51 protein-coding genes and 2 riboswitches are annotated in these 57,671 nt (G+C 36.7%); of the genes, 32 read left to right on the forward strand and 19 right to left on the reverse strand.

Annotated features, from left to right (window positions below):
* Positions 1-143: 143 nt before the first annotated feature.
* On the forward strand, positions 144-1,415 hold the full coding sequence (purD, locus tag DN408_RS23775; protein WP_002124874.1) for a phosphoribosylamine--glycine ligase: 1,272 nt from the start codon (positions 144-146) through the stop codon (positions 1,413-1,415).
* Between the two features lie 35 nt (positions 1,416-1,450).
* Here purD and DN408_RS23780 read toward each other — a convergent pair whose 3' ends face one another.
* From DN408_RS23780 to DN408_RS23790, 3 genes are all read right to left on the reverse strand, one after another.
* Entirely contained in the window at positions 1,451-1,615 is a 165-nt protein-coding gene (locus DN408_RS23780; protein ID WP_002063556.1) for a type II toxin-antitoxin system antitoxin, read from the reverse strand.
* 15 nt (positions 1,616-1,630) lie between these two features.
* Positions 1,631-2,476, reverse strand: a complete 846-nt coding sequence (locus DN408_RS23785) for an SPFH domain-containing protein (RefSeq protein WP_002063557.1) — start codon at positions 2,474-2,476, stop codon at positions 1,631-1,633.
* 220 nt (positions 2,477-2,696) lie between these two features.
* Positions 2,697-3,080 carry a YgaP family membrane protein gene (locus DN408_RS23790; RefSeq protein WP_002124877.1) on the reverse strand — a complete coding sequence of 128 codons (384 nt, stop codon included), beginning with the start codon at positions 3,078-3,080 and terminating at the stop codon, positions 2,697-2,699.
* A gap of 439 nt (positions 3,081-3,519) precedes the next feature.
* On the opposite strand from DN408_RS23790, the gene pcrB reads away from it, so the two are divergent.
* From pcrB to pruA, 6 genes are all read left to right on the forward strand, one after another.
* Complete coding sequence (gene pcrB / locus DN408_RS23795; protein WP_002186803.1) at positions 3,520-4,209, forward strand: heptaprenylglyceryl phosphate synthase; 690 nt, start codon at positions 3,520-3,522, stop codon at positions 4,207-4,209.
* Positions 4,210-4,221: 12 nt separating this feature from the next.
* Positions 4,222-6,453, forward strand: coding sequence for a DNA helicase PcrA (gene pcrA / locus DN408_RS23800; protein WP_002169288.1), 2,232 nt, complete (start codon positions 4,222-4,224; stop codon positions 6,451-6,453).
* Between the two features lie 15 nt (positions 6,454-6,468).
* A complete protein-coding gene (gene ligA, locus DN408_RS23805) occupies positions 6,469-8,478 on the forward strand; it encodes an NAD-dependent DNA ligase LigA (RefSeq protein WP_002124882.1) in 2,010 nt (669 codons plus the stop codon).
* Positions 8,479-8,494: 16 nt separating this feature from the next.
* Positions 8,495-9,691 carry a CamS family sex pheromone protein gene (locus DN408_RS23810; RefSeq protein WP_002186806.1) on the forward strand — a complete coding sequence of 399 codons (1,197 nt, stop codon included), beginning with the start codon at positions 8,495-8,497 and terminating at the stop codon, positions 9,689-9,691.
* A gap of 94 nt (positions 9,692-9,785) precedes the next feature.
* On the forward strand, positions 9,786-10,556 hold the full coding sequence (locus tag DN408_RS23815) for a TSUP family transporter (protein WP_002029466.1): 771 nt from the start codon (positions 9,786-9,788) through the stop codon (positions 10,554-10,556).
* Positions 10,557-10,709: 153 nt separating this feature from the next.
* Positions 10,710-12,257: an L-glutamate gamma-semialdehyde dehydrogenase gene (gene pruA / locus DN408_RS23820; protein ID WP_002124887.1), complete on the forward strand. Its 1,548-nt coding sequence runs from the start codon at positions 10,710-10,712 to the stop codon at positions 12,255-12,257.
* A gap of 312 nt (positions 12,258-12,569) precedes the next feature.
* On the opposite strand, the gene DN408_RS23825 is transcribed toward pruA, so the two are convergent.
* Positions 12,570-13,115 (reverse strand): cysteine hydrolase family protein, encoded by a 546-nt coding sequence (locus DN408_RS23825; RefSeq protein ID WP_002091344.1) that lies wholly within the window; start codon positions 13,113-13,115, stop codon positions 12,570-12,572.
* 241 nt (positions 13,116-13,356) lie between these two features.
* A riboswitch (SAM riboswitch) is annotated at positions 13,357-13,461 on the forward strand.
* Between the two features lie 125 nt (positions 13,462-13,586).
* Here DN408_RS23825 and DN408_RS23830 point away from each other — a divergent pair.
* Genes DN408_RS23830 through DN408_RS23840 form a run of 3 tightly spaced genes read left to right on the forward strand, consistent with a single transcriptional unit; the run spans position 13,587 to position 16,137 of the window.
* A complete protein-coding gene (locus tag DN408_RS23830; RefSeq protein WP_002010037.1) occupies positions 13,587-14,606 on the forward strand; it encodes a methionine ABC transporter ATP-binding protein in 1,020 nt (339 codons plus the stop codon).
* Positions 14,596-15,261: a methionine ABC transporter permease gene (locus DN408_RS23835; protein ID WP_002091343.1), complete on the forward strand. Its 666-nt coding sequence runs from the start codon at positions 14,596-14,598 to the stop codon at positions 15,259-15,261. Before DN408_RS23830 ends, DN408_RS23835 begins: the two co-directional genes overlap by 11 nt.
* Before the next feature lie 21 nt (positions 15,262-15,282).
* Positions 15,283-16,137: a MetQ/NlpA family ABC transporter substrate-binding protein gene (locus DN408_RS23840; protein WP_002029488.1), complete on the forward strand. Its 855-nt coding sequence runs from the start codon at positions 15,283-15,285 to the stop codon at positions 16,135-16,137.
* Positions 16,138-16,304: 167 nt separating this feature from the next.
* On the opposite strand, the gene DN408_RS23845 is transcribed toward DN408_RS23840, so the two are convergent.
* The 4 genes from DN408_RS23845 to DN408_RS23860 form a co-directional block, all read right to left on the reverse strand.
* Positions 16,305-16,787 carry an HXXEE domain-containing protein gene (locus tag DN408_RS23845; protein ID WP_002091337.1) on the reverse strand — a complete coding sequence of 161 codons (483 nt, stop codon included), beginning with the start codon at positions 16,785-16,787 and terminating at the stop codon, positions 16,305-16,307.
* Between the two features lie 63 nt (positions 16,788-16,850).
* Positions 16,851-17,042 (reverse strand): DUF3926 domain-containing protein, encoded by a 192-nt coding sequence (locus tag DN408_RS23850; protein ID WP_002091335.1) that lies wholly within the window; start codon positions 17,040-17,042, stop codon positions 16,851-16,853.
* Positions 17,035-18,216: an ArsA family ATPase gene (locus DN408_RS23855; protein ID WP_002124897.1), complete on the reverse strand. Its 1,182-nt coding sequence runs from the start codon at positions 18,214-18,216 to the stop codon at positions 17,035-17,037. Before DN408_RS23855 ends, DN408_RS23850 begins: the two co-directional genes overlap by 8 nt.
* Before the next feature lie 76 nt (positions 18,217-18,292).
* Positions 18,293-18,775 (reverse strand): MarR family winged helix-turn-helix transcriptional regulator, encoded by a 483-nt coding sequence (locus tag DN408_RS23860; protein ID WP_000942491.1) that lies wholly within the window; start codon positions 18,773-18,775, stop codon positions 18,293-18,295.
* A 230-nt stretch (positions 18,776-19,005) separates the two neighbouring features.
* Between DN408_RS23860 and DN408_RS23865 the strand changes: the two genes are divergently transcribed.
* From DN408_RS23865 to DN408_RS23910, 10 genes are all read left to right on the forward strand, one after another.
* The gene (locus DN408_RS23865) at positions 19,006-19,242 is read left to right on the forward strand and encodes a YiaA/YiaB family inner membrane protein (protein WP_002029490.1); all 237 of its coding nucleotides are present in this window, start codon (positions 19,006-19,008) and stop codon (positions 19,240-19,242) included.
* 141 nt (positions 19,243-19,383) lie between these two features.
* Positions 19,384-19,674 (forward strand): Asp-tRNA(Asn)/Glu-tRNA(Gln) amidotransferase subunit GatC, encoded by a 291-nt coding sequence (gene gatC / locus DN408_RS23870; RefSeq protein ID WP_000086999.1) that lies wholly within the window; start codon positions 19,384-19,386, stop codon positions 19,672-19,674.
* A gap of 14 nt (positions 19,675-19,688) precedes the next feature.
* Complete coding sequence (gatA, locus tag DN408_RS23875; RefSeq protein ID WP_002010048.1) at positions 19,689-21,146, forward strand: Asp-tRNA(Asn)/Glu-tRNA(Gln) amidotransferase subunit GatA; 1,458 nt, start codon at positions 19,689-19,691, stop codon at positions 21,144-21,146.
* A gap of 14 nt (positions 21,147-21,160) precedes the next feature.
* The gene (gene gatB / locus DN408_RS23880; RefSeq protein ID WP_002010050.1) at positions 21,161-22,588 is read left to right on the forward strand and encodes an Asp-tRNA(Asn)/Glu-tRNA(Gln) amidotransferase subunit GatB; all 1,428 of its coding nucleotides are present in this window, start codon (positions 21,161-21,163) and stop codon (positions 22,586-22,588) included.
* 571 nt (positions 22,589-23,159) lie between these two features.
* Complete coding sequence (locus DN408_RS23885) at positions 23,160-24,065, forward strand: diacylglycerol kinase (protein WP_002010051.1); 906 nt, start codon at positions 23,160-23,162, stop codon at positions 24,063-24,065.
* A gap of 194 nt (positions 24,066-24,259) precedes the next feature.
* Entirely contained in the window at positions 24,260-25,006 is a 747-nt protein-coding gene (locus tag DN408_RS23890; RefSeq protein ID WP_002010052.1) for an HAD family hydrolase, read from the forward strand.
* Positions 25,007-25,161: 155 nt separating this feature from the next.
* On the forward strand, positions 25,162-26,526 hold the full coding sequence (gene gabT, locus DN408_RS23895) for a 4-aminobutyrate--2-oxoglutarate transaminase (RefSeq protein WP_002124901.1): 1,365 nt from the start codon (positions 25,162-25,164) through the stop codon (positions 26,524-26,526).
* Between the two features lie 306 nt (positions 26,527-26,832).
* Positions 26,833-28,200 carry a sigma-54 interaction domain-containing protein gene (locus tag DN408_RS23900; protein ID WP_002167042.1) on the forward strand — a complete coding sequence of 456 codons (1,368 nt, stop codon included), beginning with the start codon at positions 26,833-26,835 and terminating at the stop codon, positions 28,198-28,200.
* Positions 28,193-29,644 (forward strand): NADP-dependent succinate-semialdehyde dehydrogenase, encoded by a 1,452-nt coding sequence (gene gabD / locus DN408_RS23905; RefSeq protein ID WP_002191777.1) that lies wholly within the window; start codon positions 28,193-28,195, stop codon positions 29,642-29,644. Before DN408_RS23900 ends, gabD begins: the two co-directional genes overlap by 8 nt.
* Before the next feature lie 47 nt (positions 29,645-29,691).
* The gene (locus DN408_RS23910) at positions 29,692-30,015 is read left to right on the forward strand and encodes a DMT family transporter (RefSeq protein WP_002029495.1); all 324 of its coding nucleotides are present in this window, start codon (positions 29,692-29,694) and stop codon (positions 30,013-30,015) included.
* A 40-nt stretch (positions 30,016-30,055) separates the two neighbouring features.
* On the opposite strand, the gene DN408_RS23915 is transcribed toward DN408_RS23910, so the two are convergent.
* Both DN408_RS23915 and DN408_RS23920 read right to left on the reverse strand, forming a co-directional pair.
* Positions 30,056-31,285, reverse strand: a complete 1,230-nt coding sequence (locus DN408_RS23915) for an aminopeptidase (protein WP_002010058.1) — start codon at positions 31,283-31,285, stop codon at positions 30,056-30,058.
* 116 nt (positions 31,286-31,401) lie between these two features.
* Entirely contained in the window at positions 31,402-32,478 is a 1,077-nt protein-coding gene (locus tag DN408_RS23920; RefSeq protein ID WP_078178032.1) for a polysaccharide deacetylase family protein, read from the reverse strand.
* A 505-nt stretch (positions 32,479-32,983) separates the two neighbouring features.
* Between DN408_RS23920 and DN408_RS23925 the strand changes: the two genes are divergently transcribed.
* Entirely contained in the window at positions 32,984-33,691 is a 708-nt protein-coding gene (locus tag DN408_RS23925) for a hypothetical protein (protein ID WP_147740418.1), read from the forward strand.
* A gap of 45 nt (positions 33,692-33,736) precedes the next feature.
* Here DN408_RS23925 and DN408_RS23930 read toward each other — a convergent pair whose 3' ends face one another.
* Entirely contained in the window at positions 33,737-34,933 is a 1,197-nt protein-coding gene (locus tag DN408_RS23930) for a NupC/NupG family nucleoside CNT transporter (protein WP_002063580.1), read from the reverse strand.
* 202 nt (positions 34,934-35,135) lie between these two features.
* Positions 35,136-35,237, reverse strand: a riboswitch (purine riboswitch).
* 121 nt (positions 35,238-35,358) lie between these two features.
* Here DN408_RS23930 and rlmD point away from each other — a divergent pair.
* The 5 genes from rlmD to DN408_RS23955 all read left to right on the forward strand — a co-directional run bounded on the left by rlmD (position 35,359) and on the right by DN408_RS23955 (position 41,856).
* Positions 35,359-36,735, forward strand: a complete 1,377-nt coding sequence (gene rlmD, locus DN408_RS23935) for a 23S rRNA (uracil(1939)-C(5))-methyltransferase RlmD (protein ID WP_002124913.1) — start codon at positions 35,359-35,361, stop codon at positions 36,733-36,735.
* Positions 36,736-36,936: 201 nt separating this feature from the next.
* A complete protein-coding gene (locus DN408_RS23940; protein WP_016121383.1) occupies positions 36,937-37,926 on the forward strand; it encodes a tRNA dihydrouridine synthase in 990 nt (329 codons plus the stop codon).
* 214 nt (positions 37,927-38,140) lie between these two features.
* Positions 38,141-40,159 (forward strand): GAF domain-containing sensor histidine kinase, encoded by a 2,019-nt coding sequence (locus tag DN408_RS23945; RefSeq protein WP_002124915.1) that lies wholly within the window; start codon positions 38,141-38,143, stop codon positions 40,157-40,159.
* Positions 40,160-40,535: 376 nt separating this feature from the next.
* Positions 40,536-41,054: a YehS family protein gene (locus DN408_RS23950; RefSeq protein ID WP_003187106.1), complete on the forward strand. Its 519-nt coding sequence runs from the start codon at positions 40,536-40,538 to the stop codon at positions 41,052-41,054.
* 94 nt (positions 41,055-41,148) lie between these two features.
* Positions 41,149-41,856 carry a M48 family metallopeptidase gene (locus DN408_RS23955; RefSeq protein WP_078178034.1) on the forward strand — a complete coding sequence of 236 codons (708 nt, stop codon included), beginning with the start codon at positions 41,149-41,151 and terminating at the stop codon, positions 41,854-41,856.
* 69 nt (positions 41,857-41,925) lie between these two features.
* On the opposite strand, the gene DN408_RS23960 is transcribed toward DN408_RS23955, so the two are convergent.
* Positions 41,926-42,621, reverse strand: a complete 696-nt coding sequence (locus tag DN408_RS23960; protein ID WP_078178035.1) for an N-acetyltransferase — start codon at positions 42,619-42,621, stop codon at positions 41,926-41,928.
* A gap of 14 nt (positions 42,622-42,635) precedes the next feature.
* Positions 42,636-43,745: a mandelate racemase/muconate lactonizing enzyme family protein gene (locus DN408_RS23965; RefSeq protein WP_078178036.1), complete on the reverse strand. Its 1,110-nt coding sequence runs from the start codon at positions 43,743-43,745 to the stop codon at positions 42,636-42,638.
* Positions 43,746-43,838: 93 nt separating this feature from the next.
* Here DN408_RS23965 and DN408_RS23970 point away from each other — a divergent pair, with 93 nt between their 5' ends.
* Positions 43,839-45,116, forward strand: coding sequence for a transcriptional regulator (locus tag DN408_RS23970; RefSeq protein WP_078178037.1), 1,278 nt, complete (start codon positions 43,839-43,841; stop codon positions 45,114-45,116).
* Here DN408_RS23970 and nhaC read toward each other — a convergent pair.
* Positions 45,113-46,534, reverse strand: coding sequence for a Na+/H+ antiporter NhaC (gene nhaC, locus DN408_RS23975; protein ID WP_002151541.1), 1,422 nt, complete (start codon positions 46,532-46,534; stop codon positions 45,113-45,115). The two genes, DN408_RS23970 and nhaC, sit on opposite strands and share 4 nt — an antisense overlap.
* Before the next feature lie 289 nt (positions 46,535-46,823).
* On the opposite strand from nhaC, the gene DN408_RS23980 reads away from it, so the two are divergent.
* Complete coding sequence (locus tag DN408_RS23980) at positions 46,824-47,939, forward strand: M20 peptidase aminoacylase family protein (RefSeq protein ID WP_003187097.1); 1,116 nt, start codon at positions 46,824-46,826, stop codon at positions 47,937-47,939.
* Positions 47,940-48,090: 151 nt separating this feature from the next.
* A complete protein-coding gene (locus DN408_RS23985; RefSeq protein WP_002169275.1) occupies positions 48,091-48,699 on the forward strand; it encodes an SAM-dependent methyltransferase in 609 nt (202 codons plus the stop codon).
* A gap of 49 nt (positions 48,700-48,748) precedes the next feature.
* Here the strand turns inward: DN408_RS23985 and ahpF are convergent, their stop codons facing one another.
* Both ahpF and ahpC read right to left on the reverse strand, forming a co-directional pair.
* Entirely contained in the window at positions 48,749-50,275 is a 1,527-nt protein-coding gene (gene ahpF, locus DN408_RS23990) for an alkyl hydroperoxide reductase subunit F (RefSeq protein ID WP_078178038.1), read from the reverse strand.
* Between the two features lie 14 nt (positions 50,276-50,289).
* On the reverse strand, positions 50,290-50,853 hold the full coding sequence (gene ahpC / locus DN408_RS23995) for an alkyl hydroperoxide reductase subunit C (RefSeq protein WP_000924420.1): 564 nt from the start codon (positions 50,851-50,853) through the stop codon (positions 50,290-50,292).
* A 590-nt stretch (positions 50,854-51,443) separates the two neighbouring features.
* On the opposite strand from ahpC, the gene mtnK reads away from it, so the two are divergent.
* Genes mtnK through DN408_RS24010 form a run of 3 tightly spaced genes read left to right on the forward strand, consistent with a single transcriptional unit; the run spans position 51,444 to position 54,425 of the window.
* On the forward strand, positions 51,444-52,673 hold the full coding sequence (gene mtnK / locus DN408_RS24000; RefSeq protein ID WP_002124934.1) for an S-methyl-5-thioribose kinase: 1,230 nt from the start codon (positions 51,444-51,446) through the stop codon (positions 52,671-52,673).
* Positions 52,674-52,685: 12 nt separating this feature from the next.
* Positions 52,686-53,729, forward strand: coding sequence for an S-methyl-5-thioribose-1-phosphate isomerase (mtnA, locus tag DN408_RS24005; protein ID WP_002124936.1), 1,044 nt, complete (start codon positions 52,686-52,688; stop codon positions 53,727-53,729).
* 54 nt (positions 53,730-53,783) lie between these two features.
* The gene (locus tag DN408_RS24010; RefSeq protein ID WP_002010177.1) at positions 53,784-54,425 is read left to right on the forward strand and encodes an L-fuculose-phosphate aldolase; all 642 of its coding nucleotides are present in this window, start codon (positions 53,784-53,786) and stop codon (positions 54,423-54,425) included.
* A gap of 44 nt (positions 54,426-54,469) precedes the next feature.
* On the opposite strand, the gene DN408_RS24015 is transcribed toward DN408_RS24010, so the two are convergent.
* From DN408_RS24015 to DN408_RS24025, 3 genes are read right to left on the reverse strand one after another with little or no spacing between them, the layout of a single operon-like run.
* On the reverse strand, positions 54,470-55,477 hold the full coding sequence (locus DN408_RS24015; RefSeq protein WP_078178039.1) for a FecCD family ABC transporter permease: 1,008 nt from the start codon (positions 55,475-55,477) through the stop codon (positions 54,470-54,472).
* Entirely contained in the window at positions 55,474-56,514 is a 1,041-nt protein-coding gene (locus DN408_RS24020; RefSeq protein ID WP_002029518.1) for a FecCD family ABC transporter permease, read from the reverse strand. Before DN408_RS24020 ends, DN408_RS24015 begins: the two co-directional genes overlap by 4 nt.
* 48 nt (positions 56,515-56,562) lie before the next feature.
* Entirely contained in the window at positions 56,563-57,480 is a 918-nt protein-coding gene (locus tag DN408_RS24025) for an iron-hydroxamate ABC transporter substrate-binding protein (protein WP_000732562.1), read from the reverse strand.
* Positions 57,481-57,671: the final 191 nt, after the last annotated feature.

The raw sequence follows: 57,671 nt of genomic DNA on the forward strand, positions 1-57,671 counted from the left end.
AAGCTACACTCCGTGTCCTCTTGGCGAATGCGCCTCGACCTGCTCGGTTCTCTTGATCCTCCTTTTTAAACTTTTATTGATATGAAAACAAACTAGGAGCATAGCTTCTAGTTTGTACTTATTTAATTATTGGGGGATGAAATATGAATGTTTTAGTAATTGGCCGTGGTGGACGTGAGCATGCTTTAGCTTGGAAGTTTGCACAATCTGAAAAGGTAGAAAAAATATATGTAGCGCCAGGTAATGAAGGTATGCGAGACGTTGCAACACCAGTTGATATTGATGAGAATGATTTTGATGCATTAGTCTTATTCGCAAAAGAAAACAATGTAGGCTTAACTTTCGTTGGACCAGAAATTCCACTTATGAATGGAATCGTTGATCGCTTTAAGGAAGAGGGACTTCGTGTATTTGGACCTAATAAAGCGGCTGCTGTTATTGAAGGTAGTAAAGCTTTTACGAAAGAATTGATGAAAAAGTATGATATTCCAACTGCGGCATATGAAACTTTTACAGACTATGAAGAGGCAGTAAAGTACATTCAGAAAGTTGGTGCACCGATCGTAATTAAGGCAGATGGGTTAGCTGCTGGTAAAGGTGTAACGGTAGCAATGACGCTTGAAGAGGCATTACAAGCTGTGAAAGAAATGCTACAAGATGTGAAATTCGGCGCAGCAAGCAAGAAGGTCGTTATTGAAGAGTTTTTAGATGGACAAGAATTTTCATTAATGGCATTTGTAAATGGAACAACTGTGTATCCAATGGTAATTGCTCAAGATCATAAACGAGCTTTTGATGGTGATAAAGGTCCTAATACAGGCGGAATGGGTGCATATTCCCCAGTACCACAAATTCCGGAATCAGCGGTTCAAGAAGCGATTCAAACAGTATTACATCCAACTGCTAAAGCGATGATCCAAGAAAATCGTTCGTTTACAGGAATTTTATATGCGGGGCTTATTTTAACGAATGATGGTCCAAAGGTAATTGAGTTCAATGCACGCTTTGGCGATCCTGAAACGGAAGTTGTATTACCACGCTTAGAAAATGATTTAGTTGATGTATGTAACGCTGTATTAGATGAAAGTGAATTAACGTTACAATGGTCAAAGGAAGCAGTTATTGGTGTCGTACTTGCTTCGAAAGGATATCCAGAAGCATATAAAAAAGGTGAAATTATTAACGGATTAGATGCACTGCAAGATGTAATAGTTTTCCATGCGGGTACAGCGATGAAACATGGTGACTTTGTAACAAACGGTGGCCGTGTATTATTTGTTGCTTGTAAGGCGAATAGTTTACAAGAAGCGAAAGATAAGGTCTATAAAGAAATCGGTAAAATTGAGAGTGATGGTTTATTTTACCGAAGTGATATAGGATATCGTGCAATTGGGCATGAGATGACGAAAAGCTAATATATAAAAATCCCGCTGATTTCTCAGCGGGATTTTTATGCATCTTTATTTTTTTTTAATTTTCCTTTTTGCTTTGCCATTTCTCGAAGTAAATACTCGATGTGTGCATTGACGCTACGAAACTCATCATTCGCCCATTTTTCGATGACTGCGTGTAATTCAGGATCAATACGTAATGGAAAGCTTTTCTTTTTGGCCATAATCACTTACAACCTTTAGTATAGGCTTCCTGTATTAATAACTGGTTGCGCACCTTTATCTGAAACGATGGCAACTAATAAATTGTTCACCATATTTGCTTTACGCTCGTCATCGAGTTCCAGTACGCCTTCTTCATCTAACATATGGATTGAATCTTTCGCCATCTTCACAGCACCTTCAACAATCTCTTTTCTAGCAGCTAATACTGCTTTTGCTTGTTGACGTTGGAGCATTGCATGGGCAATTTCTGTTGCGTAAGCTAAATGCGTTAAACGAGTTTCTAATACTTCTACGCCAGCGATTTCAAGGCGTGCTTCTAACTCACGCTTTAATTCTTCAGAGATTTCTTCAGTATTTCCTCGTAACGTGATACAAGTTTCATCTTGGAAATTATCATAAGGATATTTTGTAGCAACGTGGCGGATTGCTGTTTCGCTTTGAATTTCTACGAATCGATCGTAATGCTCAACACCAAACATTGCTTTTGCGGAATCAACAACTTTATATACGATAACGGCTGCAATTTCAATTGGATTGCCCTCAACATCGTTTACTTTTAATTTCTTACTGTTAAAGTTTTCAACACGTAAAGATACAGTTTGACGAAACGCGAATGGAATTGTTAAAAATAAACCATTTTGACGAATTGTTCCTAAATAACTACCGAAGAACGTAATAACTTTCGCTTGATTCGGTTGAACGATACCGATACCTGTAGCTAAAACAGATGCTAATATGAGAGCTAAAATAGCTATTACAAACATTTCTTGTACAAGGCAAAATACACCGATAGCGGCTAAAACTAAAATTCCAATAACGCCGAGAAATCCATTAACATAAAATACTTGTTTTTCTTTCATATGATCGCCTCCTTGATATAAAAATGATATCACTTTTATATCATTACATGCAAGAGGGTTACACCTAATTTTCTGAATTTTATTGTTTGATATCTTTTATGTACGTTTTAAGGGGGAAAACAAGAATGTACGTTCTGTTTCGTGGTAAAATAAAGAAGACTTAGCTGCCCACTGCAGCAGCTAAGTCCCTTTGAGAGCATCTTGCATCGTGACAAATGATTCAAAGCGGTTTTGCCAGGATTAATTCTTCAATCGCTGACTCAATCTCTTTGTCAGAAGTGTCATAACTTCCATCTGACTTTGACTTTGGCTTGTCATGACTGGAAGCTGAATTAACTTCTTCTTTATTATGTCCTTTTTCAGTGAAATTCATGCTAGGCATTTTAAATGCGCTCATATTCATATATTTTCCAAACTTACAGGCTTCAACAATAGGGCAGAAACGAACGATTCCCTCCGCAATTTTCATGGCACCAATCCATAGCAAAACTTTAGACCAAGTGCACCAAGGTTTACGTACGAGTTTAGCTGTACTACAACCGAAGAGGATGAGTCCAAGTGTAATTCGAATTAGAGCACTAATTGTGCCGATGTTTTGCTTCATTAGAAAGACACTCCTTTTTAATTAACTTCGAAATAGAAAATACTATTTCATTTGTTAGTATTCCGTATAAGTTTTTTGATATGTAATCCAACATTTGACGTTGAAAAAGATGTTGGATTGGGCGTGTGTGTAGGTAGCTTTTTTTGTTATAATGAAAGAATGCGTAAAAGGAAGTTCAAAAAGTCCGGTAAAGATAGCTGTCGCATTTCATCGTTGCATACGCCAGTCCGGTACTCATGTAGGAAAAACTACATTCCGTTCCTCCTGGCGAATGCGCCTCGATCTGCTAGGCTCTCTATATCCTCCTTTTTGAACAAATATAGTAAGGAAGTTCAAAAAGTCTGGTAAAGATATAGCAAGGAATGTAAAAAATCTTGATAAAAATTAACTGTTATTTTGAACAGAAATTATATAACTAGAGAAAAGAAAGGGTGTTTTCATGTACGATATTTCCAAATGGAAACATGTATTTAAGCTTGATCCAAATAAGGAGTTAAGTGACGAACATTTAGAAATGATTTGTGAATCTGGAACGGATGCTGTTATTGTAGGCGGAAGTGATGGAGTGACAATTGATAACGTATTACACATGCTAGTTAGCATTCGTAGATATGCAGTGCCTTGTGTGTTAGAGGTTTCTGATGTGGAGGCAATTACACCAGGATTTGATTTTTATTACATCCCAAGTGTTTTAAATAGCCGAAAAGTAGAATGGGTAACAGGTGTTCATCATGAGGCATTGAAAGAATTTGGAGATATTATGGACTGGGACGAAATTTACATGGAAGGGTATTGTGTTTTAAACCCAGAAGCGAAAGTAGCCCAGCTTACAGATACAAAATGTGATTTAACAGAAGATGATGTTATTGCATATGCGCGTTTAGCAGACAAGCTATTACATTTACCGATATTCTATTTAGAATATAGCGGGACGTATGGAGACATTGAGCTTGTTAAAAATGTAAAAGCAGAATTGAAACAAGCTAAGCTATATTATGGCGGTGGTATTTCTAATGCAGAACAAGCGAAAGAAATGGCGCAGTATGCTGATACAGTAGTTGTTGGAAATATTATTTATGATGATATAAAATCGGCATTAAAAACAGTTAAAGCAGTAAAAGGAGAGTAGGTGCAGGCGCATATGAGTACGACAGATAAGTTATTAAATGGTTTAAATCCGCAGCAACAAAAAGCAGTACAAACAACAAATGGACCACTTCTATTAATGGCAGGCGCAGGTAGTGGGAAAACACGTGTGTTAACACACCGTATTGCATATTTACTTGGTGAAAAAGGTGTGGCGCCATGGAATGTACTAGCAATTACCTTTACAAATAAAGCTGCTCGTGAAATGCGTGAGCGTATTGATAAACTTGTTGGACCAGAAGCAGAAGATATTTGGATTTCTACGTTCCACTCTATGTGTGTACGTATTTTACGACGTGATATCGATCGTATTGGTATTAATCGTAACTTTACAATCTTAGATTCAGGCGATCAGTTAACTGTAGTCAAAAAAATTATGAAAGAGCGCAATATTGATCCGAAGAAATTTGAGCCGCGCTCTATTTTAGCCGGTATTAGTAATGCGAAAAATGAACTGTTATCTGCAGATAAATATGCAAAAAAAATTACAATCGCTGACCCATATGAAAAATTAACGAGCGATGTATATACAGAATATCAAAAACGTCTTTTGAAAAATAACTCATTAGACTTTGATGATTTAATTATGACAACGATTCAGCTATTTGAACGTGTTCCAGAAGTACTAGAGTTTTATCAGCGTAAGTTCCAATATATTCACGTTGATGAGTATCAAGATACGAACAAAGCTCAGTACCTTCTTGTTAAACATTTAGCAGCACGTTTTAAAAATCTTTGCGTTGTAGGTGATTCTGATCAGTCTATTTACCGCTGGCGCGGGGCTGACATTTCTAACATTTTGTCATTCGAAAAAGACTATGAGAATGCGCAAGTTATCTTGTTAGAACAAAATTATCGTTCGTCACAAAATATTTTAAATGCAGCGAATGCTGTAATTGAAAAAAATTCAAACCGTAAACCGAAGAAATTATGGACAGACAATCAAATTGGAAGCAAAATCTCGTATTATCGTGCTGCAACTGAAAAGGACGAAGCGTATTTTGTTGCGAAAAAAATTCGTGATGATATTCAAATGGGGAAACGAAAATATACTGATTTTGCAGTGTTATATCGTACAAATGCCCAGTCTCGTATGGTCGAGGAGATTTTCCTGAAATCTAATATCCCTTACAAAATCGTCGGAGGTACTAAGTTCTACGACCGTAAAGAGATTAAAGACATTTTGGCGTACTTACGTTTAATTGGGAATCCAGATGATGAGATTAGTTTTGCACGTATTATAAACATGCCAAAGCGCGGGATTGGTGCGACTTCTATAGATAAAATTATTAATTATGGTGTGCAAAACGGAATCTCATTAACTGCTGTATTTGATGAGATTGAGCATGTTGGTGTAAGTGCAAAAATAACAAAAGCAGTAAAAGAATTCGCAAGTTTATTACACAACTGGGTAAATATGCAAGAGTATTTATCTGTTACAGAATTAGTAGAAGAAGTTATTGAGAAGACAGGCTATCGCGATATGTTGAAAAATGAGCGTTCTTTAGAAGCAGAAGGTCGTTTAGAAAACTTAGACGAGTTTTTATCTGTTACACAAACATTTGAATCCCAAAGCGAAGATAAGAGCCTTGTTGCATTCTTAACAGACTTAGCTCTTGTTGCGGATATTGATCGTGTAGATGAAGATCCAACTGCTGGTGAAGAAGTTATTTTAATGACGATGCACTCAGCAAAAGGATTAGAGTTCCCAGTTGTCTTTATTGTTGGCTTAGAGGAAGGGATATTCCCGCATACTCGTTCTCTTATGGAAGAGGATGAAATGCAAGAAGAGCGTCGTCTTGCCTATGTAGGTATTACTCGTGCAGAAGAAGAGCTATACTTATCTAATGCTCAAATGCGTACTTTATTTGGTAGAACAAGTATGAATGCAGCATCTCGATTTATTACAGAAATTCCGGCAGAATTAGTAGAACCATTAAACGAAACAGCACCGAAGCGTGAAACTTCGTTTGGTGCAAAAGGAAGAACGACAAGCGCAACTACAACACGCTCTCGTTCAGCTTTCGCGCGTCCGGCTGTTAAGACGACAGGTGGCGAGCAAATTGGCTGGGGAATAGGCGATAAAGCTGCTCACCAGAAGTGGGGAGTCGGTACAGTTGTAAGTGTAAAGGGTGAAGGAGATTCAAAAGAATTAGATATTGCGTTCCCAAGCCCAATTGGTATTAAACGTTTATTAGCAAAATTTGCACCTGTGACGAAACAATAGGAAAGGACTGAGGATATGTCAAAAGAGATAGCCAAAAAACGTATAGAAGAACTGCGTGATTTGTTAAATACATTTAACTATCAATATCACGTATTAGACAATCCTTCTGTTTCTGATGCGGAATATGACCGTGATATGCAGGAGCTTATAAAATTAGAAGCAGAGAACCCAGAGTTTATGAGTGAAGACTCTCCCTCCATTCGCGTTGGGGGGACTGTTCTTGATATATTTGAAAAGGTAACGCATAAATCACCAATGTTAAGTTTAGGAAACGCGTTTAATGAAGGAGATTTGCGTGATTTTGATCGAAGAGTACATCAGGGAATTGATGATGCGAATGTAAGATATATATGCGAATTAAAAATTGACGGACTTGCTGTTTCACTTCATTATGAAAAAGGACGCTTCATTCAAGGAGCAACACGTGGTGATGGTATAACGGGTGAAGATATTACCCAAAACTTAAAAACGATTAAAGCTATCCCGCTGCGTTTAAATGAAGAAGTAACGTTAGAAGCACGAGGCGAGGCTTATATGCCGAAGCGTTCATTCGTTAAATTAAATGAAGAAAAAGAGCAAAATGGTGAAGATGTATTTGCGAATCCACGTAATGCGGCAGCAGGATCGATACGCCAACTTGATCCGAAAATTGCAGCGAAGCGTAACTTATCTATGTTTGTGTATGGTCTTGCTAATGTAGAAGAAAAAACAATTCCATCCCACAGTGAATCACTGGATTTCTTAGGTGAGCTTGGATTTAAGACGAATCCAAATCGTCGTACATGTGAAACAATTGAAGACGTAATAGCCTATGTAGAAGAGTGGCAAGAAAAACGCCCGCATCTTGATTATGAGATTGACGGAATCGTTATAAAAGTAGACGATGTTGCTATTCAAGAAAGCTTAGGAACTACAGCAAAGAGTCCAAGATGGGCAATAGCTTATAAATTCCCAGCTGAAGAAGTTGTGACGAGATTAACAGGGATTGAATTAAGTGTCGGCCGCACAGGAGTTGTAACACCAACTGCAGAGCTGGAGCCAGTGCGAGTAGCCGGAACTATTGTCCGTCGTGCTTCTTTACATAACGAAGATTTAATTCGTGAAAAGGATATTCGAATTGGTGACTACGTTGTTGTGAAAAAGGCTGGAGATATTATTCCTGAAGTTGTGAACGTTATTTTTGATAAGCGTACTGGTGAGGAAGAAGAATATCATATGCCAACGCATTGTCCAGCATGTGAGAGTGAACTTGTTCGTTTAGAAGAAGAAGTAGCACTTCGATGTATAAATCCGACTTGCCCAGCTCAAATTCGTGAAGGATTAATCCATTTCGTTTCAAGAAATGCAATGAATATTGATGGACTTGGAGAACGTGTAATTACACAACTCTTTGATGCGGATTATATTCGTACGTTTGCTGATTTATATTCATTGACGAAAGAGCAATTATTAGAACTAGAACGTTTCGGTGAAAAATCAGCAACAAATTTAGTCCAAGCAATTGAGAATTCTAAGGAAAACTCATTAGAGCGATTATTATTCGGTCTTGGTATTCGTCATGTCGGTGCGAAAGCGGCACGTACATTTGCTGAGCATTTCGAAACGATGGATGAGCTTGTGAAAGCGACGGAAGAAGAATTAAAAACAATTAATGAGATTGGTGAAAAAATGGCTCAATCCGTTGTAACGTATTTCGATAATGAAGACGTATTAGAGCTATTACAACAATTTAAAGAGTATGGCGTGAACATGGCATACAAAGGTATGAAAATTGCTGATTTACAAAATGTTGAATCGTACTTTGCAGGAAAAACTGTCGTCTTAACAGGGAAATTAGAAGTTATGGGACGCAGTGAAGCGAAGAAGAATATTGAGGCATTAGGTGGAAAAGTAACAGGAAGTGTTAGTAAAAGTACGGATTTAGTTGTTGCTGGTGAAGCTGCTGGTTCGAAATTAGCGCAAGCAGAGAAGCACAATGTTGAAGTTTGGAATGAAGAGAGGTTCTTACAAGAGCTGAATAAGTAAGAGGTGCAAACTTACGATGAAAAAAATAGCGTTAGCGGTATTAAGTCTTAGCCTACTTGTAAGTGGGTGTAGTATGGGTTCCAATAAAGATGAAAAAGCAGTTGAGAAATCGGGGAAAGCGAAAGAACAAGCAGTTATCCCGAAATACTCGATTTCGGATGAATATTATAAGACAACGGTTAAATTTGATCCAGGTGAGGCACGTGGTTTAGTTGTACAAGGTTTAAATAGTCGTCTAGATGTAGATGAATTTGAAACAGGATTAATGCGCATTGCCAAAGAATCATTTAGTACGAAAGATTATTTCTTTAAAGGCGGAAAGGTTCTAGAGGCTCAAAATATACAAATGCTTGTAAAAAGGAAGCGTACAGATGCTGAACAAAAAGAGCTAGAGGATAAGTTGAAAAAAGATGCAGTTAAATTTCCGAATATCGGACTGAATCCAGCCTTAAGTGAAGGTTCGGAGTCACTAGAAGTGAAAAATAAAAAACATCCAATGTATATCTCAAATATTTTAGAGCATGATTACTACGTGCAAAAAGGTGGGAACGATAATGAACCTGGTGGCATTGTAGTTGGATTAGCGATGAATTCTGTTCAATATTATGAGGAAGAGCATGGTTATCCGCGTGAGGCTGCAATCCCAGATGAAAAAATGTTAGCTGAAGGGAAAAGAATGGCCCAAGAAATCTTGAAATTCATGCATCAAAAAGACGCTGCGACAAAAAATGTTCCGATAACATTTGCAATTTATCGTCAAAGTCCAAAGTCTTCGCTTGTACCAGGGAATTTTGTTTCTTATGCTAAGGTAGAAAAAGGCAGTGAAACGGTTGAGGATTGGAAGCCGATCAATGAGAAATACTATTTATTCCCGTCTGAACAAGCGAAATCGGATAATAAACGTGAAGATCTTGCGAGGGTGTCAAACTTTAAAGCAAAATTAAGTGAGTATTTCCAAGGAGATTATACAGCTGTTATCGGTACTGGAATGTATAGAGATGATGAATTAAGAGAAATGAAGCTCGATATTCCTGTCCAATTCAATGGGAAAGCTGAAGTGATTGGTTTTACACAATATGTAGCTGGACTTGTTATGGAATACTTCCCGAATTATATGAAAGTACAAGTAACAATTAAATCTGTAGAACGCCCAGAAGCAATTATTATACGTGAAGCGAAGCAAGATGAACCGTTTGTGAAAATTTTAGATTAAAGATGAGAGCTGTTCCATAAAGGAACAGCTTTTTTTCTTGAAAAATTTTGTTATAATTTTAAATGTTACAAATAAAGGGGTAAGGGGCAAAATCATGGAAGAACTAAGCTTTCAAGTCATTATTTTATTAATTGCATTCGGGTTTTTAGCAGCTTTTATTGATTCGGTTGTTGGAGGGGGAGGATTAATTTCGCTTCCTGCACTTATGTTTGTTGGTTTATCACCAGCTTCGGCAATCGCAACGAATAAATTAGCTGCAACGATGGGGACGCTTACGAGCACAATTTATTTTATTCGATCAGGTAAGGTGAATTTTCGGATTGTAGGAAAGTTAATCCCGTTAACTATTATTGGAGCAGTCGCAGGGGCTTTAGTAGTAAAGTTTATTCCGCCTGATATTTTGCGTCCACTAGTACTCGTAATGTTGGTTTTTATTGCCATTTATATTATTGCGAAAAAAGATTGGGGAAGTGCATCTACCTATAAAAAGATGACAAAAGGAAAAACATTAATGTTTTTCTTTGTTATTTTAATGATAGGATTTTATGATGGATTTTTTGGACCAGGGACAGGATCCTTTTTAATTTTTGCATTTTTATTAATTGGTTTGGATTTTATTCAAGCGGCAGCATCTGGAAAACTTTTGAACTTCGTTAGTAATATCGTATCTTTAATTACTTTTTTATTTTTAGATGTGATTCATTTTGAATACGGTATAATTATGGGCTTATCAATGATTTTAGGTGCTTATTTTGGATCGAAGTTTGCGGTTCAAAAAGGTGTTGGATATGTAAGGACTTTATTTTTATTAGTTACTATTTTATTAATCGGGAAAAATGTTTTGGAATATACTCATATTTTGTAGATTCATACGTATGTATGAATCTCTTTTTTTTATTATATTTTAAAAATTTATTAATTTTTAAAATATAAGTCTAGGAATATTTGAATAAATCTAAATTATCGTGTAGAATAATGTTGTAAAATGTAAACGTTTTTCTAAGGGGAGGCTAAAAAGATGGTAGTAGCATACAAACATGAGCCATTTACAGATTTTTCAGTAGAGGCTAACAAATTAGCGTTTGAAGAGGGTTTAAAGAAAGTAGAATCTTATCTTGGACAAGACTATCCATTAATTATCGGGGGAGAAAAAATCACTACAGAAGACAAAATTGTTTCTGTAAACCCTGCAAATAAAGAGGAACTTGTTGGTCGTGTTTCAAAAGCAAGCCGTGAATTAGCTGAAAAAGCAATGCAAGTAGCGGATGCAACATTCCAAACTTGGAGAAAGTCAAAACCAGAAATGCGTGCAGATATTTTATTCCGTGCTGCAGCAATCGTTCGTCGTAGAAAACATGAGTTCTCTGCTATTCTTGTAAAAGAAGCAGGTAAACCATGGAATGAGGCAGATGCTGATACAGCAGAAGCAATCGATTTTATGGAATATTATGCTCGTCAAATGTTGAAATTAAAAGACGGTATTCCAGTAGAAAGCCGTCCAATTGAATATAATCGTTTCTCTTACATTCCATTAGGAGTAGGTGTTATCATTTCTCCTTGGAATTTCCCATTCGCAATTATGGCAGGTATGACAACAGCTGCCGTAGTTTCTGGTAACACAGTATTACTAAAACCAGCTAGTACAACTCCTGTAGTAGCAGCGAAATTTATGGAAGTATTAGAAGAAGCTGGTTTACCAGCTGGCGTAGTAAACTTCGTTCCAGGTAATGGTTCTGAAGTTGGTGACTATTTAGTAGATCACCCTCGTACACGTTTCGTTAGCTTCACTGGATCTCGCGATGTAGGTATTCGTATTTACGAACGTGCAGCAAAAGTAAACCCAGGACAAATTTGGTTAAAACGTGTTATCGCTGAAATGGGCGGTAAAGATACAATCGTTGTTGATAAAGAGGCAGATCTTGAATTAGCAGCTAAATCTATCGTTGCATCAGCATTCGGATTCTCAGGACAAAAATGTTCTGCATGTTCTCGTGCAGTAATCCATGAAGATGTATACGATCATGTATTAAATCGTGCTGTTGAATTAACAAAAGAATTAACAGTAGGTAACCCAGATGCAAAAGATATTAACATGGGACCTGTTAATGACCAAGCTGCATTCGATAAAGTAATGAGCTATGTTGCAATTGGTAAAGAAGAAGGTAAAATCGTATCAGGTGGCGAAGGAGACGATTCTAAAGGCTGGTTCATCCAACCAACAATCGTTGCTGATGTTGCAGAAGATGCTCGCTTAATGAAAGAAGAAATCTTCGGACCAGTAGTAGCATTCTGTAAAGCAAAAGACTTTGATCATGCACTTGCAATTGCAAACAATACAGAATACGGTTTAACAGGAGCAGTTGTTACTAACAACCGTGACCATATTGAAAAAGCACGTGAAGACTTCCACGTTGGTAACTTATACTTCAACCGTGGATGTACTGGTGCAATCGTAGGTTACCAACCATTCGGTGGCTTTAACATGTCTGGTACAGACTCTAAAGCTGGTGGCCCTGATTACTTAGCGCTTCACATGCAAGCAAAAACTACTTCTGAAACTTTATAAGAAATAGTAGAAAAGATCTTCACAGACTGTGAAGATCTTTTCTTTTTGAGAAACTCTCTATAATAGAAGCTAGTTAATTTCAATCAAGAAAGGTTTCCAAATATTACTATTTTTTCTTTTGGATTAGTTAAACCTTGTTAATATCGGGATAAACATGAAAATAGAAACAAAACAGCGAGAAAAATTGACTTATTAGTCATATTTTTTAGTATTCATTTTGAGGATTTCCTGTATAATACAATTTGAAAGAAAATCTATGGTTAGACAAGAGAACACTCCTTTCGGCTTTGCTAACTGAAAGGAGTGTTTTTTTTAGGTCGCTAAAAACTCTTCTGTACTCATTATATTTGCGTATACTCCATTTAAACTCGCCAAAATTGTATTATGAATATAAACAGCTGGTATAGTAGCATTCTTAAATGAAAGATCTTTTGTAGCACAAGCATCGTGTATTACGGTACAGTGAAGACCAAAATCAAAAGCAGCTCTTACTGTAGCATCAATACACATATGGGTCATCATCCCGCATATTACGACGTGCTCAATTCCTGAACGTTGTAATTGTTCTAGAAGATCAGTTTCTCGGAAGCTATTTGGATAATGTTTAAGGATAACGGTTTCCTCTCTAAGTGGACGGACATTTTCGTGAATATGGACACCTTCTGTATTGGGTAGGAAAAAAGTAGCGCTATCTTTTATAGCTACATGTTGGATATGAAAAATAGGTTCGTTTCTTATTCTAAAATGTTGTAGTAGCTGACTAGCATATTCACTTGCTTCTACTGGATTACGTAATTCCATCATTCCGCTTGGAAAATAATCATTTTGAATGTCGACGAGCAAAAGAGCTGTTTTCATATATCTATCTTCCTCCGATTTCATATTCAAATAATGTTATTCAATGAATAGAGAAGATTCTCCTTTTTAAAAGTATGAGTGAGAAGGCTTTTACATAACTTTAAAAATCACTATTGTATTGTTACTTCTTATTTGAAAATTTAAATAGAGAAATAATTAATATTTTTCCGAAAAATGTATTGACTCTCATTATTCTGAGTTCTATAATAAGACTTAATTAAACGACAATTAAATCGATACACTCTTATCCAGAGAGGTGGAGGGACTGGCCCTACGATACCTCAGCAACGGGTTTTTTAATACCGTGCTAACTCCAGCAAGCCTATAAAGGCTTGGAAGATGAGAAGATGTGAATGAGTACATATAAAAGTGCTCTCCTTCTTATCTTTTATTACTGATAAGGAGGAGAGCACTTTTTATTTTACCTCGAAAGCTCTACTTCAAGTTTTACAGCATATAGGAGGGAAGAAAATGATTTCTTTTAACAATGTAAGTAAAGTATATGAATCAGGTGGGCAATCTGTTCATGCGGTTGAGGATGTAACGCTGTCAGTTGAAAAGGGCGAAATTTTTGGCATTATCGGATTTAGTGGTGCTGGAAAGAGTACGCTATTACGTTTAGTAAATATGTTAGAAAGACCAACTGCAGGAACAATTTCAATAGATGATAAAGATATTACATCATTATCGGCGAAAGAATTACGGACACTAAGACAAAGAATTGGTATGATTTTCCAAAGTTTCAATCTATTTAATTCAAGAACGGTGTTTGGGAACATTGCTTATCCATTAAGGTTAGCGAAATTGCCGAAGAATGAGATAAAAGAAAGAGTGAATGAACTACTAAAATTTGTTGGTTTAGAAGATAAAGCGAACTATTATCCAGAACAGTTATCAGGTGGGCAAAAGCAGCGTGTTGGGATTGCAAGAGCACTTGCGACATCACCCGATATTCTCATATGTGATGAGGCAACATCAGCTTTAGATCCGGAAACAACAACAGAAATCTTAAATTTATTAAAGAAAGTAAATAGAGAGTACAATTTAACGATTCTACTTATTACACATGAAATGCACGTTGTGAAAGAAATTTGTCACCGTGTAGCCGTTATGGAAAAAGGAAAAGTAATTGAAGAAGGAAAACTGTTTGACGTTTTCACACAACCAAAAACAAAGACAACTCAAAATTTTGTACGCTCTGTTATTAATGATCACTTACCAGAAAGTGTTCTAGCGAAAATTCAAAACGGAGGTCAGATTTATCGCCTGACTTTTACTGGGGAAGAGACAGGGCAGCCTGTACTATCATATATTGCGAAAAACTATAACGTCGATGTAAATGTTCTTTATGGAAATATTATTGAACTCCAAAATGTGCTATTTGGAAATCTTCTTGTAGAACTACAAGGTGAACAGAAAGAAATTCAAAAAGCATTACAACATCTAAGACTGCAAGTGCAGCTGAAGGAGGTAGAAGCTCATGCGAGTTGATTGGAGTATATTTTGGCCTCGCATATTAGATGCGACGGGGGATACCCTCTTAATGGTAATTGTAACCCTTATATTCGCTACAATTCTTGGTATACCTCTAGGTTTACTGTTGTATGTAACGAGAAAAGGAAATTTTTTAGAAAATAAATGGGTCTTTTCTATTCTTAATATCATAATTAATACAATTCGTCCGGTTCCATTCATTATCTTTTTAGTAGCTTTAAGCCCACTAACAAGAAGTGTTATTGGAACGACGATTGGAACGGCTGCAGCAATCTTCCCAATGACGTTAGTTGCATCAATTGGTATTGCTAGAATGGTTGAAACCAATCTTGTTTCTGTTCCGAAAGGAGTAATTGAAGCAGCACAAGCAATGGGCGCTTCACCACTTAGAATTGTTTTTGAAATCCTCGTACCAGAAGCTTTAGCACCATTGATCCTAGGTGTCACGTTTATGACGGTCGGTTTAATTGAATTTTCTGCAGTCGCAGGACTTGTCGGTGGTGGCGGTCTTGGTGACTTAGCAATGACATATGGTTATCAACGCTTCGATACGTCAGTTATGTTTGTAACGGTCGTTTTACTTATTATTCTTGTACAGGTGGCTCAAAATTTAGGGAACTACTTTGCGAAAGTCTTTTTACGCAGATCATAAAAAGGAAGAGGGGAAAAGAAAATGAAGAAAATTTTAGCATTTGCATTATCAGCGATCGTAGGAATTACAGCATTAAGCGGCTGCTCAGGTGGAGACACAGGTGCAGGAGCGAAAGAGAAAGTAGTTCGCGTCGGTGTAACTGGAACAGATGGAGACGTTTGGGAAATTTTAAAGAAAAAAGCTGAAAAAGAAGGGATTAAAATTAAACTGGTTGAGTTCTCTGATTACACAACACCCAACAAAGCGTTAGCTGATGGAGATATTGAACTAAACTCATTCCAGCACATTGCTTTCTTAGAGCAATTTAAAAAGGAGCATAAGTTAGATATTACAGCTGTTGGTACAACGCAAATTGCACCGATGGGCTTATACTCTGAAAAATATAAGAAAGCAAATGAAATCCCAGATGGTTCGGAAATTGCTATTCCGAATGATCCAACGAACCAAGCACGTGCATTAAAACTTCTTGATGCAGCTGGATTATTAAAGCTTAAGAAAGATTTTGGTCTATTTGGGGATCCAAGTGGTATCGCTGAAAATCCAAAGAAGCTAAAAGTTACACCGGTTATCGCACAGCAAACACCTCGTGTGTTAAAAGATGTAGCGGCTTCAGTTATTAATAACGGTGTTGCTGGTCAAGCTGGATTAGACCCAGCGAAGGATCCAATTTTCTTAGAAGATCCAAATAATGAAAATGCAAAGGCCTATATTAATATTTTCGCAGCTCGTACGAAAGATAAAAATGATCCAACACTGAAAAAAGTAATTGAGTTATACCATTCAAAAGAAGTAACAGATGCAATTAAGAAAGAAACAAATGATGGTTCAATTTCAGTAGATCTTTCACTTGATGAGCTTGAAAAAATCGTAAAATAATTATTGAGTTTAACGACTAACAGTAGGAACCCCTCCGCTGTTAGCTCGTTCAACATATAATCTACTTAACAAACAAAACCCTAATTCTATACCTTCTAATTTTGTATAACATAGAATCCAATGTTTGTTAAGTAGAGTGATGGACCAGGAGTTTTCCTGGTCTTTTTTTAATTAAAGCAGCTGGCTAATAATAAGGAAATCCAAATTATGATTGGGTAAGAGATTAAACTAAAAATGAGTGTACTTGCTAATTTCTTTTTAGGGATTAATAGTTTCTTTGATGAAAATAAGAAAAGAGAAAATAGGATAATGATAGATGCTGAGATTACTCCTGGATTATAAGAACGATAAATGAAATACAAGATAATATGCTGAACGGCGTTAAAGAAGATACAGCCCTGTATAAAAATGATCAAATAAATAGAAGATATGATGCTTAATTGATATAGAATGACTATGAGTAAGACGAAGGTTGTTAATATGGAAATTGCAATGAAAAATTGTTTGTTAGTTATAAAATGGATCGAAAATCGATTAGCGATATATTGTGGCATTTGGAAAGCTTCTTCAAGGTTATGAAAAAAGAATAGAAGGGGGATTAGCCAGATTGTATTAGTGGTGAAATGTCTTGTTGAAGATGTTTTTATCAACTTATATCAGCTCCAATAAAGGGATAGAAAGCCTATAAGAAAAGGCTTTCTACAAGGGTATAGTTATTCAATTATGATGCTTTTTAAATTACTCTCAGGTTGCGGTTGTTCTTCAGCATAAGAGGAGAGCTCCTCTTGCAAAATATTTAGTGCGTGCTTAGCTGATTGCTGAATCGGATTCGGTAGCTCTTCTAATATACGCATACCGATTTTTATTTTTGTACGAATTACCTTTCTTAGTAATTCATCATGCATGTACTACACCTCCAAACCGAATGTTTAGTACATCATCTTCAAACTTAGCTCCTTGAATAGAAAGGTGTGTTAATGTTTTTGGTAAGGTGATATTTCGCTTCATAGAGCCGGCTCGAATAATAAGTTCATCACCTTTTTGATTTAATGAAAGTTCACTTTTGTTTGAGAAGGGAATGGACAGAACGAAAATATACTCATCGCCATCTTTTTTTACATATTGTGTGCGGCCATTAAATTTCACTTCAGTAGGAGAGGGGTCTGATTTAAATAAAGCATTTCCTACACGCTCTAACATAGGTAAACCAACAACTTCTTGTTCAAACATGGGAGCTTCGTAAATAGGAAGTGGCTGAAAACTATCTTTAATTAACGCCTTATATTTCTTTTGTGTATCTTTCCATGCCTGAAAGTAAGGGTCGGTAACAGTGTTAGGGATGACGCGGTTAATCATAATGGCATCTACGTTATAATCGTATAAGTTTAAATAAGTAAAACTACGCTGAGCTTCTTTAATGACCATTTTTTCAGGATTTACAACAACGCGAATACTCGTTACTTCTCGGTTTGATAAAATATCTCTCATTTCTCCAAGTTGTTCAAGCGTATTCGTTAATTCGTCCATAATATCATCAGTTGGAAGGGGGACACCAAGAAGTGGTTGAGCTACAGGACGAACAACTTTTAAAATCTTCCTTTTAATAGGAAAGAGTTTTTCCATCCACCAGCCGAGCATGTCTGGAAAGCTAAGCATTGCTAAAGTTTCTCCAGTCGGTGCGCAATCAATAATGATGACGTCGTAAGTGTTGTGTTTATAGTAATCGAGTACTCGAAGTAAGCTAATTAAATCTTCCATACCAGGGAACATCGTTAATTCTTCTGTTGTAATATCATCAGCTGCTTTGGAAGTGAAGAGTAGTGTAATATATTTCTGCAATTTCCCCCAGCCTTTTTCCATTTCATAAATAGTGTTAATTTCTTGTGCCCACAAGTTTTCGCGAATTTCTAGTGGCTCAGAAGATAGTTTTATGCCAAATGAATCCCCTAAACTATGAGCAGGATCTGTACTCATTACTAATGTTTTTAATCCTTGTTTTGCACTTTGGATTGCTGTTGCTGCTGAAATGCTAGTTTTTCCAACGCCGCCTTTACCTGTATACAGAATAATTCTCATCATTAATATCCCCTTTGTTTCGAATGTCGAATATTACGATTGTCGAAATATTTAATTGAATAAAAACCCAACTAGGGTCTTATTCAATCGGAATGTTTTTCATTTTAGGTGTAGAAACCTTTTCTTCTGTTTTTTGCTGTGACGTAGCAATGTGATTCATGATCTTTTGGAATATTTGTAGTAAGAATGCTTTTTCTTCTTCTGACAATGCATCTGTCACTAGGCTAAAGTAATGGGCCGCATTTTGTTTTACTTCTTGAACGAGCATTACGCCGTTTTCTGTTAAACGAATTAATACAATGCGTCGATCGCTTTCATTCCGGTAGCGTTCAATATATCCCTTTTTTACAAGGCGATTTACAACGCCCGTTGTTGTACTCATCGGTATATCAAGAAGATCAGCAATTTTTGTCATTGTAATATCCGTATTTCGCTCCATCCAAAGTAAACAAAATACTTCTGTCTTGGAAAGTGTTAAATCAAGACTTACCCATTCTTCAGGATAGAAAAGTTTCTTGGCGTTATCTAACAGTAAGTCTAAAAAATGTTCATATTGTAACAATTATTTCCACTCCCGTATATTTCGAGGTTCGTAATATTTGTTTTTATTTTATGTGGAGTTGAAATAAATGTCAATGTTTTTAACTGTTTTTTCGGATTAGAAAGAAAATTATCTTCAAAATAGAAATTTTTTGTGATAGATTAATAAATAGAAAAATGATTTTACATAAAAAACCATTGTGATAAATATATTTATCTATAATAGGTGTACAGCTAACGAGGGGGAGAACGATGAGAAGACGAAATACGCAAGCGTTCACGTTTTTAGCATGGACTTCATTTGTTTGTGCGCTTTCAGGAATGCTAATTGGGATTTACACGTTAGATGAAACGCTTAGTGTAAAAGGGTACTATTTAATCGGAACATTATTTTTAACGATGTCTTGTTTTGTATTACAAAAAACAATTCGTGATAATGAGGAAGATAATGAAAGATTTCCGAAAAATAAATCGTTAGATAAAGAGTAAATTGTAAAGAAAGGCACTTGCCTTTCTTTTTTTATGTAAAAATGCCGTAAGTGCCGTGTGTTGACTTGCTTGAAGTACTGAAAATTTGGTATCATCAATAGTATTGTAGATTGAACGATATATTATGGAGGTGGCCTAGCCGTGTCAAGAATTTCCGTTGAGAATGTAAAGCACGTAGCACATTTAGCACGTCTTGCAATTACTGATCAAGAAGCAGAAAAATTTCAAAAACAACTAGATGCAATTGTTACATTTGCAGAACAGTTAAATGAATTAGATACAACTGATGTAAAACCAACAACTCATGTATTAACTATGAAAAATGTTATGCGTGAAGATGTGCCAGAAAAAGGTTTACCAGTAGAAGAAGTATTAAAAAATGCACCGGATCACAAAGATAATCAAATCCGTGTTCCAGCAGTATTAGAATAGAGGAGGGAATTTCGATGTCATTATTTGATCATTCTGTATCAGAGTTACATAAGAAGTTAAACAACAAAGAAATTTCCGTTACGGATTTAGTAGAAGAATCTTACAAACGTATTTCGGATGTTGAAGATAACGTAAAAGCTTTTCTTACATTAGATGAAGAAAATGCACGCGCGAAAGCGAAAGAATTAGATGCAAAGATTGGTGCTGAGGATAATGGTTTATTATTCGGTATGCCAATTGGTGTAAAAGATAACATTGTAACTAACGGTCTTCGTACAACTTGTGCGAGCAAAATATTAGCAAACTTCGATCCAATTTACGATGCGACAGTTGTACAAAAGCTAAAAGCTGCTGACACAGTTACAATCGGTAAATTAAATATGGACGAGTTCGCAATGGGTTCTTCAAATGAAAACTCAGGCTTCTACGCTACAAAAAATCCATGGAACTTAGATTACGTTCCAGGCGGATCTAGTGGTGGTTCTGCAGCAGCAGTAGCAGCAGGAGAAGTATTATTCTCTCTAGGTTCTGATACGGGTGGTTCTATCCGTCAGCCAGCTGCATATTGTGGCGTTGTAGGTTTAAAACCAACTTACGGACGCGTATCTCGTTACGGATTAGTAGCATTCGCATCTTCACTTGACCAAATCGGACCGATTACACGTACAGTAGAAGACAATGCATACTTATTACAAGCTATTTCAGGTATTGACCGTATGGATGCAACTTCTGCAAACGTTGAAGTAGGAAACTACTTAGCTGGTTTAACAGGTGATGTTAAAGGTTTACGTATTGCTGTACCGAAAGAATACTTAGGCGAAGGTGTTGGCGAAGAAGCTCGTGAGTCAGTACTAGCTGCTTTAAAAGTATTAGAAGGTATGGGCGCAACTTGGGAGGAAGTATCTCTTCCGCACTCTAAATACGCTCTAGCAACGTATTACTTATTATCTTCTTCTGAAGCATCTGCGAACCTTTCACGCTTTGATGGCGTACGTTACGGTGTTCGTTCTGATAATGTAAATAACTTATTAGATCTTTACAAAAACACACGTAGCGAAGGTTTCGGTGATGAAGTAAAACGTCGTATTATGCTTGGTACATTTGCTCTTAGCTCTGGTTACTATGATGCATATTACAAAAAAGCACAACAAGTACGTACATTAATTAAAAATGACTTTGAAAATGTATTTGCTAACTACGATGTTATTATTGGACCAACAACGCCAACTCCAGCATTTAAAGTGGGCGAAAAAGTGGACGATCCAATGACAATGTATGCAAATGACATTTTAACAATTCCAGTAAACTTAGCGGGTGTTCCAGCGATTTCTGTTCCATGTGGATTCGGTGCTAACAACATGCCACTTGGTCTACAAATCATTGGTAAACACTTCGATGAAACGACGATTTACCGCGTTGCACATGCGTTTGAGCAAGCAACAGACTATCATACAAAAAAAGCAAGTCTGTAAGGAGGCGAGCATAGATGAATTTAGAAACAATTATTGGTTTAGAGGTTCACGTTGAGTTAAAAACAAATTCGAAAATTTTCTCTGCGAGTCCAACAGAATTCGGAGCGGAGCCAAATACACAAACAAGTGTAATTGACTTAGGATACCCAGGGGTACTTCCTACTTTAAATAAGGAAGCAGTTAACTTTGCAATGAAAGCCGCAATGGCATTAAACTGTGAAATCGCAACGGAAACGAAGTTCGACCGTAAAAACTATTTCTACCCAGATAATCCGAAAGCTTACCAAATCTCTCAATTTGATAAGCCAATTGGTGAAAATGGTTGGATTGAAATCGAAGTAGACGGTAAAAAGAAACGTATCGGTATTACACGTCTTCATTTAGAAGAAGATGCTGGTAAATCAACGCATGCAGCTGACGGTTCATTAGTAGACTACAACCGTCAAGGGATGCCTTTAATCGAGATCGTATCTGAGCCAGATATGCGTACTCCAGAAGAAGCATATGCGTACTTAGAGAAGTTAAAATCAATCATTCAATATACAGGTGTATCTGATTGTAAGATGGAAGAAGGTTCTCTTCGTTGTGATGCGAATATTTCACTTCGTCCAGTTGGACAAGAGAAGTTCGGTACAAAAGCAGAACTGAAAAACTTAAACTCTTTCACTTACGTGCAAAAAGGTCTTGAGCATGAGCAAGTGCGCCAAGAAAAAGAATTATTATCTGGTGGTATCATCCAACAAGAAACACGTCGTTATGACGAAGCAACGAAGAAAACAATCTTAATGCGTATAAAAGAAGGATCTGACGATTACCGTTACTTCCCAGAGCCAGACTTAGTTGAACTTTACATCGACGATGAGTGGAAAGAAGAAATTCGTGCTTCTATTCCAGAACTTCCAGATGCACGTAAAGCTCGCTATGTTGAAGAAGTTGGCTTACCAGCTTATGATGCGCATGTATTGACATTAACGAAAGAGATGTCTGATTTCTTTGAAGCAACAGTTGCAGACGGTGCTGATGCGAAATTAACATCAAACTGGTTAATGGGTGAAGTACTTGCATACTTAAACAAACAACAAAAAGAATTAAAAGACGTTGCATTAACGCCAGCTGGCTTAGCTAAAATGGTTCAATTAATTGAAAAAGGTACAATTTCTTCTAAAATCGCGAAGAAAGTATTTAATGAATTAATTGAAAAAGGTGGAGACCCAGAAGAAATCGTTAAAGCGAAAGGTCTGGTTCAAATTTCTGACGAAGGAACACTTCGTAAGGTTGTAACAGAAATTCTTGATAATAATGAGCAATCTATTGAAGACTTTAAAAACGGTAAAGACCGTGCAATTGGCTTCTTAGTTGGTCAAATTATGAAAGCTACAAAAGGACAAGCAAATCCACCGCTTGTTAATAAAATCTTACTTGAAGAGATTAATAAGCGCTAAAAAAAGAGAAGAATTCTTATTTTTGAACGCTAAAATAGTATAGATTCTTAAAGATTAAACAGAAAAAACACCCGTATTTGGGTGTTTTTTCTGAGTTAATCAAACGTTTGTTTCAAAAGTGTGTTAAAAAAGTGAAAAATAATTTAAACAAACGTTTGATTAACTGTCAAAAGTGAAAAAATGTTTGTATAGCAACTATGGTATGATAGTTGCAAAAAGGTGGGAATAATGATAAATCTAGACATAGAGAGTTTTTCATCTCATGAAATAATAGATAATTATTATTCATTATATGTAAATTGATGTGAGAGAATGGATAGACATAAAGTGAAACTTTAATCAGTGGGAGTTTTACTGCCTGCAAATAGCGGGATAAATTTCTTGGTTAAATAAAGCAAAACTATCAGGAGTGAATAGTTACTTTTGATGAGCTACACGAATCGGGTTCTTACTGCCTGTTTGAGCGGAATTAAAGAAGGATAGGAAGATGAGAGGAGGTAAGCATAGGGATACTGAATAAGGGTTCGGTGTATTCGTTTTTCAATGAATAAGGAATTTCCTGTGCTAATAAATGATGAAGCGAGCAAGAATTATTTATAATCCTACTTCTGGGCGCGAGCTATTTAAGAAGAGCTTACCAGAAGTATTACAAAAATTAGAACAAGCTGGATATGAAGCGTCTTGTCATGCGACAACTGGTCCTGGAGATGCGACTGTGGCAGCGAGGCAAGCTGCGGATCGTAAGTTTGATGTTGTTATCGCAGCTGGTGGTGATGGTACGTTAAATGAAGTAGTGAACGGTTTAGTAGGACATGAGCATCGTCCAAAGTTTGGAATTATTCCAGTTGGAACGACAAATGATTTTGCGCGTGCGATCGGTGTACCTCGTGTTATTGAAGAGGCTGCGGATATTATTTGTGAAGGAACAACGGTACCGTTAGATCTTGGTAGAGCAAATGATACATATTTCATTAATATCGCTGGTGGCGGCCGTATTACAGAATTAACATATGAAGTACCAAGCAAGCTAAAAACGGTATTAGGCCAACTTGCTTACTATTTAAAAGGAATCGAAATGTTACCATCATTACATCCAACATATGTTGAAATTGAGTATGATGGGAAGTTGCTACAAGAAGAAATTACGATGTTTTTAATTACGAATACTCGTTCAGTTGGTGGATTCGAAAAAGTAGCACCATATGCATCTATTAACGATGGATTATTTGATTTATTAGTACTGAAAAAAGGTTCTATCGCTGATTTAATTAAAGCAGCAACACAAGCACAGCGTGGGGAACATATTAACAATCCGAAAGTGCTATATACACAAGCGAATCGTATTAAAGTGCATTCACCTGATAAATTAATGATCAACTTAGATGGTGAATATGGCGGAGATGCACCAATGGAATTTGAAAATATATATCATTGTCTGGAACTATTTGTTCCTGAACATCAAGAGGATGCCCTGTAAAGGCATCTTTTTTTTGCTTTCACCTCACTATTTGCGAGCAATAAGATTCCCCCACTGATTAAAGTTTCTCTATGTGCAGATGAATTGTAAATTGTAAGTTAGTTTGATTTTTATGGTATTTTTACAATCCGTTTATTTTATATCCATATTTTATTGATACACTGGAAGAGATAAGAAATGAGAGGTAGGGTGCTATGGAGAAGGTAAAAGCAATATTATTTGATAAAGATGGGACATTAATGGATTTTCATTCAATTTGGATAAAAGTAGCTGAAGAGCTTGTTGCTGAATGTATAAAATTATATCAACTCCCACAGTCAATGCAGCAGGCTTTATTAAAAGAGATTGGCGTAGATGGAGCATTTGTTCACCCGCGTAGTGCGCTCGCTGCTGGAACGAGTCTTGATGTGGCCAAGGGGCTTTGTAAGTATATTGCATCATCTAGAGAAGAAGAGATGCATCAATGGGTGAGTGAAAAGTTGTTTGCTCTTATGTACGAGCATCGTTCACATATGAGAATGACGGCAGATTTACCGAAAGTTTTACAAGCGTTAAAGGATAGAGGGTTTATTCTAGGTGTCGTTACAGCTGATGATTTCGCGCCGACAGAATTATTTTTAAAGCAATATCAATTGGAAGCTTTTTTTGATTGTGTTATAGCTTCAGATACATTTCCAGCACAGAAGCCAGATAAAAAAATTGTAGAATCGTTTTGTGAGAGATTTAATTTAGAGACATGTGAAGTAGCAGTCATCGGGGATACACCGACGGATTTACATTTAGCGAAAAATGGTGGCGACTGTTATGCGATTGGCGTACTATCTGGTACGGGTGATCGTCAAACGTTAGAACCACTTGCAGATTTAGTATTACAATCTGTTGAAGATTTAATTTCTCATTCAGGTGAGTTTATTTGGGAACAAGGAAAGTCTAATGTATAAATGAATAAGTCTATAAAGACTCTATATGAGTCTTTATAGACTTATTTTTTTATGCCGAGATAGTAAGAGAATGGGATGAATACTAGAAAGAGGAAGTTGGCATGCATCTTGCAATATAAAGAGAAAACATTGTATAGAAAAGGATGGGGTACACAGTGAACACAAAAAAATTTGCTAAAGTAAATGAACAAATTCCAGGACCGAAAGCAGCGTCTTTATTAGAACGCCGCCAAAATATAGTACCAAAAGGAGTAAGTAATGGTATTCCAACATTTGTACAGTCTGCAAATGGTGCACTCGTAACAGATGTGGATGGAAATCAGTACATTGATTTCGCAGGAGCAATTGGGACAATTAATGTAGGACACTGTCATCCAGCTGTTAAAGAAGCGCTTCATAAACAAGTAGATCAATATATTCATACTGGATTTAATGTGATGATGTATGAGCCGTATATTGAATTGGCAGAAAAGCTGGCCGCATTAGCGCCAGGTAATTTCGATAAACAAGTGCTGTTTTTAAATAGTGGGGCAGAAGCGGTTGAAAATGCAGTGAAGATTGCTCGTAAATATACGAAGAGACCTGGAATTATCGCATTTTCTAAAGGATTTCATGGGCGTACATTAATGACAATGACGATGACAAGTAAAGTAAAACCATATAAATTTGGATTTGGCCCATTTGCTCCAGAAGTATATAAAGCACCATTCCCATATGAATACCGTCGCCCAGAAGGTTTAACAGAAGAGCAGTATGATGACTTTATCATTGAAGAGTTCAAGAACTTCTTCATATCAGAAGTAGCACCAGAAACAATTGCAGCAGTTGTAATGGAACCTGTTCAAGGGGAAGGCGGATTTATCGTTCCAAGTAAGAAATTCGTTCAAGAAGTACGCAGCATTTGTTCAGAGCACGGTATTTTATTTGTAGCTGATGAAATTCAAACAGGCTTTAGTCGTACCGGAAAATACTTTGCAATTGATCATTATGATGTCGTTCCAGACTTAATTACGGTATCTAAATCATTAGGTGCTGGTGTACCGATAAGTGGTGTCATTGGGCGTAAAGAAATTATGAATGAGTCTGCACCGGGAGAACTGGGCGGAACATATGCAGGAAGCCCACTAGGATGTGCGGCTGCATTAGCTGTGCTTGATGTAATAGAAAAAGAGAAATTAAATGATAGAGCGATAGAAGTAGGGAAAGTCGTAATGAACCGATTCCAAGAGATGAAAAACAAATATAATTGCATCGGTGATGTGCGCGGCTTAGGGGCAATGTGTGCATTCGAGCTCGTTCAAGATCGCAAGACGAAAGCGCCTGATAAAACACTAGCGTCTAATTTATGTGCAGAAGCAAATAAGCATGGATTACTTCTACTATCAGCAGGAACATATGGAAATGTTATTCGTGTTTTAATGCCATTAGTGATTACAGATGAGCAACTTGAGGAAGGTTTAACAATAATTGAAGAATCATTGCAAGCTTGTTATGAGCAAGCAAATATCGCTCGTGTTTAAAGAATTGGAATAACTTAAAAAAGGGCATAAAGCTTTTCTTTTTAGGCGGAAGAGAGCATCTGGTCATATATAGAATCGATCAGCCCCTTTTCCTGCCCCATGCCAAGCTAAAACAAAGTGAGGGTGTGGTTGCGATAGCATTCTGTATTTTTCAAGGCAGCGAATTATGTGTTGAAAAATATAAATAGATTTGTATAAATAACAAATTGAAAACATTCTAGCTTACTCTATATAAAATGCAGAAAATTCACTTTATAATAAAGGTAGTGAAGTGAATCGATGGATTTAAAGTAAGGGGTGGCTAGGATGGTTGCAGAAAAGGAACGAGTGTTGATGGATTTACAAGATGTATTTGAATATGCATTTGACGAAATTTTTGTTACGGATGATAAAGGAATCGTTGTACGTGTAAATAGCATGTGTGAAAGACATTACCAGCTCTCTGCTAAGGAATTAGTAGGAAAGCATGTAAAAGAACTACAAAAAGAAGGGATTTTTTATCCGTCTGCAACGTTAGAAGTAATTGAAAAGAAAAGGCCAGTTGAACTTGTTCAAACAACGAAATCAGGAGAGTATTTGCATGTTCGTACAAGGCCTGTTTTTGATGATGAGGGAAATTTAAGAAGAGTGATTAGTTATTCTCGTGATCTTACAGAACTCTATCAATTACGTCAAAAGGTAGAGGAAATGGATAATCAGTTAAAAACATATAAAAAAGAATTAAGAGAAACATATGAACACGAAGGACTTATTTTTAAAAGTATCGCTATGCAAAAAATAATCGAAACAATAAAAAAAGTATCAGTAGTAGATAGTACTGTTCTCGTATTAGGTGAGACTGGAGTGGGGAAAAGCCGATTAGTACGCCATTTGCATGAAGTGAGTCACCGGAAGAATGAAAGTTTCTATGAAATTAATTGTGCGGCATTGCCGACGAATTTAATCGAATCTGAGCTTTTTGGATATTCAGGTGGGTCTTTTACAGGTGCAAATCGTGAAGGGAAAAAGGGGCTATTAGAATCAGCGCATAAAGGAACCCTCTTCTTAGATGAAATTGGTGAAATGCCGCTTGAAATTCAAGCGAAGCTTTTGCAAGTATTGCAAGAAAAAACGTTTCGTCCTATAGGCGGAAGAGAATTAAAAAAGGTGGACGTTAGAATTGTAGCGGCAACAAATAGAGATTTAAGTACGATGGTGAAACAAGGAACATTCCGGAAAGATTTATACTATCGTCTGAATGTCATTCCAATTTCAATTCCACCACTTCGGGAGAGAACAGAAGACATTTTGCCGCTCATCTATCATTATTTACAGCATTTTAATAAAAAGTACGGACGGGATGTAAAGTTAGCTCCTAGTACGTTACAAATGTTTGTAGGGTACCCTTGGGAAGGAAATAATAGAGAGATTGAAAATGTAATTGAACGAATTGTTATCACTGCAGATGATTTTGTAATGGTAGAAGATTTGCCACTATCTATGCAAGAGGCCACAGTTGAACAATCCGGACAAAGTCTTTATAGAATGCTGGAAGAGGTAGAGCGAAATATTATTCTTAAAGCGTATAAAACGTATGGATCAAGTTATAAAGTGGCTGAGTTTTTACAAATAAGTCAATCTGCTGCTACTAGGAAGATTAAGAAGTTCATAGAGGAGGAAGAAAACATTGGATAAAAAAGCGACGTTCGTAAACTTAGAGAAAAAAGCGATGTATATAAATGGTGAGTGGATTACACTGCAAGAACAAATCGAAGTGAATAATCCAGCGACAAAGGAAGTATTTGCAACTGTACCAAAGGGCGGGATTACAGAGGCAAAGCAAGCAGTTGATGCTGCACATGAGGCTTTTAAATTATGGTCAAAATTAACGGCAGCGGATCGCGCAGTAAAGTTAAAAAAATGGTTCACGCTCATTGATGAAAATAAAGAAGAAATTGCAGCAATCATGACGAGAGAGCAAGGGAAGCCGTTTGCAGAAGCACTTGGTGAAGTGAATTATGCAAATAGTTTTGTTGAATGGTACGCAGAAGAAGGAAAGCGAATATACGGTGAAATGATTCCTGCTTCTCATCCGAATAAGCGTATTTTAGTTATGAAGCAACCAGTTGGGGTTATGGCAGCTATTACGCCTTGGAATTTCCCGGCTGCTATGATTACGAGAAAGGTAGCTCCAGCACTTGCAGCAGGCTGTACGGCAGTTGTGAAACCAGCGAGTCAAACGCCATTAACTGCATTGAAGTTAGTTGAATTAGCACATGAAGCAGATATTCCAAAAGGTGTAATAAATATTGTAACAGGTAGTGCAAAAGCAATTGCTGATACGTGGATGGAAGATGAGCGCGTTCGAAAAGTTTCCTTTACAGGATCAACTGAAATTGGAAAAGAATTAATGGCTAGCGCTGCGCAAACGATGAAAAAGGTTTCGCTTGAATTAGGTGGTCACGCTCCATTTATTGTTATGAATGATGCTGATTTAGATAAGGCGGTAGAAGCGGTAATTGGTTCGAAATTCCGTAACGCAGGACAAACGTGTATATGTACAAACCGCATCTTTGTTCAAGAAGAAGTGTATGAAGAATTTGCAGGGAAGTTCACAACAGCTGTAGAGCAGCTTAAAGTCGGAGATGGATTCGGCGAAGGAACAACTGTAGGTCCACTTATTGATGCGAATGCAGTTTCGAAAGTACAAGAACATATTGAAGATGCAATTCAAAAGGGCGGAGAAGTTTTATACGGTGGCCATAAATTTGCAGAGTTAGATGGTTATTTCATTCAGCCAACAGTAATTGGATTGGCAAATGACAAGATGCTTTGTATGAATGAAGAAACATTTGGACCGGTTGCACCAGTTGCGAAATTTAAAACAGTTGAAGAAGTAATCGAACGAGCAAATAATACACCATATGGCTTGGCTGCTTATATTTTCACAAAAGATATTAGCCAAGCATTCCAAATTAGTGAAGCGTTAGAGTACGGAATTATCGGCTTAAACGATGGCCTTCCATCAGTTGCACAAGCACCATTTGGAGGCTTTAAAGAAAGTGGTATCGGCCGTGAAGGAGGCCATTTCGGTATCGAGGAATATTTAGAAATTAAATATATTTCGTTAGGACTATAAGTAGTATACTAGAATCTCTATAAGGTAACAGAGAAGGAGATTCTAGTATGGTATATTGGCTATTATTACTCGTAACAATTATTTTTGAAGTAGCTGGAACGATTGCGATGAAGTTATCGAACGGTTTAACAAAGCTTGTTCCAAGTGTACTTATTTTCGTATTCTATGGAATTTGTTTCAGCGTGTTTGCTATCGTTGTTAAAAAGATTAATTTAAGCATTGCTTATGCAATTTGGTCTGGTGTGGGAACGCTACTTATTACAATCATTAGTGTGTACTTTTTTAAAGAGCATATTAATTTATTCCAAGCATTTTGTATTCTCTTTATTGTTTTAGGAGTAATTGGACTGAAAGTGTCATCAGCATCATAAAAGGCTATCTTCCAGCGTGGAAGATAGCCTTTTATTTTTATTAAAACGCCCAGTTACCTTTACGGAAGATCGGCTCATGTCTTCCATCAGCTGTAATGCCGTCGATATCAAGCTCAGCTGATCCAATCATGAAGTCTTCGTGTGTAATACTAGCGTTTGCGCCATTTTCAGCAAGTTCTTCTTTAGACATTGTTTTTCCGCCAACTAAGTTAAATGCATAAGCATTTCCGATTGCAAGGTGGCAAGATGCATTTTCATCAAATAGCGTATTGTAGAATAAAATATTTGTGTTTGAAATTGGTGAATCATGAGGTACTAAAGCTACTTCGCCTAAGAAGTGAGAACCTTCATCTGTTTCTACTAAATGTTTTAAAGCCTCTTCACCAGATTCAGCTTTATAGTCTACGATACGTCCGTTTTCAAATGTTAACGTGAAGTTATCAATAATGTTACCTGCAAATGCTAACGGTTTTGTGCTAGATACTTGGCCGTTCACACCTGTTTTAAGAGGCATTGTAAATACTTCTTCAGTTGGAATGTTAGCCATAAATGCTACGTTCTTTTCATTTAAGCTACCAGCACCAGCCCATACATGCTTCTCTGGAAGTTCGATTGTTAAGTCTGTTCCAGGGCCTGTATAGTGAAGAGCTTTATAATGTTTTTCGTTTAAGTAATCTACTTTTGTATGTAGTGTTTCATCATGTTCTTTCCATGCTTCCACAGGATTTTCTAAATCAGCACGAGTAGCTTTGAAGATAGCATCCCATAGCTTTGTTTCTTGTTCTTCTGGCGCTACGTCAGGGAATACTTTTGCAGCCCATTCTTTCGTAGGAACAGAAATTACGCACCAGCTTACTTTATCTGCTTGTACATAATCACGGTATACTTTCATCGCTTCTCCAGCTACTTTATGAGCTGTTGCAATTTTCTTTGGTTCTACACCTTTTAATAAATCAGGATTCTCTGCATAGATGGACATAAATGCAGCGCCTTCTTTTGCTAATTCTTCACGAGCATGTGCTTTCCAAGAAGGGAATTCAGAGAAAGCTTCTTCAGGAGCTAGATCGAACTTTAAGCGTGTTAACGTCTCATCATTCCAATCAACATATACGTGTTTTGCACCAGATTTATATGCTTTTTCTGTAACGAGGCGTACAAACTGTACAGCCTCAAGAGGTGCACTGATTGATAAAGTTTGTCCGGGTTGAATATTAACACCAACATTGACTGCAAGGGCAGCATATTTCTCTAACGTTTGTTCAAATGACATATGTATAATCTCCTTTAATTTGAAAGATTTCTTACTATATATAATACAAGAAAATTCTAAAAATATATATAAATATAACGTAAAAAGAGAGCTCAAAATGTATTGAGCTCTAATAGTTATTTAATCGAAGAAGCAAATTGTTCTACAGTCGTTGTATGGTGTATGCGAACACGCTTCATTTTTAACAACTCATCAGGTTCACCCTTCGTAATGAATTGTCCAGGCTTCGTTGTTGTTGCAAACTGATAGTGTTTCTTTGTTTCTGCGACAACTTTATCATCTACATGACCGAATGGATAAGCAATTGCGATAACAGGCTTACCTGTTATTTTCTCTAGCTTTTCTTTTGATCCTTTTAACTCTTCATCATAGTTTGTAATTTTCGGCAAGTCTGCGTGTGTTGCTGTGTGAGATTGTACAGAAAAAATACCTGAATCAACCATTTCTTTTATTTCAGATGTAGAAAGGGCGCCTTCTACATCAACGTTATCAACAATCATATATTCCGTTGCTGCTGGTTTAAAAGTATCATCTTTTAGCTTTTGTAAAATGCGAAATGCATTCATATTATTTTTCATACCGTCATCAAATGTAACGAAAATCGGCTTGTTTACTTTATTTATATCGCTCCAGCGTTCAAACGTTAAAAAAGTATAACCATTTTCTTTTAAATACTTCATTTGTGCTTCAAAGTTAGCAGGCGATACGAATAAATCTTTAATACCTTGTCCGTGATAATCATCAATTGCGTGGTACATAAGAACAGGAACTTTTTGCTCGAAAGTAATAGTAGATTTCGTAAGTGGAATAGTTTTTCCGCCCTCTGTTGTTCCTATAGCTTCAATTTGATATTCACCGCGTTTTCCTTCAAATTCTTTTATATCAAAGGGAAGTGTAAATGGTTGATCTTTCTCTTTAGAAGAAAAAGATTTAGCACTTTCCTTTCCATCAGCAGTACGCCAAATTTTATATTGTACTTCGGTTAAAGAATCTTTTATGTCTGTAATATGAATATTTGCGTTTGTAGATTCGTGCGTAATTGGATTATAAGAAATTTTACCTTGTTCCCGCACCGTCTCTTCTTGTTTCTTAACCTCTTGAACCTTTTTTTCTTTTTTAGGCTCTACATTGCTAGTATTACATCCTGCTAGAATGGCAGACGTACATAAAGCAATCGCTGCGTATTTTCTCATAAAATCACCTTCTATTGTGTATTATGTTGCATACTTACATTAAAATCCCCACCGCTATAAGAGAGGTGGGGATATACCCTTGTTCATCATATCATTTTTAGGTGAATGGTAGGTTAGTGACTTTGAATAGAGGTATTCTTGCGTTGCTTATTTGATTTGATAATGATATAACCTACTACAAAAATAAGAGGGATAATGAATACATAGATTGGCATTCCCCATACATAATAGCTTTTCATGCTTAAAACTAGTAAGTGTAAGAAGTCGAAAAGGGCGTGAGCTTTCATAATATCCTCCAATATATTTTTTGCAAATTATAACATTTTTAATTTGTAATTTGTATATTTTGGTAAATAATTTAAGTTAATTTTAAAGTAAGAGAAAGGTTTATTAATATGCAATTTTGCATATTTAGAGTAGTTTCTATTAAAGTATCAGGATCTTGGACTATAATAAGAACCGCTATAAATGTAAGTAAGAATGATGTACGGAGTGGAGAACAGAAATGAAATATAAAAAACTAGTATATATCCTTTTCATATCGCTATTCGTAGTCGGTTGTCAAAGTAAAGTGAGTAAAGCGAATAGTGTGGAGGAGTATATTCCACCGCATCTTATGAATGCGGAAGTGACGGCGGATATTATGACGATTGAGATGGATCGTGATACTCGTAAAAAAGTAGAGGCTATTACTAAAAAAATGAGTGATCATGTGAAAAATGATAAAGAGTGGTATGTAAACTACATATCGGGACATATAGATCAACAGGTGAAGTCATATCATCCTAATTTTGGTATTACAGAAGAAGAATATAACTTTTTTAGGAACGCCGTTGAGAATAGTAGTTTATCTAATACAAGTGATGGAAAACTGCAATTTAAACAAAAAAGTAACCATGAGATAGAAATTGTTTCAAGCAAAAACTTAGAGCTATTTCGAAATATAGTAATTGATACGGAGAAAAATATAGTAAAAACTTCGTTTGGAGAATGTCAGTATGTTGGAGAAGAAAAAACATCTTTGGAACAAAAGATAACGGGGCCTTGGCATGGCAAGCAATGGATACTAAAAGAACAAAATTTAATTTATATATTTTCTTTGGGTAAGCTTGAAGGGGAGGATAAATCCATTATTGATATTTCAGTAAAAGGTATACACGAAGGAAAACTTATTAGTAAAGAGGAAGTAATTGAATTCCGTTCTATTTCATAAAGAATCAAAAAATCACCTTACTTAAACAAGTAAGGTGATTTTTTATTAAATAAACAATCCAGCGATTGTTGCAGATAAAATAGAAGCAAGTGTCGATGCAAATAGCATTTTCCAACCGAATTTTGATACGATGCTTCCTTGCTTTTCAGAAAGGGCACGGATTGTACCAACGATTGCACCAATTTGGCTAATACTTGCAAAGCTAATTAAGAATACAGTAACGATTCCAACTGTACGTGGATCTAATGTTGCAGCAGCGCCTTTTAAATCAAGGATTGCTACAAACTCGTTTAATACAATCTTCGTACCCATAATACCACCAGCTGGGATAATATCATGAGTTGGGATACCCATTAAGAATGCGAATGGAGCAAGTATATAACCGAAGATTTGTTGTAAAGTAACAGCATATCCCATTGCACCTGAAGCAGCGCTAATTACGTAGTTTACAACTTCCATAACACCGATAAAGGCGATCATTAATGCGGCAACGATACCAGCTACTTTTAAACCATCAAGCGCACCGTTAATCATTGCGCCGATAAAGCTGTCTCCGAATAGAGTTCTATCAAATTTTTGAATCACTTCATCTTCCTTTTTCGTATCAACTGGTGTTAATAACGAACAAACGATTAAGCTTGAGAATAAGTTTAGTGGAAGAGCTGCTAGTACATATTTCGCATCTAACATCATTACGTATGATGCTGTAACAGAAGCAGAAACTGAGCTCATCGCAGAACAACAAATGATAAACATACGGTTTTTATTAAAATGCTGTAAATCGTTTTTAATAACGATTAACGCTTCACTTGAACCGAAGAATACAGAGTTTACTGCGTGGAATGATTCAACGCGTGGTAAACCAGTAATTTTTGAAATTGCACCGCCGACAACGCGAACGATGAATGGTAAAACACCTAAATAACTAAAGATAGAAAGTAGTGCTGAGAAAAATACGATAATTAATAATACATTTAAGAAAAAGACAAAATCTCTTTGAATTCCATTAAAGAGAAAATCGACACCTGTCGTACCAAGTTTAATTAGTTTGTTGAAAACTTTACTAATGAAGATGATAATTTGTTGACCAATTTTTGTGCCAAACATAAACCAACCGATTAAAATTTGGAAACCAATCATAATAGCAATTGCACGGAAGTTGATTTTACTTTTGTTGTTTGACAAAGCAAAGCATAAACCTAAAACGACAAGAATACCGATAATGCTCATTACATATTGCATGTAGTTGCCCCTTTCAGAAGTTCGTATAAAGTTTTTACATAAAACGCTCGTTATATTACTAAAAATAAAGTAATAGAGGTTTTATGTCATACGTAAGATGTCTGACCTTTTAGAAAAATAAAAATAAAAAAAGACTCCTATGGATTCACTTTCATCTATGAGAGAAAGCTAATCAATAGGAGTCTTTTTTATACATAGGCTAATATTCATTAGTTTTCCCCATAGTCCAGCAATTTAAGGTTGCCGGGTAGAAACTCTCGATCCATATTATCGACTATATATGAGGTAACATCGTCCGTATTAAATTAGTAGTAGCGTAACATTACTAGAGAACTATCGTCAATAGCTTTTTTTCTTCCAATAGAAATAGACCATATAAGTATGATAAAATGTAACGCAGTGTTATGAAAAAGAGAGGTCGGAAAATGAGTATAAAAATGACGCCACCAGTTGAAAAAAACGAGTTTATAGATGTAGTGTTTGAAGATTTAACACATGATGGTGCCGGTGTTGCGAAAGTGAAGGGATATCCTATTTTCGTAAAAAACGGATTACCAGGTGAGGAAGCGCAAATTAAAATTATTAAAGTGAAGAAAAATTTCGCGTTTGGTCGTTTAATGAAGCTTCATCAAGAAAGTCCATATCGTAAAGATGCAGAATGCCCCGTGTACAACGAGTGCGGAGGTTGTCAACTTCAGCACTTAACATATGAAGGACAATTAAAAGCGAAAGAAAAACAAGTACGTGACGTTATGCAGCGCATCGGTGGATTAAGTGATGTTCCTGTTCATCCTGTACTTGGAATGAAAAACCCGTGGGTATACCGCAATAAAGCACAAGTGCCAATTGGAGAACGTGAAGGTGGACTTGTAGCTGGTTTCTATCGTCAAGGAACGCATGACATCATTAATATGGAATCATGCTTAATTCAGGCGGAAGAAAACGATACATTAATTCAAGAAGTAAAACGTATTTGTGAAAAACACGGTATTTCGGCTTACAATGAAGAGCGTAACAAAGGAACACTTCGCCACGTAATGGCTCGCTACGGACAAGTAACAGGGGAAATTATGCTTGTCTTTATTACACGTACAGCTGAATTGCCAAATAAAGAAGCAATCATTGAAGAAATCGCAGCGAAATTCCCAGAAGTAAAATCAATCGTTCAAAACGTAAACACGAAACGTACAAACGTTATTTTCGGAGACAAAACGACAGTACTGTACGGATCAGAATATATTTATGACTTTATCGGTGACATTAAATTCGCGATTTCAGCACGTTCATTCTATCAAGTAAACCCAGAACAAACGAAAGTGCTATACGATAAAACGTTAGAATACGCAAAATTAAATGGTAACGAAACAGTAATTGATGCCTATTGCGGAATTGGATCAATCTCCTTATTCCTAGCACAAAAAGCGAAAAAAGTGTACGGCGTTGAAATCGTCCCAGAAGCAATCGAAGACGCAAACCGAAACGCAGCACTAAACAACATGACAAACGCTGAATTTGGCGTAGGAGAAGCAGAAGTAGTCATTCCAAAATGGTACAAAGAAGGCGTAATCGCCGACACAATGGTCGTAGACCCACCGCGTAAAGGTTGTGATGAAGCATTACTAAACACAATCATCGACATGAAGCCAAAGCGCGTCGTATATGTATCGTGTAACCCAGCAACATTAGCACGCGACTTAAAAGTGCTAGAAGAAGGCGGATATAAAACACAGGAAGTACAGCCTGTTGATATGTTCCCGCATACGACTCATGTAGAGTGTGTGACTTGGCTTAAGTTGGTATAATAAAAAAGCAGTTGATATAGAAAAATCTATACCATCTGCTTTTTGGTTTATAAAAATACCATTCAGCAACGATTTTAGTTAAAATGAATATTGCTGATTTTCACAAAATATAAATGTCCAAATGTACTTTTGCTATTTGGCTTTATATTTTTAAATTGAGAGTTTGAAATTGTATTCATATTGAGAGGATTTGAATTTGAAATGATAGATAATTTTTGGAATGATTTACCACGACCATTTTTCGTACTTGCACCAATGGAAGATGTGACAGACGTTGTTTTCCGTCACGTAGTAAGTGAAGCTGGTAGCCCAGATGTATTCTTCACAGAGTTTACAAACTCGGATAGCTATTGTCATCCAGAAGGTATGAAAAGTGTACGTGGCCGTTTAATTTTTACAGAAGATGAGCAACCGATAGTGGCGCATATTTGGGGAGATAATCCTGAATATTTCCGTCAAATGAGTATTGGTATGGCAGAGTTAGGATTTAAAGGTATTGATATTAATATGGGCTGCCCTGTACCGAACGTAGCATCAAGAGGAAAAGGTAGTGGTCTTATTCTACGTCCAGACGTTGCGGCAGAACTTATTCAAGCAGCAAAAGCGGGCGGACTACCTGTCAGCGTAAAAACACGACTTGGCTTTAAAGAGTTAAGCGAGTGGGAGGATTGGTTAACGCACATTTTTAAACAAGATATTGCGAACCTTTCTATTCACTTACGTACAAGAGAAGAAATGAGCCAAGTAGATGCGCACTGGGAACTAATTCCGGAAATTAAAAAATTACGTGACCGTATCGCACCAAATACGCTAATAACAATCAATGGAGACATTCCTGACCGTCAAACTGGAATGGAACTTGCTGAAAAATACGGTATTGATGGCGTTATGATTGGACGAGGAATCTTTAAAAATCCGTTTGCCTTTGAAAAAGAACCGAGAGAGCATAGCAGTCAAGAACACCTTGACCTTTTAAGACTGCAGCTTGACCTTCAAGATCAATATGCAGAAGTACTACCACGTTCAATCACAGGGCTTCATCGCTTCTTCAAAATTTATGTAAAAGGATTCCCTGGAGCTGCTGAACTAAGAAATCAATTGATGAACACGAAATCAACTGATGAAGTGCGTGCGTTGCTTGATAAGTTTGAGGCGAGTGTTGATAAGGATGGAGATAGTGAAACAGTGTAACTTTTGAAAGTTAGAGGGGATAGGGTGTAGCGATTTTATGAGTGTTTGTTCCATTTTAATTAAGGTGAACCGTATCATAAGTAAGTGAGGTATTCTATGTAAAACAAGGGTAAGAAAAGAATACAGGAGAAAATTGAAAATGGCAGGTTGGTCTTGATTTTCACTGATATTATCATGTTTATTTTATTATGCCTATAACTTGGAGGCTATGTGAATGTTAAGTGATCAGACGAGATATTCTAGGCTCGCGAATATAACAAAAATAATAAATACAAAATTAGAACTACGTGAAGTATTGCAGCGTGTAACAATGGCGATATCAGAGGAGATTGTTAGGTGCAACGCTGTTGGAATTTATTTACCCCAGGAAGATGGAACATTTAGAGGGTTTGCAGGAAAACCAGAGACCATAAATGGCGTAACGCTCGATACTCAGGTAATTGATCCTGAAATAGACTTACTGGCAAAAGAAGTTATTGAAACCAAAAAAACCATCTCTATCCCTGATACCTCAAAGGATCATCGGCCGGATCCGAGACCAGTTGATGCGTTCAAAATTAAGTCCTTATTAGCCCTGCCTATCTCATTTGGGCAAGAGTTATTTGGTCTGGTTTTTTTATTTGATTATGGAGCTCCAATGAACTTAACAGATTCAGAAATTCAAAGTGTTGAAGCTTATGTAAATATGGCTGCGGTCGCAATTCAAAACGCAAATAATTTAACACAAAAGGAAAACCTTATTGCCGAGAAGCAGCTGTTACTAGATGTTACCCGTGAGTTATCAATGTGTTCCTCGATACAGGAGAGTTTTGATAAATGTTTTTTTTACTTAGGACAGATTTTAGAGAGTAAAAACATGGCTGCCCACCTTTTAGACCCGATAGACAAAACAACGATTAAAACAACGAAGTTAAGCAAGGACTGTGATTGGACAGAAGCGGATTGGATGGAGAAAAGCTATGAAGCCAAGATCCAAGAGGTTATTCAAACAAAAAATATAGATAGTAAGGGTCTACTGATGATTCCATTGGTTTCAATGGGAGAAGTATTAGGGGTAATCGTCGTGGGCAAAGAGGGAAAAGCTCACAATTACGATAATTCCCAAATTCAACTGGCAAAATCTATCGTTGATGCCACAGCTCCTACGTTTTCAAACTTGTTATATATGGATCAACTTGAAAGCATGGTGGAAGAGCGAACGAGGGAACTAGCTGCTGCTAATGAAAAAGTTACAAGTGTGATTGAAATTATTACGGATGGATTCTTTACTTTGAATAATAAATGGGAATTCACGTACGTAAATAAGCATCAATATTTTCCACAAAGAAAAACAGCAAAAGATGTATTAGGTAAGAATATATGGGAGGTCTTCCCGAGTAGCGTCGACGCAGTTATGTATAAGGAATTTCATCGTGCAATGTCAGAGCGAATTACAGTTCATTTCGAATTTTTTTCTATCTCTGATGAATATTGGCACGAAGTTATTGCATACCCGTATGATGATGGTATTTGTTGTATTTTTAAAAACATAACGGAAAAAAAGCAATATGAGCAGGAATTGAAAAGGTTATCCAACATAGATTTAATAGGACAAATGGCAGCAGGTATCAGCCATGAGATCAGAAATCCAATGACAACAGTACGAGGGTTTTTGCAGTTATTAAAAGAAGAGCACACCTATGAGAAACATAATAAGTACTTTAAATTAATGATTGAAGAACTTGACCGTGCCAATTCTATTATTACTGAATTTCTCTCAATGGGTAATACAAAGAAATCGGATTTGCAGATGTTAGATTTAAATTCAATTATCCACGATATTATTCCTTTAATAAAGATTGATACGTATAATCAAAATAAATATATTCAAGTCGATACAAATGACATTCCAGAATTACTTTTAAATCGTAATGAGATACGGCAATTATTAATAAACCTATACCGTAATGGCTTAGAAGCGATGAGCACAGGGAAAATTCTAACCATTAGCACCTACAAGGAATGTCAAAATTGTGTGGTGCTTGCAGTGCGGGATCAAGGAAAAGGTATCAGGCCTGAAGTATTAGAGAAACTGGGTACTCCATTTTACACGACCAAAGATAATGGAACTGGATTGGGATTAGGCGTATGTTATGCTATTGCTACCCGGCATAATGCGAAAATAGAAATTCAAACAGGCTCGGAAGGCACTACCTTTTTTGTTAAATTTAATTATGAAAATAATGAACAATAACCTCATTTAGATTAGTTACGGTGAACCGTACCACAAATAAAAAGGAAAACCTAAGTAAACACAATCAATATATTTCACCTGAATTTTGCGTAACATTCATGTTTGAGTTGCCCACTAAATTAGAGTTGCATAAAAAGAAATGGACTAACCTATATCAGGTTAGTCCATTTTTAAGTGTGTTAATTAATAGTAAATCCCCATCCGTAATTTTGCGCGATTATCCCATCCTTTTTTGCTGTTTTAAAATCATCCCCAAAAGCATTAATCCACCTAAGACTACAAAACCTACCTCTAAAATGTTAAAGTAATAACTTAACGATATTAATTTATACATGCTAAAAGCATTACTATAATCAACATTTCAGGAGGAAATACAATGGCAATGAGCAACAACGATATATTAAAAAGAGTAAGATACGCTTTAGATATAAGAGATATAGATATGGTAGAAATCTTTGAACTTGGCGGGATGGAAGTAACGAAAGAGGACGTACTTGATATGCTTACAAAAGTAAAGAGAAGTCCACAACATGAAGCTGAAAATGATGATGTAATCGAAGATGAGTACGTATTAACATGCGACATGATGATGCTAGAGGCATTTTTAAATGGATTTATTACTTTAAAAAGAGGGAAGCAAGATCCGAAACCAGGGCAACCGGCACCTGTACAGAGCAAGGAGAGTGCCAATAACCTTCTTTTAAAGAAAATGAAAATAGCACTATCTTTAACGAGTGAAGATGTGCTTGATATATTAGACAGCGTAGGCGTCATCGTAACAAAAGGAGAGTTAGGCGCTTTATTAAGAAAGAAAGGCCATAAGCATTACAAAGAGTGCGGCGATAGATACGCAAGGAATTTCATTAAGGGATTGGCTGTAAAGTATAGAGGATAATAAGTTTGTTAAAGCAGTAAATGATATAATAGATAGAGTAGGGCGTTTGTGTCCTATTCTTTTTTATTTGTAAAATAATACACTAGGTGATGAAATGGTACATACATATTTAGGTGAGACAATTAATTTTCATATAACTTATAAGAAGAAAAAGTCGGTGCGTCTTTTTGTAGATTCGTACGGAAATGTGGAAGTGCAAGCTCCAAAGGGAACACCTGTTGAATACTTAGTCCAGCTGCTAGAGGAGAAATGGGATTGGATTCAGAAAACACGTAAGGAAATGCAGGAGCGAGCGCTTGGTCCAAAGGAAAAGGATTATGATCAAGGCGAGGGCTTTCTGTATTTAGGGAATACGTATCCGATACAGATTTCTCAAGATGCAAGTATTACGCAAGACAATGCAGTTTTTGAAGGGGATAAGCTACACATTTATGTGAATGAGCTTAAGGATGAGAAAATCCAGCAGGCTTTAAAACGATTTTACTATAAGCAGTGCAAGGCATTAGTAGAGAAGAGTATTAAAGCGCATCAAAGTAATTTTAAAACAAAACCACGTTCTATTCGTATTACAGATAGTAGTCGTACGTGGGGAACTTGTGATTCAAATCTACAGTTAACGTTTAATTGGAAGCTAGCAATGGCACCTCAGAGGGTAATTGATTATGTAGTTGTTCATGAAATGTGTCATATGGTTCATTTAAATCATGATCGCTCTTTTTGGCGTCTTGTCGGGAAGATAATGCCTGATTATAAGGAAATGGAAAACTGGTTAGCGTTATCTAGTTGGAAGATGACGGTTTAGTTATTACTTTAGATTGTGGAATGAAATAAAGTAGAACCCTAATGAATTAGGGTTCTCTTTGTACATAGATTATCGTCCAAACTTCGCAGTGAAAGTATCGTCTATTCTCTCCATCGCATACCCACGATACCCCTCCGAAAGCAACGCCTGCTGTCCACCAGCATCACTCATCGGAACGCTCTTAACATCCGACCAATCTCTTTCCTTATCCCCAAGCAATTCCTTCACAAAAACATACCGCATACTACCACTATACTTCTCCTTCAGTGCAGCAATTTCCATCCCTTGCGCAAATTTATCTTTTAAACTCGGAATGTTAAAAGGTGCAACGGTGCAACAAACATAGTCGTACTGGCTGTCTTCTTTTTGTAATTCATCCATGATGACTGTGGCTAATATTTTTTGCATGCCATTTCCTCGACAGTTTGGATGAACGTTTGAGATTTCTTGATAGATGACGCGGTGTAGCTGACTTTCTGGTAGACCAATATCAAGCCCTAAATGTTCATCGTCGATAGGAGGGACTAGTAGGGCACGAAATGCGATGAGCTCGTTTTGTATAAACGCCCCGATCATCATGCCGTTTCCTTCTAGAATGTATTGAAATTCTTCTAGCGAGAGTGGTTGTAAACGACCTTTATCTTCTAGCGCTTCAACTATAACGTTTTGTAATGATAAAATTTGTTCCATATGTTCTAAAGATAGTAATGTAACGTGAAATGAATCGTTGTTTTGTTTTAATTTTCCTTCGTAAAGAATCGTCATGTGTTAGTCCTCCTTTAGCGTACAACGTCTTGAAAGACGGTTAATTCTTGTAATGTATTTTCGTTTATTTCAATGCCGAGTCCCGGCTTTTCGTTTAAGCGAATAAATGGTACGTCGTAATGTAAGTTTCCGATGTCTTTCGTGAATTTTAATGGTCCTGTTAGCTCGACGCTAGTAATGATTTTTTTTGAGAAAGCGACATGGAATCCTGCGGAAGAGGCAACAGATGATTCGACCATGGATCCAACTTGGCATTCAATGCCTGCCATTTCAGCTTGATGAGCGAGTTTTACAGCTGGATATATGCCGCCGCATTTCATTAGTTTTATATTCACTTTATCAGCTGCGTCTAATTTAATAATTTGGCGCATTTCACGAGAGCCTTTTAGTCCTTCATCAATCATAAGCGGAAGATCTGTTTTCGAACGAATATGAGCCATTGCGTCAATATCATCCGCTACAACAGGTTGTTCAATCCAGTCGATGTTTAAATGTCCTAATGAACGAAGTGCTGTTAATGTGTTTGCGCTATTTTTCCAGCCTTGGTTTACATCAACACGAATCGCGATATCATTTCCTACACGTTCACGTACAGCTTCAATTCGTTTTACATCTTCTTTTACATTCGTGCCGACTTTCATTTTGAAAGATTGGTAACCTTTCTTAATCATGGAAGCTGCTTCTTCAGCCATATTTTCTGGATCGGCGATACTTAAGACGTGAGTGACAGGAAATGCTTCATGGTAGCGTCCTCCAATTAATTGATATACAGGTTGATTTAGTTTTTTACCCAGTATATCAAAACAAGCGATATCAATCGCAGCTTTCGCAGTAGGAATACCGTAAATTGTATTGTCCATCATATCGTGTATTTTTTCGATATTCATTGGATTTTTCCCAATTAGAGCAGGAGCTAGTGTATGTTTTAAAACATGGAAAGTACTTTCCCATGATTCACCTGTAACGTGATCATCAGCAACGCCTTCACCGTAACCGATAATGCCTTCATCTGTTTCCATTTTGACGATAATAGAAGGCATATCAGAATAAGAACCATAACTAATAACAAACGGATCGCGAAGCGGTAAACGAATTGCGTAAAGGTGAATAGCTGTAATTTTCATTGAATAAAGACCCCTTCCTGTTTACAATGGTTTTGTACATTTGATATAGTTGACGTTAAATAGTCGTTAATTAATGATAAGGAGTTAGAGAAAATGATGATAAAAATTGCAGTTGTCGGTTCAAAAGAGTTTATGGAGAATCTTTTACCTATTGCTCATAAACTAGAAGAGATAGAGATTGATCCATATATTTACCTTCACCCGGCAGAATCTTCTGAACTATTAAAGCGTTTAAAACCTTGTGATGTTATTTTTTTCTCGGGTGCCCTACCTTATTATATGGCAAAAGAAATAAGAGAACAATTACCAATTCCAAGTACGTACTTACAGCAAGACGAGACAACTGTCGCTTCTTCACTTCTTTCTATAATATATCATCAAAGTATTCAACCTCATAAAATTTCAATTGATTTAGTAGATCGTTCGTTTATTAAAAATGTGTTCCATGATATCGGTCTGAAAGAAACTCCGCAAGTGATGGATTATGAAAATGTGTTATGGAGTAATGATGAAATTAAGAGAATCATTGATTTTCATTTAGCTAAATATCAATCAGGAGAGGCTGATTTAGCTTTAACTAGTATTCACGCTGTCTACGATGAACTTCAAAAAATAGGTATTCCTTCAGAGCGTATGATAGATCCAACGCAATCAATTATACATGGATTAAAAGATGCAAAAATAAAAGCTGAGTTAGCAAAAAGCCATTCAGCTACTGTTGGTGCTTGTATTATATCCTTTATAGAGTTACAAGAAAGCTCGCTTGAACAATTAAATGTAATTTCAAAAGAATTACGTGGTTCATTTAAACAAGTTGATGAAATGACTTTTATTTTGTATACAACTCGTGGTGATATTGAATTGAGTATAAAAACAAATACGATAGATCGTTTATTTATGAATATAGAAGGCGCAGTATCTATTGGATTTGGTTACGGAAAAACAGTAAATGAAGCGGAACAAAATGCAAAAATCGCTCGAGGTTTCGCAAAGAATAATCCGATAGAAAGCTGCTTTTATATACTAACAAGTGATAAAGAATTATTTGGTCCGTTCCCGAAAGAACAGAGAGTACAAAGTTTAAAAAACGATAATCCTGAATTAATGAAAATAGCGAAGGAAACGAAGCTTAGTCCTGCAAACTTGTCAAAAATTATTCAGTTTAGTCAATCGCATCCATCATTGAAATTTACAGCGGCGGATCTTTCTGAGTACTTACAAGTGACTCGGCGATCGACGGAAAGGCTGTTAAAGAAATTAGTTGATTACAGATATGCCAATATTTGCGGCGAGGAAATGCCCTATCAACAAGGGCGCCCTCGTGCAATATATGAGCTGAATTTACCGTTGTATTCGTTTCAAAAATTTTAAGCTTCTAGTTGTGCTTTTTGTTTTTTCAGTAGGTCTGCTTTTTCAATATCAGATAGCTTCGTAATTGTGAAGCCAGTTATACCATAAATGATTGAGATAATAGGTACGATGAAATTCAATATAGCATAAGGAGCATATTCGAATGCACCGACTCCAAGTGTTGCGAGTATAAATACACCACATGTATTCCAAGGTACGAAAACAGAAGTTAATGTTCCGCCATCTTCTAATGCTCTGGATAAATTTTTAGAATGTAGTCCTTTTTCTGTGTACGCATTTGCATACATTCTTGAAGGAACAACAATCGAAATATATTGTTCAGAGCAAGTAAGATTCGTTGCAAAGCAAGATGCGATGGTAGAAGCGATAAGTCCTTTTGATGATGTCGCTAATTTTAAAATTTGATTTACAATTGAGCGAAGAATGCCAGTATGTTCTAGTACTCCGCCGAAAGTCATAGCGACAATTGTCATAGAAACTGTATTCATCATAGAGCTTAAGCCACCACGGTTAAATAGTTCATCTACTAACTTGTTTCCAGTGTCTATGACAAATCCACTTTGGAGTGCACCGACAGCTGATGAGACAGAGCCACCTTGAATAAAGACTTGTGATAAGAATCCTAAAATAACACCTACGAGAATAGCTGGTATAGCAGGGACTTTTTTAGCGACCAATACCATAACAACTACTGGTATAATTAATAGGAAAGGTGAGATAACAAAGTTTTGTTGCAATACTTGTAACGTTTGATCGATGCTTTTTGAATCAATATTGTTATCGCCAAAGCTTCTTCCTAAGAACGCATAAACGATAAGAGTAATAATTAAACCTGGAATTGTAGTAAATAACATGTGACGAATATGTGTGAATAAATCTGTATTTGTTAATCCTGCGGCTAAGTTTGTCGTGTCTGAAAGCGGTGACATTTTATCGCCAAAATAAGAACCGGAAATTATAGCACCGGCAACCATTGGAGCTGGGATTCCCATACTTAGGCCAATTCCCATTCCAGCAACACCGATTGTTCCCATTGTAGACCAAGAGCTACCGATTGCTAATGCAACGATAGAACAAATAATTGTAATTGAAACTAAAAATAGTGATGGAGTTAAAAGTTTTAAGCCGTAATAAATCATAGTAGCGACGATTCCGCCGCCAATCCAAGCACCGATCGTTAAACCTACAAGAATAATGATAACGATAGCGGGTAATGCAAGGCGAATTCCTTTATACATCGATTCTTCAATGTCATTCCATTTGTAACCGTATCGCCAAGCGACGATCGAAGCAACGGTTGTACCAATAATAAGTGGGACGTGAGGGCTTTGTTCTAATACAACAATTGTAACCATCATAACTGCAACTGTAATGATAATAGGGATTATTGCTATGCCAAAAGGTATTTCTCTTTTCATAAACTGCCTCCTCATTATGTATGTTTGTATTTTTAGAATTGTCGCAAAATAGACGTTATTAAGTTATAATAACTAAAAATAGATATAAGCGTCAATATATAAACAGAAAATATCGAATCTTCTATTTGTATGGATATCTTTATAAGATGAGTTGAAATCGGGTATTAATGGTATTAAAAAATAAAAAATTGACTTTTTTCTTAAAATTCAATATGTTCATAAAAACATCTGTTTTTCATAAGTATAATTAATCTGAATGGTTTGTAATTAGGGGAAGGAGAATGAAGCTTTGAAAACATTAGAACTACAAGAGCGTTTAACTGAAATTTTTCAGCATTTACATGAAAACCCTGAAGTAAGCTGGAAGGAATATGAAACGACAGCTTATATTACTAACTTTCTAAAAGAAGAAGGAATTTCATATAAAATATTTGATGATTGCCCTGGCGTGATTGCTGAAATCGGAAGAGGGAATCCAGTTATCGCGATTCGTGCTGATATGGATGCACTATGGCAAGAAGTAGACGGAGAATTTAAAGCGAATCACTCGTGCGGCCACGATGCTCATATGACAATTGTGATGGGCCTTATTTTACAATTGAAAAATATGAGATGGGATAGTGGTACTGTTAGATTTATTTTTCAGCCGGCAGAGGAAAAAGGAAATGGTTCCTTAAAGATGGTAGAGAAGGGCGCCGTGGATGATGCTGATTTCTTATTTGGTGTTCATTTAAGGCCGATTGAAGAACTGCCTTTGAAACAAGCAGCCCCATCTATTCGTCACGGAGCTGCAGCATTTTTAGAAGGGATGATTCATGGAGATGATGCACACGGTGCACGCCCACATCAAGGTATAAATGCAATTGATGTCATTTCGATGATCAATATTGGATTGAAAAATATATGGTTACCGCCGCAGACGTCTTATTCTGTTAAGATGACGAGATGCCAAGCTGGTGGTGATAATCTAAATATTATTCCAGGTAACGGGCATTTTAGTTTAGATGTAAGAGCAGAAAATAACATATTACTAGATGAATTGAAGCGAAGAATAGAGCAAGTAATTCAGTCAGCTGAATCAATGGGATCTAAACTTTCTTATGAGTGGATTGATCTCGCACCAGGAGCTGAAGTGTCAGAAGAAGCTGAGCGTTTCATGCGGAAAGGCATTCTTGAAGTGTACGGGGAAGAGGGATGTACTGGACCACTGTATACGACAGGAAGCGATGATTTCCATTACTATACAGTGAAAAGACCCCATTTAAAAGCTGTCATGCTTGGACTAGGGGCGAACTTACAACCTGGATTACACCATCCGTATATGAAGTTTGATCATAGCTGTATAATGGATGGAGTAGAAATATTGAAACAAACTGTATTGAAAGTATTAGAAGACAGGGGCTAGAAAGCTCCTGTTTTTTTTGTAGGAATTTGTTGTTAAGTCGATATATTTGATTTCGCGATAATATAATTTCACGTACCAATTAATTTGATAAAAATGAGCATTCAGTACGTGGTGTATAATAATAGTAATATTTCTTAATAGGAGCAAACGAATGAACGAACAATATTACGATGCTGTATTAAATATAAAAACTGTCGGCGAGCAAAAAGGATTTAATAAGTCTATGCATTATCACCGTTATGAACCGACGCCATATAGCGGATTAGATGAGTTATTGAATCAATATGAAATAACAAGTAGCGATCGAATTGTAGACTTTGGGTGCGGAAAAGGGAGATTGAATTTTTACATGCACCATAAGTGCGATGCATTAGCGGTTGGAATTGAAATGAATGAAGAGTTTTATAAAGAAGCAATGGATAATCGTGATCGTTATGCGCGAAAAGTGAGAAACAGTAAAGATAAAATTCGGTTTGAATGTTGTTTAGCGCAGGAATATGAGATTGATCCACGTGATAACCGGTTTTATTTCTTCAATCCATTTTCTGTACAAGTGTTTATGAACGTAGTGAATAACATTTTGCTTTCGGTAGAGGAAATAGAGAGGGAAGTGGATATTATTTTATACTATCCTTCTGAAGATTATATTTTCTTCTTAGAGAACCAGACTGCGTTTGAATTGAAGAGAGAGGTTAGATTGCCGGGTGCTTATGAGAAGAATGGGAATGAGAGATTTTTAGTTTATACATTAGGATTATAAAAAAGCAGGTGCCTTGGCACCTGCTTTTTTAAAACTCACGTCTATATAATTAGTTACGGATTAAGTAATCAAATGCACCTAAAGCTGCATTCGCACCTGACCCCATAGAGATGATGATTTGTTTGTACGGATTATTTGTACAGTCACCTGCACCAAACACTCCTGGTACGTTTGTAGCGCCGTGCTTGTCTGTTACGATTTCACCGCGAACGCGTTCAACTGTTTCGCCTAACCAGTCTGTGTTTGGCACAAGACCGATTTGAACGAATACACCTTGTAATTCAACATGGTGTACTTCTTCAGTTTCACGATCGATGTAAGAAATACCGTTTACTTTATCAGTACCAGTGATTTCTTTCGTTTGAACGTTTTTCAGAACAGTTACGTTCGGTAAGCTGTTAAGACGTTCTTGTAATACAGCATCAGCTTTTAATTCTGGCATGAATTCAAGAACAGTTACGTGATTAACAATACCTGCTAAGTCGATAGCTGCTTCAATACCAGAGTTACCACCGCCGATAACTGCTACATCTTTTCCGATGAATAATGGACCGTCACAGTGTGGGCAGTATGCTACACCTTTGTTTTTGAACTCAGCTTCACCCGGTACGCCAACATTACGCCAGCGAGCACCTGTTGAAACGATTACGCTCTTACTTTTCAGAATAGCGCCGTTTTCAAGTTCCACTTCAATAAGTTCTTTTTTCTCTAAACGTTTCGCACGTTGTAGATTCATTACATCGATGTCGTATTCTTTTACGTGCTCTTCAAGGCTTGCTACTAGCTTAGGACCTTCAGTGCGTTTTACGCTGATGAAGTTCTCAATACCCATAGTATCCATTACTTGACCACCGAAGCGCTCAGCAACGATACCAGTGCGGATGCCTTTACGTGCTGCATAAATTGCTGCACTTGCACCAGCTGGGCCGCCACCAACAACAAGAACATCGTATGGATCTTTATCAGAAAGCTCTGACGCATCTGGACCGTTACCCATTTTAGCTAAAATTTCTTCAAGTGTCATACGACCGCTTCCGAAAGATTCGCCATTTAGGTAAACAGTTGGTACTGCCATGATGTCTTTACTTTCTACTTCCTCTTTAAATGCAGCGCCATCAATCATAGTATGTGTAATACCAGAGTTTAGAAAGCTCATCACGTTAAGAGCTTGTACAACATCAGGACAGTTATGACAACTTAGGCTGATATAAGATTCAAAATGATATTCGCCTTGAATGTTTTTGATTTGATCGATTAATTTTTGTTCAACTTTTGGAGCACGTCCACTAACTTGTAGTAAAGCTAACACTAATGAAGTAAATTCGTGTCCTAATGGAATACCAGCGAATACGACACCAGTGTCTTCACCAGGGCGATTTACGCTAAAGCTTGGTGTTCTCTCTAGTTCAACTTTTTCTACTGTAATCTTAGATGACATAGTAGCTAATTCATCTACTAGAGATAACATATCTTTAGATACGTTATCGTCTCCTGCGCTTACTTTAAGTAAAATATCGTTCTCCATTAACTGAAGGTATTGGGATAGTTGTGTTTTTATATCTGCATCTAGTATCATTTTGATCGAACTCCTTAGATTTTGCCTACAAGGTCAAGGCTTGGTTTAAGTGTTGCAGAACCCTCTTGCCATTTAGCTGGGCAAACTTCACCTGGGTTGTTACGTACGTATTGAGCTGCTTTAATTTTGTTAACAAGGATGCTTGCGTCACGGCCGATACCGTCAGCATTGATTTCCATAGATTGGATAACGCCGTCTGGATCGATGATGAATGTACCACGAGCAGCAAGACCTTCTTCTTCCATTAAAACGTTGAAGTTTGTAGTGATTGTGCGAGTTGGGTCACCAATCATAATGTATTCGATTTTGCCGATAGTTTCTGAGCTATCATGCCATGCTTTGTGAGTGAAGTGAGTGTCTGTAGATACAGAGTATACTTCAACGCCTAAGTCTTTTAGAGTTGCGTATTGGTTTTGTAAGTCTTCAAGTTCAGTTGGACAAACGAATGTGAAGTCTGCTGGATAGAAACAAACTACGCTCCATTTTCCTTTTAAACTTTCGTCAGTAACTTGGATAAATTCTCCATTATGGTAAGCATTAGCTTTAAACGGTTTTACTTCTGTGCCGATTAATAACATATTAAAATTCCTCCTAAAGGTTGGTTTTGAGCATCGGAAATTAGTTTGCTCATAAAATATATTTTTTAATTAACTATAATAATTCTAATTCGATATTAATTATCATATAGAAGTGGTTATTTTGTCAAGAGAATAAACCAACTTTATACCAATTTAATTAATATTTATTCTCAATTAAGGCTGCTAGGGAATTAAAAGGTAATTTTCAAGTCATAAATTTTCAATGAGTGTTTGAAAGAGTAGTGTGTATGTTAGAGACATGGTGTAAGTATAAATTCTTAGGAAGGAAATATTTCTTAGAAGTTGTGGATTTGAAAAGGAACTGCTTACTTCTATTTTACAAAGAATTGTGCAATAAATAAAACAAAATGTATCGGAATCTTTGTGAACAATTATTGTCATCATAAATATATATAATAAGAAGTATATTGCAATGAGAAATAGAAACATTGACGCTCATTTCTAACAAGATATAATAAAAGCGAGATATGTATTGCAATAGAGAAGATATAGTATAGATTGAAAAAGTTTCAGTCTATTATTTTTTACGGCTTTTAGAAAACGTTTACATTTAGTGTGGAGGGGAAACCATGTCTAAGTTCACGAAGTATTTTTTAATGGAAGCTAAAGATGTGATTGCATATGTGCAAGAGAAATTACCTAAGTTCGAGCATGCAAAGGGGCTAAAGTGTAAAGAAATAGGTGATGGTAATTTAAATTATGTGTTCCGCGTTTGGGATGAACAGAAGAACATTTCTGTCATTGTAAAGCAAGCTGGGGATACAGCGCGTATTTCAGATGAGTTTAAGTTGTCGACGAATCGAATCCGTATAGAATCAGATGTTTTGCGATTAGAAGGAGAGTTAGCATCTGGACTCGTGCCAAATGTATATTTGTTTGATAGTGTGATGAATTGTTGCGTGATGGAAGATTTATCAGATCACACAATATTGCGTACAGCACTCATAAATCATCAAATGTTTCCGAGGCTTGCTGATGATTTAACTACTTTTATGGTAAATACCCTTCTATTAACATCAGATGTTGTAATGAATCATAAAGAGAAGAAGGAACTCGTGAAGAATTATATAAATCCTGAGTTATGTGAGATTACAGAGGACCTCGTATATTCAGAGCCATTCACAAACCATAATAAACGCAACGAATTGTTTCAATTAAATGAAGGATGGATTAGGGAGCATATTTATAGTGATAAAGAGCTTCGTATGGAAGTAGCAAAACTTAAGTTTTCGTTTATGACGAATGCACAAGCGCTACTTCACGGTGATTTACATACTGGTTCTGTTTTTGTAAAAAGTGATTCTACAAAGGTTATTGATCCTGAATTTGCTTTTTATGGACCTATGGGATATGACGTTGGGAATATAATGGCGAATTTAATGTTTGCATGGGTGAATGCAGATGCAGTGATGCAATCTGGTATTGAGAAAGATACATATATGAACTGGATAGAATCTACCATGATAGATGTAATTGATTTATTTAAGAAGAAGTTTTTAGATGCTTGGGATATTCATGTGACAGAGATTATGGCGAAGGAAGAAGGCTTTAACCGAGTTTATTTACAATCTGTATTAGAGGATACAGCTGCAGTGACGGGTCTTGAGTTAATTCGTCGTATTGTTGGTCTAGCGAAGGTAAAGGATATGACTTGTATTGAGAATGAAGAGGCGCGTGCTAGAGCGGAGCGAATTTGTCTTCAGACAGCGAAGAAGTTTATTTTACAAGCGAATCAATATAAAACAGGTAGCAGCTTTGTAGAAACGTTAAAAAAACAGTCAATGCATAGTGCGAAATAAGGGGAGAAGATGATGGCAGAGCAATTAATACCAATTCAGTGGAAAGATGATGCTTTAGTGTTATTGGATCAAACGGTATTACCGAACGAAGTAGTCTATGAATCTTTTAAAACGGCTGAGGGTGTGTGGGATGCGATTCAAGTAATGAAAGTACGAGGAGCGCCGGCAATAGGTGTTTCAGCAGCCTACGGTGTGTATTTAGGAGTAAAGGAAGTTGCGGAAAGTTCGGCGGAAGAATTCATAGCGGAAGTAAAAAAGGTATGTGCATACTTAGCGACATCAAGACCGACGGCAGTAAATTTATTTTGGGCGCTTGAAAGAATGGAAAGTGTCGCGAAAGAGAATGCTCACTTATCAATTGCGCAGTTGAAAGATAGATTATTAGAAGAAGCAAAAGAGATTCATAGAGAAGATGAAGAAATTAACCGTCAAATTGGAGAACATGCATTAACATTATTCCATGATGGCATGGGGGTATTAACGCATTGTAATGCAGGTGCGTTAGCAACGACTAAGTATGGAACTGCGACAGCTCCAATGTACTTAGCGAAAGAAAAAGGATGGGACTTAAAAATCTATTCCGATGAAACACGCCCTAGATTACAAGGTTCAACGTTAACGGCATTAGAACTGCAGCGAGCGGGAATTGATGTAACGGTCATTACAGATAATATGGCGGCAATGGTCATGTCACAAGGGAAAATCGATGCAGTAATCGTTGGATGTGATCGTGTAGCAGCAAACGGGGATGTAGCAAATAAAATTGGAACATTAGGTGTTTCGATTTTGGCTAAATATTATAACATTCCGTTTTATGTAGCAGCACCAACGCCGACAATTGATTTGAAAACACTGACAGGAAAAGAAATTCCAATTGAAGAAAGGGATGCTTCTGAAGTGATCAATCGTTTCGGACAATACTCTGCTCCTCAAGAAAGTAAAGTATACAATCCGGCATTTGATGTCACGCCATATGAAAATGTAACAGCGATTATTACGGAAAAAGGAATTGTGAGAGCACCGTTTATGGAGAATTTAAAAAAGCTATTTCAATAAGTAGATAGTTTTTAGAAAAATAGTCATCATAAGTTTCTTACTAGGGGGATGTATATGTTACTGCAAAAAGAAAGAGAAGAAGTTGTAGCGTACGGAAAGAAAATGATTTCTAGTGGTTTAACAAAGGGGACTGGCGGTAATATTAGTATTTTTAATCGTGAACAAGGTCTTGTTGCAATTAGCCCAAGTGGTCTAGATTATTATGAAACGACGCCTGAAGATGTAGTTATATTGAATTTAGATGGTGAAGTGATAGAAGGAGAGAGAAAACCATCAAGCGAATTAGATATGCACCTTATCTATTATAGAAATCGTGAAGATATAAATGCGCTTGTACATACACATTCTCCTTATGCGAAGACAATCGCATCATTAGGATGGGAACTTCCTGCAGTATCGTATTTAATTGCTTTCGCAGGCCCGAATGTACGCTGTGCACCATATGAAACATTTGGTACGAAGCAATTAGCAGAGGCAGCTTTCGAGGGCATGATTGATCGCCGTGCAGTTTTACTTGCGAACCATGGTTTAATGGCCGGAGCGAATAATATAAAAATGGCGTTTACTATTGCAGAAGAAATTGAGTTTTGTGCTCAAATCTATTATCAAACGAAAAGTGTCGGAGAACCGAAATTACTGCCAGAAGACGAGATGGAGAATTTGTCGAAGAAGTTTGAAGGGTATGGACAGCAGTAAAATGAAATGAAAACACCCTCAAGAAAAAATCTTGAGGGTGTTTCTTACACTTTCTTAAGCAACAAATACATAAAGTAAGGTGCACCAATTAAAGCAACGACAATACCAGCTGGAATACCGCTAGGTTCGACGATATTTCGTCCAATTGTATCCGCTAGTAGTAATAACCATCCGCCGATTAAAACGGCGATAGGGATGAATATTTGATGTCTTGGACCTACTAAAGATTTGGCGATGTGAGGAGCCATAAGTCCGATAAAGCTAATGCCTCCTGTTACGGAAACAGCAGCGGCAGCAAGTGCAACGGCTGCGATTAATAAGTATCTTCGTTCTTTTTCAATTTCAATTCCAACACCGATTGCTACTGGCTCGTTTAATGCTAGTATATTTAATCTATTTGCCTTATAGAAAACAAATGGGATTAATACGATTAGCCAAGGAAGCATTGCTAAAACAAATGTCCAGTCATCTCCCCAAATGTTTCCGGCAATCCATTTAGCGATAAAGTCTACTTTCATACGATCTGCAGATGAAATAAGTACGATCATCGCGCCAGATAGTGCAAAGGAAAAACCGATGCCGGTTAATGTTAATCTTATTGGCTGAAGGCCTGTGGATTTGCTATATGAAAATGCGTAAATTAGAACAGCTGTTAGAAACGCACCGATAAATCCAACGACTGGTAGTAGGTAAAGGAATGAACCTACGTCTATCGGGAAGTATAGAAAGAAAAAAGCAACTGCAACACCAGCACCAGCGTTAATGCCGAGAATACCAGGTTCAGCTAAATCGTTTCGGGTAATACCTTGTAATACAGCACCTGATAAAGCGAGTGCCATACCAGCTAATAATGTAATGACGATTCTAGGTAGCCTTAAAGAATATAAAACGAATTCTTCTTTAAATGAACCTTGTCCCATAAGTGTTGGGATTAATCTGTCATAGGAGAGAGCGGCAGAACCGAGCCCCATTCCAATTACAATTGTTGTGATGGTAAGTATGAGTAATGCAAGTATGATAAGGCGTTGTTTCTTTAGAATAGATTGCATCATGAGAAAGATCTTCCTCCTTTACGTACAATAAATAGGAAGAATGGTAATCCTACAATTGCGACGATTGCAGCAACTGGTGTTTCATACGGAGCGTTAATTGTGCGTCCGATTGTATCTGCGAGCAGCATAAAGGAAGCACCAGCGATCGCTGACATCGGTATAACAAAACGGTAATCTGGTCCAACGATTGGACGAACCATATGAGGTATCATTAAGCCGATAAATGCCATGTTTCCGACAAGCGCTACAGAAGCACCTGCAAGCAAGATAATAATGATAAATAAAATTGTTTTAATGACGATAATCTTTTGACCGAGTCCAACAGCAACTTCTTCACTGAAACTAAGAACTGTTAATTTCTTTGCAAGTAAGATAGCGATAAATATACTTATTGAAATAACCGGAATAATAATTTTTAATTGGCTCCAACTCGTTCCAATTACGCCCCCAGCCGTCCACATTGATACATCTTGTGAAATTTTAAAGTAAATGCCAACACCTTCTGAGATTGCAAGTAGAAATGCTGAAACAGCAGCACCAGCTAATACAATTCGAAGAGGGGAAAGTCCGCCCTTTTTCACCATGCCAATTCCAAATACCATAATAGCGCCAATTGCAGCACCGATAAAGCAAGCTAGTGTTAAGTAAAGATAGCTTATAGAAGGATTGAAGGCAAGTGTTAGTGCAAGTGCAGCATTTGCGCCACCAGTTAGGCCAAGTAATCCAGGATCGGCAAGTGGGTTTCGCGTTAATCCTTGCATAATTGCACCAGAAACAGCGAGTCCAGCTCCTACAAAAATAGCAGCAACTTCACGTGGTAAACGTATTTCACGAAGGATGGATAGCTTATCTCCTTTAGCAGAGGAAGTAAGTGCTAACCATACGTCTTTTATAGAAGTATCTGCAGCGCCTAACACCATTGCAAACATAAAAATAAGAAAGAATGCAATGATACTCAAAATTAATTTGTATGTAAAAGCGTTGGAACGTAGGTTGTCTTGCTCTTTTTTCATTCGTTTCACATCTTTTCTTTTCATAGAATAAAGGAAGAGGAATTCTTAAATTAAGAATTCCTCATGTTTGTATTATTGACCAAGAAAGCTCTTCTTGAAGAAGTCTAGTTGGAAATCTAATGTAAGTGGATCATTGAAATAGAATTCCATCATGTTTGCTTCATATACACGATTATTTTTTACTGCTGGAATGTTTTTATATGATTCTGTCTCTTGGAATGAGTTATCAGTATCTTTGTTTTTACTTACGATTAAGTAATCACCAGCAAACTCAGGTAATACCTCAGTAGATAATGCGTAGTATCCTTCTTTTAAAGCTTTTTCTTTTACTTTTTCAGGCATTTTTAATTTCATTTCTTGGTAAAGAATTTCTGTTCCACGGCCCCAGTTTTCGCCGTATACGTAAAGCTGTTTGTTGAAGTTTTCAACAACAGAAACTGTTGCATCTTCACCAATCTTCGCTTTAATGTCTTTTCCAGCTGTTTGTGCGCGTTTCTTGAAATCATCAACCCAAGTTTTTGCTTCTTTTTCTTTATTTAATAATTTACCGATTTCTAAGTGTTGTGTTAAGTAATCAACTTTTCCGTAAGTGTATGTTACAGTAGGAGCGATTTTCTTTAACTTATCAACATTTTTAATATTTGATAAACCAATGATTAAATCTGGATTTAATTCTGCAATCTTTTCAACATTTTCATCTGATACTTCAGCGACATTTTTCAGTTTGCTATCGAAACGTGGGTTTTGTTTAGACCATGAATCTACCCCAACAAGATTTACCCCTAATGACATTACGTTACCAGCGAATGATGATAGGACAACAACACGTTGTGGATTTGCTGGAACTTCTACTTTACCATTTTCAGATTGGTATGTAATTGTTTCTGATTTCTTACCTTTTGCGTCGTTCTTCTTGTCTGTTGAACCGTTGCTACAAGCACTCATAACAAGGACGAACAGAACTGTTAGTGAAATAAATAATTTTTTCATCGTCTTTCTCCTTTTGATAGATGATATGTGATATACAATAAATTGTTTAGCTTTGATCTTTTGAAAAGTTAGTGGTAATACAAAAGTCTTATTAACAATCTTGAACTTGAGATTTTACCATGTAGTATTCACCATAGTAATAGAAGAAGATGTAATCTCACAGTTGCTAATAATTAACAAATTGATAATGA

The sequence above is a fragment of the Bacillus sp. AR13-1 genome, from assembly GCF_008042285.1.
Taxonomy (GTDB): domain Bacteria; phylum Bacillota; class Bacilli; order Bacillales; family Bacillaceae_G; genus Bacillus_A; species Bacillus_A mycoides.

What these genes read in the sequence shown, in the direction of transcription:
- purD (WP_002124874.1), top strand. Translation starts at nt 144, where the DNA reads ATGAATGTTTTAGTAATTGGCCGTGGTGGACGTGAGCATGCTTTAGCT.
- DN408_RS23780 (WP_002063556.1), bottom strand. Translation starts at nt 1,615, where the DNA reads ATGGCCAAAAAGAAAAGCTTTCCATTACGTATTGATCCTGAATTACAC.
- DN408_RS23785 (WP_002063557.1), bottom strand. Translation starts at nt 2,476, where the DNA reads ATGAAAGAAAAACAAGTATTTTATGTTAATGGATTTCTCGGCGTTATT.
- DN408_RS23790 (WP_002124877.1), bottom strand. Translation starts at nt 3,080, where the DNA reads ATGAAGCAAAACATCGGCACAATTAGTGCTCTAATTCGAATTACACTT.
- pcrB (WP_002186803.1), top strand. Translation starts at nt 3,520, where the DNA reads ATGTACGATATTTCCAAATGGAAACATGTATTTAAGCTTGATCCAAAT.
- pcrA (WP_002169288.1), top strand. Translation starts at nt 4,222, where the DNA reads ATGAGTACGACAGATAAGTTATTAAATGGTTTAAATCCGCAGCAACAA.
- ligA (WP_002124882.1), top strand. Translation starts at nt 6,469, where the DNA reads ATGTCAAAAGAGATAGCCAAAAAACGTATAGAAGAACTGCGTGATTTG.
- DN408_RS23810 (WP_002186806.1), top strand. Translation starts at nt 8,495, where the DNA reads ATGAAAAAAATAGCGTTAGCGGTATTAAGTCTTAGCCTACTTGTAAGT.
- DN408_RS23815 (WP_002029466.1), top strand. Translation starts at nt 9,786, where the DNA reads ATGGAAGAACTAAGCTTTCAAGTCATTATTTTATTAATTGCATTCGGG.
- pruA (WP_002124887.1), top strand. Translation starts at nt 10,710, where the DNA reads ATGGTAGTAGCATACAAACATGAGCCATTTACAGATTTTTCAGTAGAG.
- DN408_RS23825 (WP_002091344.1), bottom strand. Translation starts at nt 13,115, where the DNA reads ATGAAAACAGCTCTTTTGCTCGTCGACATTCAAAATGATTATTTTCCA.
- DN408_RS23830 (WP_002010037.1), top strand. Translation starts at nt 13,587, where the DNA reads ATGATTTCTTTTAACAATGTAAGTAAAGTATATGAATCAGGTGGGCAA.
- DN408_RS23835 (WP_002091343.1), top strand. Translation starts at nt 14,596, where the DNA reads ATGCGAGTTGATTGGAGTATATTTTGGCCTCGCATATTAGATGCGACG.
- DN408_RS23840 (WP_002029488.1), top strand. Translation starts at nt 15,283, where the DNA reads ATGAAGAAAATTTTAGCATTTGCATTATCAGCGATCGTAGGAATTACA.
- DN408_RS23850 (WP_002091335.1), bottom strand. Translation starts at nt 17,042, where the DNA reads ATGCATGATGAATTACTAAGAAAGGTAATTCGTACAAAAATAAAAATC.
- DN408_RS23855 (WP_002124897.1), bottom strand. Translation starts at nt 18,216, where the DNA reads ATGATGAGAATTATTCTGTATACAGGTAAAGGCGGCGTTGGAAAAACT.
- DN408_RS23865 (WP_002029490.1), top strand. Translation starts at nt 19,006, where the DNA reads ATGAGAAGACGAAATACGCAAGCGTTCACGTTTTTAGCATGGACTTCA.
- gatA (WP_002010048.1), top strand. Translation starts at nt 19,689, where the DNA reads ATGTCATTATTTGATCATTCTGTATCAGAGTTACATAAGAAGTTAAAC.
- gatB (WP_002010050.1), top strand. Translation starts at nt 21,161, where the DNA reads ATGAATTTAGAAACAATTATTGGTTTAGAGGTTCACGTTGAGTTAAAA.
- DN408_RS23885 (WP_002010051.1), top strand. Translation starts at nt 23,160, where the DNA reads ATGATGAAGCGAGCAAGAATTATTTATAATCCTACTTCTGGGCGCGAG.
- DN408_RS23890 (WP_002010052.1), top strand. Translation starts at nt 24,260, where the DNA reads ATGGAGAAGGTAAAAGCAATATTATTTGATAAAGATGGGACATTAATG.
- DN408_RS23900 (WP_002167042.1), top strand. Translation starts at nt 26,833, where the DNA reads ATGGTTGCAGAAAAGGAACGAGTGTTGATGGATTTACAAGATGTATTT.
- DN408_RS23910 (WP_002029495.1), top strand. Translation starts at nt 29,692, where the DNA reads ATGGTATATTGGCTATTATTACTCGTAACAATTATTTTTGAAGTAGCT.
- DN408_RS23915 (WP_002010058.1), bottom strand. Translation starts at nt 31,285, where the DNA reads ATGTCATTTGAACAAACGTTAGAGAAATATGCTGCCCTTGCAGTCAAT.
- DN408_RS23920 (WP_078178032.1), bottom strand. Translation starts at nt 32,478, where the DNA reads ATGAGAAAATACGCAGCGATTGCTTTATGTACGTCTGCCATTCTAGCA.
- DN408_RS23925 (WP_147740418.1), top strand. Translation starts at nt 32,984, where the DNA reads ATGAAATATAAAAAACTAGTATATATCCTTTTCATATCGCTATTCGTA.
- DN408_RS23930 (WP_002063580.1), bottom strand. Translation starts at nt 34,933, where the DNA reads ATGCAATATGTAATGAGCATTATCGGTATTCTTGTCGTTTTAGGTTTA.
- rlmD (WP_002124913.1), top strand. Translation starts at nt 35,359, where the DNA reads ATGAGTATAAAAATGACGCCACCAGTTGAAAAAAACGAGTTTATAGAT.
- DN408_RS23940 (WP_016121383.1), top strand. Translation starts at nt 36,937, where the DNA reads ATGATAGATAATTTTTGGAATGATTTACCACGACCATTTTTCGTACTT.
- DN408_RS23945 (WP_002124915.1), top strand. Translation starts at nt 38,141, where the DNA reads ATGTTAAGTGATCAGACGAGATATTCTAGGCTCGCGAATATAACAAAA.
- DN408_RS23950 (WP_003187106.1), top strand. Translation starts at nt 40,536, where the DNA reads ATGGCAATGAGCAACAACGATATATTAAAAAGAGTAAGATACGCTTTA.
- DN408_RS23955 (WP_078178034.1), top strand. Translation starts at nt 41,149, where the DNA reads ATGGTACATACATATTTAGGTGAGACAATTAATTTTCATATAACTTAT.
- DN408_RS23960 (WP_078178035.1), bottom strand. Translation starts at nt 42,621, where the DNA reads ATGACGATTCTTTACGAAGGAAAATTAAAACAAAACAACGATTCATTT.
- DN408_RS23965 (WP_078178036.1), bottom strand. Translation starts at nt 43,745, where the DNA reads ATGAAAATTACAGCTATTCACCTTTACGCAATTCGTTTACCGCTTCGC.
- DN408_RS23970 (WP_078178037.1), top strand. Translation starts at nt 43,839, where the DNA reads ATGATGATAAAAATTGCAGTTGTCGGTTCAAAAGAGTTTATGGAGAAT.
- nhaC (WP_002151541.1), bottom strand. Translation starts at nt 46,534, where the DNA reads ATGAAAAGAGAAATACCTTTTGGCATAGCAATAATCCCTATTATCATT.
- DN408_RS23985 (WP_002169275.1), top strand. Translation starts at nt 48,091, where the DNA reads ATGAACGAACAATATTACGATGCTGTATTAAATATAAAAACTGTCGGC.
- ahpF (WP_078178038.1), bottom strand. Translation starts at nt 50,275, where the DNA reads ATGATACTAGATGCAGATATAAAAACACAACTATCCCAATACCTTCAG.
- ahpC (WP_000924420.1), bottom strand. Translation starts at nt 50,853, where the DNA reads ATGTTATTAATCGGCACAGAAGTAAAACCGTTTAAAGCTAATGCTTAC.
- mtnK (WP_002124934.1), top strand. Translation starts at nt 51,444, where the DNA reads ATGTCTAAGTTCACGAAGTATTTTTTAATGGAAGCTAAAGATGTGATT.
- mtnA (WP_002124936.1), top strand. Translation starts at nt 52,686, where the DNA reads ATGGCAGAGCAATTAATACCAATTCAGTGGAAAGATGATGCTTTAGTG.
- DN408_RS24010 (WP_002010177.1), top strand. Translation starts at nt 53,784, where the DNA reads ATGTTACTGCAAAAAGAAAGAGAAGAAGTTGTAGCGTACGGAAAGAAA.
- DN408_RS24015 (WP_078178039.1), bottom strand. Translation starts at nt 55,477, where the DNA reads ATGATGCAATCTATTCTAAAGAAACAACGCCTTATCATACTTGCATTA.
- DN408_RS24020 (WP_002029518.1), bottom strand. Translation starts at nt 56,514, where the DNA reads ATGAAAAGAAAAGATGTGAAACGAATGAAAAAAGAGCAAGACAACCTA.
- DN408_RS24025 (WP_000732562.1), bottom strand. Translation starts at nt 57,480, where the DNA reads ATGAAAAAATTATTTATTTCACTAACAGTTCTGTTCGTCCTTGTTATG.